39 protein-coding genes and 1 pseudogene (2 of these 40 running past the window's edge) are annotated in these 57,671 nt (G+C 44.7%); 22 read left to right on the forward strand and 18 right to left on the reverse strand.

What is annotated here, in order from left to right; genetic code table 11:
• The 8 genes from AB9N12_RS02975 to AB9N12_RS03010 all read left to right on the forward strand — a co-directional run.
• Positions 1-843, forward strand: the 3' portion of a protein-coding gene (locus tag AB9N12_RS02975; protein ID WP_369889552.1) for a TolC family protein. 477 nt of this gene lie to the left of the window's left edge; the window shows 843 of its 1,320 coding nt (coding positions 478-1,320); the start codon falls outside the window, past its left edge; the stop codon is at positions 841-843.
• A gap of 83 nt (positions 844-926) precedes the next feature.
• Positions 927-1,961, forward strand: a complete 1,035-nt coding sequence (locus AB9N12_RS02980) for an HlyD family secretion protein (RefSeq protein WP_369889554.1) — start codon at positions 927-929, stop codon at positions 1,959-1,961.
• A 37-nt stretch (positions 1,962-1,998) separates the two neighbouring features.
• Complete coding sequence (locus tag AB9N12_RS02985; RefSeq protein WP_369889555.1) at positions 1,999-3,612, forward strand: hypothetical protein; 1,614 nt, start codon at positions 1,999-2,001, stop codon at positions 3,610-3,612.
• A 178-nt stretch (positions 3,613-3,790) separates the two neighbouring features.
• The gene (locus AB9N12_RS02990; RefSeq protein WP_369889556.1) at positions 3,791-6,082 is read left to right on the forward strand and encodes an NADP-dependent malic enzyme; all 2,292 of its coding nucleotides are present in this window, start codon (positions 3,791-3,793) and stop codon (positions 6,080-6,082) included.
• Entirely contained in the window at positions 6,079-6,255 is a 177-nt protein-coding gene (locus AB9N12_RS02995) for a hypothetical protein (protein ID WP_369889558.1), read from the forward strand. Before AB9N12_RS02990 ends, AB9N12_RS02995 begins: the two co-directional genes overlap by 4 nt.
• Positions 6,256-6,502: 247 nt before the next feature.
• Positions 6,503-7,837, forward strand: a complete 1,335-nt coding sequence (locus AB9N12_RS03000; RefSeq protein WP_369889560.1) for an NADP-specific glutamate dehydrogenase — start codon at positions 6,503-6,505, stop codon at positions 7,835-7,837.
• Positions 7,838-7,985: 148 nt separating this feature from the next.
• Entirely contained in the window at positions 7,986-9,125 is a 1,140-nt protein-coding gene (locus AB9N12_RS03005) for a PCMD domain-containing protein (RefSeq protein WP_369889561.1), read from the forward strand.
• A 16-nt stretch (positions 9,126-9,141) separates the two neighbouring features.
• Positions 9,142-9,927 (forward strand): porin family protein, encoded by a 786-nt coding sequence (locus AB9N12_RS03010; protein WP_369889563.1) that lies wholly within the window; start codon positions 9,142-9,144, stop codon positions 9,925-9,927.
• An 84-nt stretch (positions 9,928-10,011) separates the two neighbouring features.
• Here AB9N12_RS03010 and AB9N12_RS03015 read toward each other — a convergent pair whose 3' ends face one another.
• Complete coding sequence (locus AB9N12_RS03015) at positions 10,012-10,194, reverse strand: hypothetical protein (protein ID WP_369889565.1); 183 nt, start codon at positions 10,192-10,194, stop codon at positions 10,012-10,014.
• A gap of 190 nt (positions 10,195-10,384) precedes the next feature.
• Between AB9N12_RS03015 and AB9N12_RS03020 the strand changes: the two genes are divergently transcribed.
• Positions 10,385-10,762 (forward strand): hypothetical protein, encoded by a 378-nt coding sequence (locus AB9N12_RS03020; protein ID WP_369889012.1) that lies wholly within the window; start codon positions 10,385-10,387, stop codon positions 10,760-10,762.
• Between the two features lie 35 nt (positions 10,763-10,797).
• A complete protein-coding gene (locus AB9N12_RS03025; RefSeq protein ID WP_369889013.1) occupies positions 10,798-11,640 on the forward strand; it encodes an IS3 family transposase in 843 nt (280 codons plus the stop codon).
• Positions 11,641-12,138: 498 nt separating this feature from the next.
• On the opposite strand, the gene AB9N12_RS03030 is transcribed toward AB9N12_RS03025, so the two are convergent.
• Together AB9N12_RS03030 and AB9N12_RS03035 are read right to left on the reverse strand one after the other, a co-directional pair.
• Entirely contained in the window at positions 12,139-13,134 is a 996-nt protein-coding gene (locus AB9N12_RS03030; protein WP_369889566.1) for a DUF4925 domain-containing protein, read from the reverse strand.
• A 547-nt stretch (positions 13,135-13,681) separates the two neighbouring features.
• Positions 13,682-16,651 (reverse strand): PEP/pyruvate-binding domain-containing protein, encoded by a 2,970-nt coding sequence (locus tag AB9N12_RS03035; RefSeq protein ID WP_369892789.1) that lies wholly within the window; start codon positions 16,649-16,651, stop codon positions 13,682-13,684.
• Between the two features lie 342 nt (positions 16,652-16,993).
• Here AB9N12_RS03035 and gdhA point away from each other — a divergent pair, with 342 nt between their 5' ends.
• The 4 genes and pseudogenes from gdhA to AB9N12_RS03055 all read left to right on the forward strand — a co-directional run bounded on the left by gdhA (position 16,994) and on the right by AB9N12_RS03055 (position 22,926).
• Positions 16,994-18,331, forward strand: a complete 1,338-nt coding sequence (gene gdhA, locus AB9N12_RS03040; RefSeq protein ID WP_369889568.1) for an NADP-specific glutamate dehydrogenase — start codon at positions 16,994-16,996, stop codon at positions 18,329-18,331.
• 275 nt (positions 18,332-18,606) lie between these two features.
• Positions 18,607-19,770 carry a M24 family metallopeptidase gene (locus AB9N12_RS03045; RefSeq protein WP_369889570.1) on the forward strand — a complete coding sequence of 388 codons (1,164 nt, stop codon included), beginning with the start codon at positions 18,607-18,609 and terminating at the stop codon, positions 19,768-19,770.
• A 37-nt stretch (positions 19,771-19,807) separates the two neighbouring features.
• A pseudogene (locus AB9N12_RS03050) lies at positions 19,808-21,389 on the forward strand (arylsulfatase).
• Positions 21,390-21,405: 16 nt separating this feature from the next.
• Positions 21,406-22,926, forward strand: a complete 1,521-nt coding sequence (locus AB9N12_RS03055) for an arylsulfatase (RefSeq protein ID WP_369889571.1) — start codon at positions 21,406-21,408, stop codon at positions 22,924-22,926.
• A 13-nt stretch (positions 22,927-22,939) separates the two neighbouring features.
• Here AB9N12_RS03055 and AB9N12_RS03060 read toward each other — a convergent pair whose 3' ends face one another.
• The gene (locus tag AB9N12_RS03060) at positions 22,940-24,373 is read right to left on the reverse strand and encodes a CCA tRNA nucleotidyltransferase (protein ID WP_369889572.1); all 1,434 of its coding nucleotides are present in this window, start codon (positions 24,371-24,373) and stop codon (positions 22,940-22,942) included.
• Positions 24,374-24,468: 95 nt separating this feature from the next.
• On the opposite strand from AB9N12_RS03060, the gene AB9N12_RS03065 reads away from it, so the two are divergent.
• Positions 24,469-25,314, forward strand: a complete 846-nt coding sequence (locus AB9N12_RS03065) for a hypothetical protein (RefSeq protein WP_369889573.1) — start codon at positions 24,469-24,471, stop codon at positions 25,312-25,314.
• A 43-nt stretch (positions 25,315-25,357) separates the two neighbouring features.
• Here AB9N12_RS03065 and AB9N12_RS03070 read toward each other — a convergent pair whose 3' ends face one another.
• Together AB9N12_RS03070 and ruvA are read right to left on the reverse strand one after the other, a co-directional pair.
• Entirely contained in the window at positions 25,358-26,350 is a 993-nt protein-coding gene (locus AB9N12_RS03070; protein ID WP_369889574.1) for a DUF3843 family protein, read from the reverse strand.
• 1 nt (position 26,351) lies between these two features.
• Positions 26,352-26,954, reverse strand: coding sequence for a Holliday junction branch migration protein RuvA (ruvA, locus tag AB9N12_RS03075; protein WP_369889576.1), 603 nt, complete (start codon positions 26,952-26,954; stop codon positions 26,352-26,354).
• Between the two features lie 219 nt (positions 26,955-27,173).
• Here ruvA and AB9N12_RS03080 point away from each other — a divergent pair, with 219 nt between their 5' ends.
• The 7 genes from AB9N12_RS03080 to AB9N12_RS03110 all read left to right on the forward strand — a co-directional run bounded on the left by AB9N12_RS03080 (position 27,174) and on the right by AB9N12_RS03110 (position 37,573).
• Positions 27,174-28,073 carry a diaminopimelate dehydrogenase gene (locus tag AB9N12_RS03080; protein ID WP_369889577.1) on the forward strand — a complete coding sequence of 300 codons (900 nt, stop codon included), beginning with the start codon at positions 27,174-27,176 and terminating at the stop codon, positions 28,071-28,073.
• A gap of 224 nt (positions 28,074-28,297) precedes the next feature.
• On the forward strand, positions 28,298-28,420 hold the full coding sequence (locus AB9N12_RS03085) for a transposase (RefSeq protein ID WP_369889579.1): 123 nt from the start codon (positions 28,298-28,300) through the stop codon (positions 28,418-28,420).
• 311 nt (positions 28,421-28,731) lie between these two features.
• Positions 28,732-31,692, forward strand: coding sequence for a SusC/RagA family TonB-linked outer membrane protein (locus AB9N12_RS03090; protein ID WP_369892790.1), 2,961 nt, complete (start codon positions 28,732-28,734; stop codon positions 31,690-31,692).
• 20 nt (positions 31,693-31,712) lie between these two features.
• A complete protein-coding gene (locus AB9N12_RS03095; RefSeq protein ID WP_369889582.1) occupies positions 31,713-33,341 on the forward strand; it encodes a RagB/SusD family nutrient uptake outer membrane protein in 1,629 nt (542 codons plus the stop codon).
• 102 nt (positions 33,342-33,443) lie between these two features.
• The gene (locus AB9N12_RS03100) at positions 33,444-34,922 is read left to right on the forward strand and encodes a DUF6057 family protein (protein WP_369889583.1); all 1,479 of its coding nucleotides are present in this window, start codon (positions 33,444-33,446) and stop codon (positions 34,920-34,922) included.
• Positions 34,923-34,987: 65 nt separating this feature from the next.
• Complete coding sequence (locus AB9N12_RS03105; protein ID WP_369892791.1) at positions 34,988-36,451, forward strand: cytochrome C biosynthesis protein; 1,464 nt, start codon at positions 34,988-34,990, stop codon at positions 36,449-36,451.
• Between the two features lie 414 nt (positions 36,452-36,865).
• Positions 36,866-37,573 carry a hypothetical protein gene (locus AB9N12_RS03110; protein WP_369889585.1) on the forward strand — a complete coding sequence of 236 codons (708 nt, stop codon included), beginning with the start codon at positions 36,866-36,868 and terminating at the stop codon, positions 37,571-37,573.
• A 112-nt stretch (positions 37,574-37,685) separates the two neighbouring features.
• On the opposite strand, the gene AB9N12_RS03115 is transcribed toward AB9N12_RS03110, so the two are convergent.
• The 12 genes from AB9N12_RS03115 to AB9N12_RS03170 all read right to left on the reverse strand — a co-directional run.
• Positions 37,686-37,844, reverse strand: a complete 159-nt coding sequence (locus AB9N12_RS03115) for a hypothetical protein (protein ID WP_369889587.1) — start codon at positions 37,842-37,844, stop codon at positions 37,686-37,688.
• A 188-nt stretch (positions 37,845-38,032) separates the two neighbouring features.
• Positions 38,033-39,391, reverse strand: a complete 1,359-nt coding sequence (locus AB9N12_RS03120) for a transposase (RefSeq protein ID WP_369889589.1) — start codon at positions 39,389-39,391, stop codon at positions 38,033-38,035.
• A 292-nt stretch (positions 39,392-39,683) separates the two neighbouring features.
• The gene (locus AB9N12_RS03125) at positions 39,684-40,022 is read right to left on the reverse strand and encodes a hypothetical protein (RefSeq protein ID WP_369889591.1); all 339 of its coding nucleotides are present in this window, start codon (positions 40,020-40,022) and stop codon (positions 39,684-39,686) included.
• A 29-nt stretch (positions 40,023-40,051) separates the two neighbouring features.
• Positions 40,052-41,461 (reverse strand): glycoside hydrolase family 28 protein, encoded by a 1,410-nt coding sequence (locus AB9N12_RS03130; protein WP_369889592.1) that lies wholly within the window; start codon positions 41,459-41,461, stop codon positions 40,052-40,054.
• 35 nt (positions 41,462-41,496) lie between these two features.
• Positions 41,497-44,760, reverse strand: coding sequence for a DUF4450 domain-containing protein (locus AB9N12_RS03135; RefSeq protein WP_369889593.1), 3,264 nt, complete (start codon positions 44,758-44,760; stop codon positions 41,497-41,499).
• Positions 44,761-44,776: 16 nt separating this feature from the next.
• Positions 44,777-46,888, reverse strand: a complete 2,112-nt coding sequence (locus tag AB9N12_RS03140; protein ID WP_369889594.1) for a hypothetical protein — start codon at positions 46,886-46,888, stop codon at positions 44,777-44,779.
• 119 nt (positions 46,889-47,007) lie between these two features.
• Positions 47,008-48,690, reverse strand: a complete 1,683-nt coding sequence (locus AB9N12_RS03145) for a RagB/SusD family nutrient uptake outer membrane protein (protein ID WP_369889596.1) — start codon at positions 48,688-48,690, stop codon at positions 47,008-47,010.
• Positions 48,690-51,833, reverse strand: coding sequence for a SusC/RagA family TonB-linked outer membrane protein (locus AB9N12_RS03150; RefSeq protein WP_369889597.1), 3,144 nt, complete (start codon positions 51,831-51,833; stop codon positions 48,690-48,692). Before AB9N12_RS03150 ends, AB9N12_RS03145 begins: the two co-directional genes overlap by 1 nt.
• A gap of 21 nt (positions 51,834-51,854) precedes the next feature.
• Positions 51,855-53,534, reverse strand: coding sequence for a hypothetical protein (locus tag AB9N12_RS03155; protein ID WP_369889599.1), 1,680 nt, complete (start codon positions 53,532-53,534; stop codon positions 51,855-51,857).
• 3 nt (positions 53,535-53,537) lie between these two features.
• Complete coding sequence (locus AB9N12_RS03160) at positions 53,538-55,265, reverse strand: DUF5108 domain-containing protein (protein ID WP_369889601.1); 1,728 nt, start codon at positions 55,263-55,265, stop codon at positions 53,538-53,540.
• A gap of 17 nt (positions 55,266-55,282) precedes the next feature.
• Positions 55,283-56,824: a RagB/SusD family nutrient uptake outer membrane protein gene (locus tag AB9N12_RS03165; RefSeq protein ID WP_369889603.1), complete on the reverse strand. Its 1,542-nt coding sequence runs from the start codon at positions 56,822-56,824 to the stop codon at positions 55,283-55,285.
• A 13-nt stretch (positions 56,825-56,837) separates the two neighbouring features.
• Positions 56,838-57,671, reverse strand: partial view of a SusC/RagA family TonB-linked outer membrane protein gene (locus AB9N12_RS03170; protein WP_369889605.1) — the end only. The gene runs 2,424 nt beyond the window's last position; 834 of the gene's 3,258 nt are visible here — the last part of the coding sequence; the start codon falls outside the window, past its right edge; the stop codon is at positions 56,838-56,840.

The following is a 57,671-nucleotide window of genomic DNA, read 5'->3' on the forward strand; positions in this document are numbered from 1 at the left end:
AATCAGTTGCAAGTGCTACAAAAGAATCTGGATTTGACGGAGCAAGTGATCCGCAACATGGAATCACGCCGCACACAGGGAACAGTCTTAAAAAATGACATCACTCGCTATGAACTACAAAAAGAGACACTAAAACTGCAACTGGCTAAAGTGCAAGATGCCTGCAAAATAATGAATCACCAACTGGTGACGACCTTACATCTGCCTGCCGCAACGGAAATCGTTCCTGATTCCACCCTGTTGGATAAGGAAGTGAAAGCATTAGCCGAAAACGACTGGCAAATGATGGCCAGTCAAAACAATGTCGGCTTGCAGCAGGCCCGGCTGGCTATGCAAATGAACGAGCAGAAAGTGAAACTGGAACGTTCGGAACGGCTTCCGAAAATTGCACTTGTGGCCGGTGAACATTTAGACGGTCCTATCACCATCGAAGTCCCGGTACTCGACAAAAACTTCAATTACTGGTATGTGGGAGTCGGCATCAAATACAATCTTTCTTCTTTATTTAAAAACAACCGGAAAGTGAGACAGGCAAAACTGAATGCCCACAGAGCACAAGAAGAATATTCACTGGCACAGGAACAAATAGAGAACGGTGTCCAGGCCAACTACGTCAACTTCCTCACCTCCTTCACAGAGCTGCGCACACAGGAGAAAAGCGTGGAACTTGCCAACCAAAACTATAACGTAACCAGCAACCGCTATAAAAACGATCTTGCACTGCTTACCGATATGCTCGATGCCAGCAACATGAAACTAAGTGCCGATCTCGGTCTGGTCAATGCGCGTATCAACTTGATATACAATTATTATAAAATGAAATATATCACACACACTCTCTAACAGAGAAATGATAACTTATCAAAAAAAAGAATCCAATTTATAACAGAATCAAATTCTCATCCCATTTTAAAATAGAACAGATTATGATAGCTAGAAAAACCCAAAAGATAATATACAATCTGATAATTATCTGTTTACTTATCAGTGGTGTCACTTATGTTTGTTCCCGGTTTATCCATTGGGGAAATATCGAGTATACGGATAATGCGCAGGTGAAACAACATATCACGCCGATCAATACCCGTGTACCGGGATTTATCAAGAAAATCTACTTTGACGAGTATCAACAAGTACGCAAAGGCGACACGCTCCTTATCATCGAAGATGCGGAATTCCGTCTCCGTGTGGCACAGGCAGAAGCGGATTTGGCGAACGCCACCGCAGGACGCCAGGCCACTACCATCGGTATCGCCACTACGCAAAACAATTTAAGCGTGAGCGACGCAAGTATTGAAGAAGTACGTGTACAGATGGAAAATGCCAAACGCGAACTGAACCGTTTTGAGAAACTGTTGCAGGAAGACGCAGTGACGAAACAGCAATATGACAACGTACATACAGCCTACGAAGCCGCCAAAGCCCGCTATGAACAGGTGTCACGGGCTAAAATGTCCACTTCTTTAGTAAAAAGCGAACAGACCCATCGACTGGGACAGAATGAAGCAGGTGTCCGCCTGGCAGAAGCTGCGCTAGAACTAGCCCGTCTGAACCTCTCCTATACAGTGATCATTGCTCCATGTAACGGCACGACAGGGAAAAAAGAAATTCTGGAAGGCCAACTGGTACAGCCGGGACAGACCATGGTCGATATCGTGGACAGCAGTGATTTGTGGGTAATCGCCAATTACCGCGAAACGCAGCTTCCGAACATCAAGGAAGGTGCAGAAGTGGAAATAACCGCAGACGCCGTGCCGAACGTTACATTCAAAGGAGTAGTGGAATCCATCTCCGATGCGACAGGAGCCGCCTTCTCACTGATTCCGCAAGACAACGCCACCGGAAACTTCGTGAAAGTGGAGCAACGCATTCCCGTACGTATCAGCCTGAAAGGAAACAAACCCGAAGATTTAAAACGTATGCGCGCCGGTTTTAACGTAGAATGCGAAGTGAAATATTAACACTCCAATCCTCAATCGCTTTAATCTTTAATTTTTTATGAGTGCTCCTGTTCTGAACGGCCCTTTTGTCATGCCGATGTTCCGCAGTTTCGTGCCGCGTAAGATTCAACCGTGGATTTATCTGTTCATAGCCGTCACCTTCCAACTTTCGGGAGGTGTCTATTTGGGTGCATTGAATCAGATGATTGGCAGCATGTCTCTGATGAGGGAGGATATTTTGATGTGTATGTACTCCAATCTGGCCGGTATGGCAATCTACTTTCCATTGCTGTTCCGCATGAAGTTTCGTTTTACCAATAAAACCCTGCTTACATCGGCCGCACTGGGAGTATTACTCTGCAACCTGATAGCACCGCATATCACCTTCCTCCCTCTGCTATGGTTGGTCTGCTTCATCGAAGGTATATGTAAAATACAGGGAACTTTCGAGTGTATGTCAAACATTCAGCTATGGATGACCCCTAAACGGGATTTCACCGTTTTCTTCCCCTGGCTTCATCTGGTGATTTTAGGAAGCATCCAGCTATCAGACCTGATTACGACCCGTTTAATGTATCATTACCACTGGACCTACATGCACCTGTTCGTTGCCGGTCTGATGCTGATTGTGCTATTGATACAATTCACTTGCGTGAAGCATTTCCGGTTCATGCGCAAATTTCCCCTGTTTGGTATCGACTGGCTGGGCGGGATATTATGGGCTGCCTTATTAGCGGAAATCACCTTCCTCTTCAACTACGGAGACTGGTACGACTGGTGGAACAGCCCCGTCATCCGCCAACTGACCCTCGTAATCTTCCTCACTTTAGGAATCTGCATTGGGCGTATGATGACCATCCGACACCCGTTTCTCGAACCAAAGATGTGGACATACCGTCATTTTTGGCCTTTAGTGGGATTAGTCACTTTGGTGGAAGCGTTCCTCGCCACGGAGCACGTGTTGGAGGAAGTCTTTTACGAGGAAGTAATGAAATATGAAGAACCGGTCAGTTCACAACTCGACTGGCTTGCCATTGTCGGTATCGTATGCGGTTGCCTGTTTTCTTACTGGTGGATGCACGTCAAGCAATATAATTATGTACGCCTGATCATTGTCGGCTTTATCGGGCTGATCGGTTACCTGATCGGTTTCTATCTGACTTTATCCACCGATATTCATATCTCACAACTTTACCTGCCTACCGTATGCCGGGGCTTTGCTTATGCCGTATTGAGTGCCACTTTCTTGGTATGTCTGGAAGAAGCCATGACATTCCAGCACTTTTTCCAAGGACTAAGTGTATTCAATATGCTGCACATGATAGTGGGTGGCGTAGTAGGAGCCGCAGTCTATGCACAGGGATTGGCGTATTATGTTCCCGACAATCTGGCACGCTACGGTTCGGCCATCGATCATGTAGCTTTCAGCAGCAGTCCGTTCAATCTGAATCATTACATGGAAGAGTTTATCAGTCGGATGATGGAAATAAGCATCAAGCAGATTTACGGCTGGGTGGCATACGCCTGCATATTCCTCTTCCTATTGTTATTGCTCTACGATTTTCCGATCCGACGCTCACTAAAAAGCATGCCAAGCTGGAAAGAGGTGGCAAGGGAGGTGAAAAACACGTTCCGGCGGACCACACATACACCATCCGAAAAAGGAAAATAGGACGATGACCGGCAGGCACAGGTGGTATCGGCATAGTAATCTCCGGTTATACCGGTCTCTTTATCTAGCCATTTTGCTATAAATTTAATAGAAATTATTAGCCAATAGCTACAAATTCAAACTTTTATTTCTACATTTGCAACCAAATGATAATTTATTAACAAATTACCTAAACGCCATGGCTAAAATAACGAAAGAAGCCGCTTTGCTCTATCACTCACAGGGCAAACCCGGCAAGATTGAGGTAGTGCCTACCAAACCTTACAGTACACAAACCGACTTATCACTCGCATATTCTCCCGGTGTAGCAGAACCTTGCCTCGAAATAGAAAAGCATCCGCAAGACGCGTATAAATACACGGCTAAAGGCAATCTGGTAGCTGTTATTTCCAACGGTACAGCTGTACTCGGACTGGGTGATATAGGTGCATTGAGCGGCAAACCTGTAATGGAAGGGAAAGGCCTGCTTTTCAAGATTTACGCAGGTATCGATGTTTTCGACATCGAAGTGGATGAAAAAGATCCGGAGAAATTCATTGCGGCAGTAAAGGCTATTGCTCCTACTTTCGGAGGTATCAACCTGGAAGACATCAAGGCTCCCGAATGTTTTGAAATCGAGCGTCGTCTGAAAGAAGAATTGGATATTCCTGTCATGCACGACGACCAGCACGGTACTGCTATTATCTCCAGCGCCGGTTTGGTAAATGCCTTGCAGGTGGCCGGAAAGAAAATCGAAGATGTAAAAATCGTAGTGAACGGTGCCGGTGCATCAGCCGTATCTTGTACTAAATTGTATGTATCACTGGGTGCACGTCTCGAAAACATTGTCATGCTGGATAGCAAAGGAGTTATCAGCAAGACACGCACAGACCTGAACGAACAGAAAAGATATTTTGCAACCGACCGCACGGATATCCACACGCTGGAAGAGGCAATCAAAGGAGCGGATGTATTCCTCGGCCTGTCAAGAGGAAACGTGTTAAGCCAGGAGATGGTACGCAGCATGGCTCCGATGCCGATTGTGTTCGCATTGGCCAATCCTACACCGGAGATCTCTTACGAAGATGCCATGGCAGCACGTCCTGACGTGCTGATGGCTACCGGACGTTCCGACTATCCGAACCAGATTAATAATGTAATCGGTTTCCCGTATATCTTCCGCGGTGCTTTGGACACGCAAGCAAAAGCAATCAACGAAGAAATGAAAATTGCAGCCGTACGCGCTATCGCCAACTTGGCCAAACAGCCGGTACCCGATGTAGTCAACGAAGCATACCACGTAAACAATCTTTCTTTCGGTCCGGAATACTTTATCCCCAAACCGGTAGATCCGCGTCTTATCACCGAGGTTTCCTGTGCAGTAGCCAAAGCCGCTATGGAAAGCGGAGTGGCTCGCACAGAAATCAAAGACTGGGATGCCTACTGTGTTCACCTGCGCGAATTGATGGGCTACGAATCCAAACTGACCCGCCAACTGTATGATACGGCCCGCCGTTCACCGCAACGTGTCGTGTTCGCCGAAGGCATCCATCCGAATATGCTGAAAGCTGCCGTTGAAGCAAAAGCCGAAGGCATCTGCCATCCTATCTTATTAGGAAACGATGAAGCCATCGGCAAACTGGCGGCAGAGCTCGATCTCAGCCTCGAAGGAGTTGAAATCGTCAATCTCCGACACCCGGACGAATCGGGACGTCGCGAACGTTACGCACGCATCCTTGCAGAAAAACGTGCACGCGAAGGCTTTACCTATGAAGAAGCCAACGATAAGATGTTCGAACGCAATTACTTCGGTATGATGATGGTGGAAACCGGAGATGCGGATGCTTTCATCACCGGACTTTATACAAGATATAGCAATACGATCAAAGTGGCCAAGGAAGTAATCGGTATCCAGCCGGACTTCAAACACTTCGGAACCATGCATATCCTGAACTCCAAGAAAGGTACTTACTTCCTGGCAGACACACTGATCAACCGCCACCCGGATACGGAAACATTGATCGACATCGCCAAGCTGGCTGATAAAACAGTTCGCTTCTTCAATCACACACCGGTTATTTCCATGTTGTCATACTCCAACTTCGGTGCTGATACTGCAGGTAGCCCTGTAAAAGTGCACGAAGCTGTTGCCTATATGCAGGAAGAATATCCGGAACTGGCTATCGACGGCGAGATGCAGGTTAACTTTGCCATGAACCGCGAATTGCGTGATGCCAAATATCCGTTTAACCGTCTGAAAGGCAAAGATGTAAATACATTAATATTCCCGAATTTGAGTTCGGCAAACGCCGGTTACAAGCTATTGCAGGCAATGGATCCGGATACGGAATTCATCGGTCCTATCCAGATGGGGTTGAACAAACCCATTCATTTCACCGATTTCGAAAGCTCCGTCCGCGACATTGTGAATATCACAGCCGTAGCCGTGATCGATGCTGTCGTTGATAAAAAGAAAAGAGCAGGCAAATGAAACGTCCGTTATCCCAATCACAAATAGTTTGCATCAGCCTGCTTTGGTTGGCGCTTTGCTATCTGGTTCTGACAAAAGCCGAACGGATTGACGGAATGACGCTCATCATGCTTGCCCTTTCGGCAGCATTAGTGTTTATCCCTGTCTATAAGTCGATTAAAAGGAACAAATAAATATCTTTTTTTCTGTTTCCAATGCGATAAAATATCAAAATTGATGTTTTATCGCATTTTTATTTATAAAATGTTTGATAGTTTAATTTTTATCTTTACTTTTGCAACCGAAAACAGAGATTTGATGTACACACATATAGATGTGCAAGCCTGCTATAGAGCACCAAAGCACATAGTCAAACGGTATATGAACAAATTGTCAAATTAGCACATTATTTATATCAACCAATTAAAGAAAAAAAAGATTATGAATGCAGCAAAGGTATTAGACGAGCTAAAAAGAAGATTTCCCAATGAACCGGAGTATCATCAGGCAGTAGAAGAAGTACTTTCTACGATTGAAGAAGAATACAACAAACACCCGGAGTTTGATAAAGTAAACCTGATCGAACGTTTGTGTATTCCTGATAGAGTATATCAGTTCCGCGTGACTTGGATGGACGATAAAGGAAATATTCAGACCAACATGGGTTACCGTGTTCAACATAACAACGCCATCGGTCCTTACAAAGGCGGTATCCGTTTCCACTCATCTGTAAACCTTTCTATCTTGAAGTTCCTTGCCTTTGAACAGACATTCAAAAACTCACTGACCACTCTGCCGATGGGTGGTGGAAAAGGTGGTTCCGACTTCTCTCCTCGTGGAAAGTCAAATGCAGAAGTAATGCGTTTCGTACAGGCATTCATGCTGGAACTGTGGCGTCACGTCGGTCCTGAGACAGACGTTCCTGCCGGTGACATCGGTGTTGGTGGCCGCGAAGTAGGTTTCATGTTCGGTATGTACAAGAAACTGTCCCATGAATTCACCGGGACATTCACAGGGAAAGGTCGTGAATTCGGCGGTTCACTGATTCGTCCGGAAGCTACCGGTTACGGCAACATCTACTTCCTGATGGAAATGCTGAAGAGAAAAGGCACTGATTTGAAAGGCAAAGTTTGCCTGGTTTCCGGCTCCGGCAACGTGGCTCAATACACCATCGAAAAAGTAATCGAGCTGGGTGGTAAAGTGGTTACCTGCTCCGACTCTGACGGTTACATCTACGATCCGGACGGTATCGACCGCGAAAAGCTGGATTACATCATGGAACTGAAGAATCTGTATCGTGGCCGTATCCGTGAATATGCAGAAAAATATGGTTGCAAATATGTAGAAGGAGCTAAACCTTGGGGTGAAAAATGTGATATCGCCCTTCCTTCCGCCACCCAAAACGAATTGAATGGCGACCACGCTCGTCAGTTGGTAGCAAACGGCTGTATCGCTGTATCCGAAGGTGCTAACATGCCCTCCACTCCGGAAGCTATCAAAGTGTTCCAGGATGCCAAGATCCTTTACGCTCCGGGTAAAGCAGCCAACGCCGGTGGTGTATCGGTATCCGGCCTTGAAATGACTCAAAACTCCATCAAATTAGGCTGGAGCGCTGAAGAGGTAGACGAAAAGCTGAAAAGCATCATGAAGAATATCCACGAAGCTTGCGTTCAATACGGTACGGAAGACGACGGATACGTAAACTATGTGAAAGGTGCCAACGTAGCCGGATTCATGAAGGTTGCCAAAGCAATGATGGCACAAGGTATCGTATAATCAGCCAGAGAGATATAAGCTATAGTTTATTTACAAGCTCCCGTCTTCCGAAAAGAAGTACGGGAGTTTTTTTATGTAAAAATCACCTGAAGTTCATTCAAAATCCGTATCTTTGTTCCTCACAATTAACTAATTCATACTATATAAGATGAAATTTACCCATGTATTAGCCACAGCACTGTTATCTTTGTTAAGTACTGCATGCATACAAAACGAAGAGCCGAATACGGAGGCAGACATTTTAAAATGTATTCTACCCAAAGAGATATTCGAATATGACCATACAAACTATTACGAACCTTACGATGAATCCATCAATGCCTACCCGCTGTATATCAGTGTAAACAGCAAAGCAACCCTTACACAACTGGCTCCGGAATTTGTATTGACAGAAGGTGCCACCATCGAACCGGCAAGTGGAAGTGTCCATGACTTCACTCGTCCCGTACGTTACACCGTTACTTCAGCCGACGGTCAATGGCATCGTACTTATTCTGTCAGCATTTCAGATGATCTGCAACTGCTCCCCACCCGATTTCATTTCGAGAACCTGAGCTCCAAAAGCACCAAGTACCACATCTTCTACGAAGAGAATAAAGCAGAAAGTGAATTTATGGAATGGGCCAGTGCCAACCAAGGATATGTACTGGTGTCCGGAGGCAGCCCTGCGGAAGAATACCCCACTTCACAAGCCGGTGGAGGATATGAAAGCGATAAATGTGTCAAACTGGTCACTAAATCGACCGGAGGATTAGGCGATCTTGTCAACGCTCCTTTGGCGGCAGGAAACCTTTTCATCGGAACGTTCAATTTCAATTCTGCTGTCAGCGATCCTTTGAAATCAACCACCATCGGAAAAATATTCCACAAGAAGCCGCTTCGTCTGAAAGGGTATTACAAATACAAGGCAGGAAGTACGTATATGGATGGGAAAAACGAGATACCGGGACAAAAAGATAATTTTACCGTGTATGGCATCTTCTACCGAACGGATGAGACACTTCATGCCATGGATGGATATCTGGCCATCAATGAGTTCAAAGATCCACACATGGTAGCATTGGCACTTCTTCCGGAAAAAGAGAGAAAAGAAACGGATCAATGGACCGAATTCGACATACCGTTCGATTACGATAAGTATGGAAAAGGGGTAGACATGGAAGCTTTATCACGCGGAGAGTACAAGATAAGCATCGTACTTTCTGCCAGCAAAGATGGAGACCGTTTCAAAGGGGCAATAGGAAGTACACTTTATGTAGATGAACTGGAATTAGTTTGTGAAGAATAACCTAAAAATAGAACTTATGATACAAAGAAACCTATACATAGCTTTTATACTTACAATGATTGGCATGTGTTCCGTCTCTGCGCAGACCAACCGAACCACCACCCTGATTAATGCAGCACTGCACGGCTGGGAGTACGAAGTAAAAGCCGGATTCAGTATCGGTGGAACCTCTCCTATTCCTTTGCCACCGGAAATACGTTCCATCAACTCCTATAACCCGTCATTAGCCATCAATTTGGAAGGGAATATGACAAAATGGATAGGACCTGAGAAGAAATGGGGGATCGTCACCGGAATCCGCTTGGAAAGCCGCAAGATGAAGACGGATGCTACCGTAAAGAATTACAATATGGAAATCATCGCCAGCGATGGCGGACGATTGAAAGGAAACTGGACCGGAAGAGTCAGCACGAATGTAAACAATTCATATCTTACCTTACCGGTATTGGCAGCTTACAAAATAGACGACCGTTGGCATATAAAAGCCGGTGTATATGTATCCTACACATTGGAAAGAGATTTTTCGGGAGATGTATACGACGGATATCTGCGTGAAGGAGATCCTACCGGAGATAAAGTTTCAATTGAAGGTGGAAAAAGTGCGAAGTATGATTTTTCGGAAGAACTTCGTCATTTTCAATGGGGAGTTCAGGCAGGAGCGGACTGGTTGGCTTTCAAGCATCTGAAAGTGTATGCCGACCTCACGTGGGGATTGAATGACATCTTCAAGAAAGATTTTAAGACGATAAGCTTCGCCATGTATCCCATTTATCTGAATATAGGGTTTGCGTATGCATTCTAACCGTTTTTACTTGGCTAAAGCATAGCTTTTGACTGACTAAAGCTATGCTTTTCATACCCTAAAGCTATGCTTTAGAAAGCTATATCAGAGAGAGATTCGTTCCGAAAGTTTGCAGCAGAGTAAATCCAACATCCGCGGGTTGGATGGTGCTATGGCTACTGCAAAGCGGTTTGATGCACCAACGAGTGTTATTACCACTCTCTCCCCTATTGATTTCGTCAATTCCTCTTTCAACCTATCACCATCGTTCTGAAACTCTTTGTTCATCGTATTTACAGAGCGGTGATAGGTTGGTGTTAACCTATCACCCGCATCTATCACCTATCACCGCCTATTTTTTGAAAACCCGATTTGTTTCAAGATGTTTCAATTGCTTGAAACACTTTGTTTTGCACCTTGAACTGTCTTATACGGATTTAGGTTGACACCTTTTTAGAGACATAAAAAAAGAAAAATTATGTCTAAATTATCTCGTAAGATTTATTCTGAGACTTTCAAATTGGAAGTTCTCCGTGATTACTTCAGTAGCGGTTTGTCAATGTTTGCTACTGCCAAGAAATGGGGTTTACCCAACCATACTTATATTCTGCGTTGGCAAAAGTGTTATGCAATTGATTCGGATTCCTTATCTTTGTCCCCCGAACTTCTGTCAGATCTTCAAATGAAAAAGAATCCAAAATCAAAATCTAAAGAAGAACTTCTTGAAGCGGAAAATTTGCGTCTGAGAAAGGCTTTGGAACTTGAAAAACTTCGTTCCCATGCCTTTGAAAGACTGATTGAACTCACAGAAAGAGAAGAAGGGATTTCCATCTTAAAAAAAGATGGTGCCAAATAGTCACCGGCCTTCGTGAAGAGTTTCCTCACATCAGTGTGAAAACCCTTTGCGGACTGTTTGGCATGTCTTCCCAGGCCTATTACAAAAAGAAAAAAAATCTTTTGTCGCGTCATCAGATCAGAACAGCCATCTTGGATGCCGTCTTCTTCTACCGCTCAAAGGCTCCGGGCATCGGTGGTTTGAAATTATACCATGAGCTCCGCTCCCTTTATGGAAGCGAGATAACCGGAGGGCGGGATGCCTTCCTTCATCTGCTGCGTTCGGAACGCCTTATGCTGCCCCCGAAGAAACCCAGGCATACGACGGACTCCCACCATCTTTACAAGAAGTATCCGAATCTGATCAAGGGGGTAACGGCACAATACCCGAACCATATCTGGGTATGTGACATCACTTACATCTGGATTGAAGGTGGCGTATGCTACCTCCATCTTGTAACGGACATGTACTCACATGCCGTTTTAGGATGGGTGCTCTCTCCCAGTTTGCATGCCGAATATACGCTACAGGCACTGGAACAGGCCATCAATGAGGCCGGAGGTGGCAATCTTTGCGGCACAATCCACCATTCCGACCGGGGGGTACAGTATGCCTGCGATGCCTATATCGACACACTGGTCACTCATCATATACGTGTGAGCATGACTGAAGATTACAACCCGACGGACAATGCGGTAGCAGAAAGGATGAATGGCATCCTGAAAACGGAATGGATATACGGCATGTCGCTGTTCAGGGATAAAGAGATGGCACGGGAGCAGATTACGCGAATGATTGACTTCTATAATAATGGACGACCGCATATGAGCATAGGTATGAAAAAACCCATGGACGTATATCATGGAGAGGTGCCGGGAAAATCATTGTGGAAAAAATAAGGTTCCATATGATAAATAAATACTATATTTGCGATACCGAGAACCCGGGACATGACGGTTTAAGCCATTGTCTCACAAAAGCCAATAGGGTGTCGAACCCTATTGACTTTTACCGAGAGCCCGAGCACACTCAGATTTGTCCATTGTTTTTACGTATGACAACTATCTTAGGAGCAAAGGGAAGAAACTAACAACTGTTTTAGTTATGAATAACAGAATGTGACAACTTATTTAGTAACTAGCCTCTAAAAGTGACAACCATTTCTAGTATAAGTCAAACACTTTGTTTCAATATGGTGGAACACTTTGTTTCAATACGGTGAACACTTTGTTTCAATACGGTGAACACTTTGTTTCAATACGGTGAACACTTTGTTTCAAGCCGCGAAACACTTTGTTTTTGCGCCTTGAATACACTCTGCAATACAGCAAAAACAAAAAAGGTTGGAAGCTCCATTCAGCTTCCAACCCTTTTCAGTTCTCAATAAATTCTGTTATTTACTGTTGTTTCACCAAATCCAAACCAAGATCAAAGGAATTGGTCATACTCCAGTAGGCTGAAATCATCTGTATGAGCGCACGTGCTGAGGCAGCCTCTGCCGGAATCAAATTAGCACCGGACAACGCCTCCCATACATGCATCAAATCGTTTTTCATAATCGGTTCTTCCAAATCCTCATCTATCTCTCCGGTGTCACGAAGTACCATAAAAGCATCCAAAGCCGATTTATCCAAATACAGATATGTTCTTCCACCTTCTTCCTTCTTATTCATTGGAATACCGTTCAGTGCCCATCCCTGCAATTGACGAATGGAAGCATCAGTTACATTCGTCAAATCAATTTGGAACAAACTTTTCAATAATCCTTTTAAAACAGCAGGCTCTCCTGTCAGTATCTGATTGATGGTTGCTTCCAAACCGCTTACATCCTGACCTCCAAGAGCAGTACCTAAAATATTGGTAATATTCAGTTTCACCACCACTTTACCATTACTTTCAGTCCATGTAGCAAGTCCGGTGGGTGAAGTCATAAAACCTGAGGTAGCAGCCAATGAAGTAATCGTGGATTTCTCGGGAAACGCTCTCCCCATCAATCCTCCCATAGCCCATTCCATAAATTTATCCGTCCCCTGCAAAGTCGGTTTATCTATATAGGAAGCAACGATATTTCCATCCTCTTTCAGCTCAATCGTATTCAATACCTGCGGAAGCATAGCTGCTCCCATCATACGAAACATTCCATTTGCTGCTACTGGAAACAGTTCTTCCCCTGCATTCCAGTTTGCATACAAAGGACCTGCCATTGGAAAATTCTGGATGGGATCCTCTCCTTCCGCCATCGTAAATTCCGCTGTCTCATAATCACTTAAACGATACACACCTACCAAGGGATTTACAGGCGGATTAGGACCCTCTTCCTCATCACTACAAGACGTAAACAATGATGCAGTGCATAATACTGCAAATAGATAATAAAATAAATTCTTTTTCATTTCTAGTTTCTCTTTTTAATTAATAAAAGCAAATGCGCGATATACCATCGCACAGATACCAAAATTTCACCGTTGCAAAGTAACTACTATTTCTACACCCTCGCAAGGTCTATTTTTCTTGTTTCTGTTCTATTTTTAAAGAAATACACCCAAAACACCTTATAATACACCATTTTTCAAATCAAAATTATAATTTAAGAAAAGGGAAAAGCGTTATTTCCCTAAATCCATTTATCTTTGTAATTAAGAAGTATGATATATGGAAGAATTTCCATACAGAGAAACTTGCGTTTCCATACGGGGAAACTGGCGTTTCAACGTAAGGAAACGGCATATCATATATAGATTAAAACATTTACAAGGTAAGATTTGCTGTTTATACCCTGTTGCAGATAAGGGACATCTGCCACCATCTGCAACAGGTATCTGCAACGCTGTAACTGATTGTTTACTAATAAAATACATCGATATTGTTGCAGGTTGCAGATACTTATATACTTTTCAACTCGATGGGGAAGTAACCGATCACCCTGTACTGACTCATCGACTAAGTTCCCGGCATCAAGACGACTCCCAACTTCTTCTTACCGTCCATCTTGACTATCACAGGCTTTTCAAAGCGAACATGACGGAGATAATTCGTTTCCTGCACTGCCGGTTGTGCATTGAGGAAATCCTGATTATAAACCCCATCATTCATAAAGGCGTTGATCGTAAAATATCCCACCCCGAAAGAGGTCAGGTTCTGGAAAAAGTGTGTCCCCTGACTGGGATCTACTCGGTAATTAGTCAGACCGGCTTCCACAATCACACGGGCAGCCGATATATGAGGCCACTTCACCGGAATACCCAGCCATGTATCGCTGCTACCCCAACGTCCCGGACCTACAAGTACATAATTCTTTCCTTCGTTCAGGAACTGTTGGTTGATCTTTTCTATCTCCCAGGCAATTGCCTGATTATTGGAGGCACTATAATGATCGGTCTTTACATAAACCACATCATAAATTTCATTCATGACACCGTGTCCCAACGAATTATACGAACGGAGAATCACCTCTTCATCCGGTATCTCGTTCAGATCTTCGTCGAGCATCTCTTTGCTGTCCACAATGGGACGTATCTGCAACAGATAGAACGTTCCGGTTTTATCATGTTCACGACTCATCGTAGCCGCAAATTCTATTTCAACCGGACGACGCATCTCCTGTTCACCATATTTCAATACCAACTGCAGAATACGGGCCAACGGGAAAACATCATGTTGCAGGATATTCGCAAAAGTAATCACTTTACGCCCTCCGGGATATAAACCGTCCCGGATAATCTGATCATACGGATCATACGTAGAGGCGATATAACGCAGGGCACCATCGCTTTCCGCCTCCTTGACATGAAGTTTCAGCAAATTGAAACCATCGTCGATGGAAAAATCTTGTCCGACATTTTTCATGTCCAAAGCATAGAAACGGGTTTGTGTCTCTTTCAGGGCGATTTCCATTTCACTGGTTTGCAACACCTGATTGGGGTGATAAGGAGAGAAACGAAGAGTCATGCCGCCGTCCACAATATATTTCCCTAATCCCAAAGCCAGGTTAACCGTTCCCTCTTCCGCCTTTTCATCCCCCAGCGGATAATAATTGAGCGAACGTGCCACACCGGACATGGACGGGTAATAACGATCACCGTATTGGTTACCAACCACTTCCTGCAAGATAACAGCCATCTTCTCCTGATCGATCACATTCGAAGTGGCCTGCATATATGCTTTGCTGTCACGGAAATAGACCGAAGCATACACTCCTTTGATGGCATCGGAAAGCATACGCAACATTTCATACCGATCGTCCAGATAAGGAATCATGTAGGTGCTATAAATTCCGGCAAACGGCTGATAATGGGAATCTTCAAGCAAAGATGAAGAGCGAATGGCAATCGGTGATTTCACGACATCAAAGAAAGTAAAAAAGTCCTCCACCAAGCGGTCGGGCAACTTTGCCTTCAGGAAGTATTTCAGAATCGTAGCATCATCCGCATCCGACAGCGCAATCTGATACAGATTATTGGTATCCATAAATTCATCAAACACATCCGTACAAAGCACCACCGTTTTAGGAATGGCAACACGCGCATTCTCAAACTCTTCAAACTCCGGATGACGCTTCACCATATTGTCGATAAACGCCAGTCCACGCCCCTTTCCTCCCAAAGAGCCATCTCCGATACGGGCAAAGTTGGAATAACGGTCGAAACGGTCCCGCTTAAACACGGCCACGACTCCCTGGTTCTTCATCTTGCGATACTTCACAATCGCCTCAAAGATGATTTTCCGGTGAGCATCCACATCTTGAAGACTATTCCAGGTGATCGGTTTCAAGAACTCGGCTACGGGGAACATGGCACGGGAATAGAACCAACGCGACACATGATTCCGACTGATATGATAGAGGAAAGATTCCGCAGGTACGGCAAAAAGTATGTTTTGCAACTCTTTCAAATTCCGGACACGGGCAATCTCTTCTCCGGTAGCCGGGTTACGGAAAATAAAATCACCAAAACCAAAATCATCGGAAACGATACGGCGCAAATCAACATCCATCTTTTTCGAATTCTTATCGATAAAGCTGGCACCGTACTTGGTTGCATAAGATGCATTCTCCGACTCGGAGGACTGGATGATCAACGGAACGAACGGATCGCTTTTACGTATCTCGGCACACAACTTGATACCTGCCAAACCGTCTTTCTCTCCCCGATCCACTTTCGGGAAACGGACGTCGGTAATTACTCCTAATATATTATTCTGATACTTATGATAAATTTCCATCGCCTCCTGGTAGGTGCGCGCCAGTACAATCTTAGGACGCCCGCGCATACGAAGTGTACGTTGGTGGGCATTCAAGGCTTCCGTAGAGAACTCCTGACTCTGCTTCAACACAAACTTATACAGATTCGGCAAAATGGAAGAATAGAACCGGATGCCATCCTCCACCAGAAGAATCAGTTGCACGCCGACTTCCCGCACATCGTGCTCCAGATTCATCTTGTCCTCTATCAGTTTGATGATAGACACCAACAGGTCGGTATTACCCAACCAGCAGAATACATAGTCAAACGCACTCAAATCTTCATTGATAATCCGTTTGGTAATACCGTGGCTAAAAGGAGTCAGAATGACAATAGGAATATGCTCATATTTCTCTTTGATGTGCCGACCGATGTCAAAACTGTCATTATCTCCCGTGCTCGGCATACAAATCACCAGGTCGAACGACATATTTTCCAACTGCGCCAATGCTTCCTCTTCCGTAGTGACCTGTGAGAAACGAGGCGGATAACGCAAAGATAAAGACGTATACTCATTGAAAATCTTCTCATCAATACGCCCGTCATCTTCCAACATAAAAGCATCGTAAGGGTTAGCGATTAACAACACGTTAAAAATCCGCCTTGTCATCAGGTTGGCAAATTGAGTGTCTTTGAAGTAAAGCTGGTTCAATTTATATTTACTAAGCATAAAGTCGTTCTCCTTTCCTAGTTTCAAATCGTCTATCTGTAGAATCACATTTTGCAAAGTTAATTCTTTAAATTTCATTTTCCATCATCTTCTTTATAAAGTTTACTCGTTTATCTCTGATTAACTACCCATACTATCCGATGGAAGCGATCGGTGCCCGGATTTATATTTAAAGTATTAAGTATTAGCACAGAATACTTGATACCGATTGCTTCCCACTATCATTTTATCATTATTTAATCAAAATATTCGCATTAAAATAAGTAACATTGAAAAAATTCCCTATATTTGCAGTGAGTTATTTGACATTTTATCAGAATTAACCTTTTAAAATATAGTATCATGAACATCCAGAAAATCATGTCCTCTTTAGAGGCAAAGCATCCCGGTGAATCTGAATATCTTCAAGCAGTGAAGGAAGTGCTTCTTTCTATCGAAGATATCTACAACCAACATCCTGAATTTGAAAAAGCTAAAATCATAGAAAGATTGGTGGAGCCCGACCGCATCTTCACTTTCCGTGTGACATGGGTGGACGATAAAGGCGAGGTACAGACCAACCTCGGCTATCGTGTACAATTCAACAATGCGATAGGCCCTTATAAAGGCGGTATCCGTTTCCATGCATCCGTTAATCTTTCCATTCTGAAGTTCCTCGGTTTCGAACAAACATTCAAGAATGCACTGACTACCCTGCCTATGGGTGGCGGTAAAGGTGGTTCCGATTTCTCTCCGCGCGGTAAGAGTGATGCTGAAATCATGCGTTTCTGTCAGGCATTTATACTGGAGTTGTGGCGCCATCTCGGTCCCGACATGGATGTGCCTGCCGGTGATATCGGTGTAGGAGGACGTGAAGTGGGCTATATGTTCGGCATGTACAAAAAACTGACTCGTGAATTTACCGGTACATTCACTGGTAAAGGATTGGAATTCGGCGGTTCATTGATCCGTCCGGAGGCTACCGGTTTCGGAGGACTGTATTTTGTCAATCAGATGCTTCAGACCAAAGGGATTGATATAAAAGGTAAGACAGTGGCAATCTCCGGTTTCGGTAACGTTGCCTGGGGAGCAGCTACGAAAGCTACCGAACTAGGTGCCAAAGTAATCACGATTTCCGGTCCGGACGGATATATCTACGACCCGGATGGTATCAGCGGTGAAAAGATTGACTATATGCTCGAACTGCGCGCTTCCGGTAACGATATTGTGGCTCCTTATGCCGAGAAATATCCGAACGCTACCTTTGTAGAAGGCAAGCGCCCGTGGGAAGTGAAAGCAGACATCGCACTCCCGTGTGCCACCCAGAATGAATTAAATGGAGAAGATGCTCAAAATCTCATCAACAATAACGTACTTTGCGTCGGAGAGATTTCCAACATGGGATGTACTCCCGAAGCAATCGACCTTTTCATTGAACATAAGACAATGTATGCTCCGGGTAAGGCTGTCAACGCAGGTGGTGTTGCGACTTCCGGTCTGGAGATGTCTCAAAACGCCATGCACCTAAGCTGGAGTGCAGCCGAAGTGGACGAAAAACTCCATGCAATCATGCACGGCATCCATGCACAATGCGTGAAGTACGGCACGGAACCCGACGGATACATTAATTATGTGAAGGGTGCCAACATTGCCGGATTCATGAAAGTGGCTCACGCAATGATGGGACAAGGCATTGTTTAAAAGACTTTGTTTAGTTGTATTTGTATTTGTGGTTTGCGCTGCTCGCCTCCTGTGACAGGACGCGGGTAGCGCTATTTTTTTGAGTTTAACGTTATTTTCACCGGAATTAATTATCTTTGTGGCACCTTAGATTTGCAGCAGCAAACCGAAAGTGAAATAGCAATGATAGGATAGATTCAATGATAGTTTGTGAATTTGTTATATGCGATCAATAACTCACAACTAATAATTTACTATCATGGGCTTTATAATTAATAATCAAGTAATAAATAAAAATGCTACAACCCGAATTAAAATTCCGCCGCGATAAGATTCGCAGCCTGATGGCGTTACAAGGCATCGATGCCGCGCTAATCACTTGTAATGCAAATTTAATTTATACGTATGGCTGTGTAGTCAGTGGCTACCTTTACCTCCCTCTTCATTCGCCTGCACTGTTGTTTTTCAAACGCCCTAATAATATCACGGGAGAACACTCGTTCTCTATCCGCAAACCGGAACAAATCGTTGATCTGCTGAAAGAACAAGGATTGCCGATGCCAACCAAACTGATGCTGGAAGGTGACGAACTTCCTTATACAGAATACTGCCGCTTGGCAAACCTCTTCCCTGAAGCGGAAGTGGTAAATGGAACCCCGATGATTCGTCAGGCACGCAGTGTAAAGACTCCTATCGAAATCGAAATGTTCCGCCGCTCGGGCATCGCCCACGCAAAGGCTTATAAGCAGATTCCAAGTGTTTATCGTCCCGGCATGACGGACATCGAGTTTTCCATCGAAATAGAACGCTTGATGCGCCTGCAAGGTTGCCTCGGAATTTTCCGGGTGTTCGGACGCAGCATGGAAATCTTCATGGGCAGTGTGCTGACCGGGGACAATGCCGGATACCCCTCTCCTTATGATTTCGCCTTAGGTGGTCAAGGACTTGACCCGGCCCTTCCGGGAGGGGCCAACAAGACCCCGTTAAAAGAGGGACAAAGTGTCATGGTAGACTTAGGTGGCAACTTCAACGGATACATGAGTGACATGAGCCGTGTATTCTCCATCGGCAAACTGCCCGAAGAGGCTTATACCGCCCATCAGGTTTGTCTGGATATCCAGGAGAAGATTGCTTCCACTGCCAGACCTGGCATTGCTTGTGAAGTGCTTTACGACACAGCAGTCGAAGTGGTCAAAGCAGCCGGATTTGCCGACAAGTTCATGGGTACAGGACAGCAAGCCAAGTTTATCGGGCACGGCATCGGACTCGAAATCAATGAGGCCCCGGTACTCGCCCCCCGCATGAAGCAGGAACTGGAACCGGGAATGGTATTCGCCCTCGAACCGAAAATCGTCCTGCCGGGCGTAGGACCTGTCGGAATAGAAAACTCTTGGGTGGTCACCAATGAAGGAATAGAGAAACTGACTGATTGCAATGAAGAAATCATTGAATTAAGTTAAACAGATGATGAAAAAGATGTGTCCGACAAAGAAAACAATGGAACGGCCTTTTCTTTTTACCCTTTTATCTTCTGTTGCCTGTGCAGCCACAGCCGCAAACAAAGTTCCCAAACAAACCATCCCCGAAAAGTCAAAAACACCGAACGTCGTATTCATTTACGCCGACGACCTCGGCTACGGAGACTTGCAATGTTACGGAGCTAAAAACGTAGAAACTCCGAATGTCAACCGACTGGCTAAATCCGGTATTCTTTTCACCAACGCTCATGCAACAGCCGCCACCAGCACGCCTTCACGCTACTCCATGCTGACAGGAGAATATGCATGGCGCAAAAAAGGAACGGATGTAGCTGCCGGAAACGCCGGAATGATTATCCGCCCTGAACAATACACCATGGCAGATATGTTCAAAAGTACAGGATACACTACCGCAGCCATCGGCAAATGGCACTTGGGACTTGGCGACAAAGCCGGCACACAGGACTGGAACGCTCCACTACCTTGTGCACTGGGTGATTTAGGGTTCGACTACCATTACATCATGGCAGCCACAGCCGACCGTGTACCTTGTGTATATATCGAAAACGGAAAGGTAGCCAACTATGACCCGAACGCCCCTATCGAAATCAGTTACCGGAAGAATTTTGAAGGCGAACCTACCGGAAAAAGCAATCCTGAACTGCTGTATAATCTCAAGCCCAGCCACGGACATGATATGTCTATCGTCAACGGAATTTCTCGTATCGGCTTTATGAAAGGTGGCGGCAAGGCACTTTGGAAAGATGAAAATATAGCAGATTCACTGACTACACACGCCATCCGGTTCATCGAAGAAAACAAAGACAAACCTTTCTTCCTCTACTTCGCTACCAATGACGTACACGTTCCCCGCTTCCCTCACGACCGTTTCAGAGGAAAGAACCCGATGGGACTGAGAGGTGATGCTATCGTACAGTTCGACTACTGTGTCGGCGAAATTATGAACACACTTGAAAAACTGGGCTTGAGAGAAAACACACTCATCATCCTTTCAAGCGACAATGGTCCGGTAGTCGATGACGGATATGATGATAAAGCGGAAGAATTGCTGAATGGACACACTCCTGCCGGACCACTGAGAGGTAATAAATACAGCGCTTTCGAAGGTGGAACTCGTATTCCTGCTATCCTTAGTTGGCCGAAAGAAGTGAAAAAAGGCAAGACTTCCGATTTGTTGGTATCCCAAATAGACTGGCTGGCTTCTTTGGCTGCTTTGACCGGAGCTACCATGCCTAAGAACACTGCACCGGATAGCTACAACTTCCTCGGAAGCTGGTTGGGCAAAGAAAAGAAAGACCGTCCTTGGGTGATCGAACAGGCTGCTAACCACACTTTATCCGTCCGCACCAAAGACTGGAAATATATCGAACCCAATAACGGAAATGATTCAGTGGGGACCGAAGATAGAAACCGGAAACGCCAAAGAGCCACAACTCTATAAGATGCAGGAAGTAAAAGAGGTGACTAATCATGCAAAGGAAATGCCTGAGAAAGTGACCGAACTGCAAACTATTCTCCAAAGCGTACGCGATGGAAAAGATATGATAAGCGAATCATTCAGCACATTCATTCAACCTTAAAAAGCGACACTGCCTAATGGATTATAAATCAATCTCCATAATCAGCGGCACACTGCTCATATCCGCTTTATCCGCCAATGCACAGAAAAAGAATACCCGACCGAATATCCTGTTCATTCTTTGTGATGATATGGGATATGGCGATTTGGGATGCTACGGTCAGCCATTCATACGCACCCCTCACATAGATGCGATGGCGAAAGAAGGGATGCGCTTCACACAAGCCTATGCAGGCAGCCCCGTCAGCGCTCCTTCCAGGGCCTCGTTTATGACAGGGCAACACAGCGGTCACTGCGAAGTGCGCGGTAACAAAGAATATTGGAGAAACGCTCCTATCGTCATGTACGGAGAAAACGAAGAACCGTCAATAGCAGGACAGCACCCTTACGACCCGGAACATATCATTTTGCCGGAAATCATGAAGGATAACGGCTATACTACAGGAATGTTCGGCAAATGGGCAGGCGGCTACGAAGGCTCCTCCTCTACTCCCGACAAACGAGGCATAGACGAGTACTATGGCTATATCTGCCAATACCAAGCCCATCTCTACTATCCCAACTTCCTGAACCGTTACAGCAAAGCGTTGGGTGACACCGGAGTAATACGTGTGGTAATGGACGAAAACATCAAATACCCGATGTATGGCCCCGATTACCGGAAACGGTCGCAATATTCCGCCGATATGATTCACAAGAAAGCCATGGAATGGCTGGATAAGCAAGACAGCCAACAACCGTTCTTCGGCATCCTTACCTATACATTACCTCATGCGGAATTGGTTCAGCCGGAAGATTCCATCTTGAACGAATATAAAGCGAAGTTCGACCCGGATAAGGTATTCAAAGGCAGCAAAGGTTCACGCTACAATGCCATCACGCATACACACGCTCAGTTTGCCGGAATGATTACCCGCCTGGACCATTACGTGGGTGACGTTCTGAAAAAGCTGAAAGAGAAAGGACTGGACGAGAACACATTGGTCATCTTCTCCAGTGACAACGGTCCTCACGAGGAAGGCGGAGCCGATCCTACTTTCTTCGGCAGAGACGGAAAGCTGCGCGGACTGAAACGCCAGTGTCACGAAGGCGGCATACGTATTCCGTTTATCGCCCGTTGGCCGGGACGTGTACCTGCCAGTGAGGTGAGCGACCACATTTGTGCTTTCTATGACTTGATGCCTACTTTCTGCGATATAGCCGGCATCAAGAACTACGAGAAGAAATACCGTAACCAGGAAAAAGAGGTCGATTATTTCGACGGTATCTCTTTCGCCCCCACTTTGCTGGGCAAGAAGAGACAGAAACAACACGACTTCCTGTATTGGGAATTCAATGAAACGAATCAAATAGCCGTGCGCATGGGTGACTGGAAACTAATCGTCAAAAAGGGAAAACCATCTCTCTACAATCTGAAAACAGATATTCACGAGGACAACGATATAGCACTCCGACATCCTGATATGGTGGCAAAGATGAAAGCTATCATTTTTGAGCAACATACTCCGAATCAACATTTCTCGGTGACGTTGCCCTAACCCCCTAATATGTCTACTCGATAGGTGTCAGCCCCATCTTCTTCGCCCGCTCCATCATGAAAGCATGAGCCGCTTCGTATTCATTCGGAATCACTCCATCCAAGATTGCATCTTTAATGGCACTTTTCAATACTCCGACTTCCCGGCATGGCCCCAAACCGAAAACCTCCATAATCTCCTCTCCGCTCACGGGTGGCTGGAAGTTACGGACACGGTCTTTCTCTTCCAGATCCTTCAGTTTCTGCCGAACCAACCGGAAGTTATTCAGGAAACGCTGTTTACGTTCCATATTCTTGGAAGTAATATCCGCTTCACAAAGCATCATCAAGTCGTCAATGTCATCACCCGCTTCAAAGAGCAGACGACGTACAGCCGAGTCTGTCACCACGTCATCCGAAATAACGATCGGACGCATATGCAGGCCGACCAGTTTTTGCACATACTTCATCTTCTCATTCATCGGCAACTTCATCTTACGGAAGATAGGCGGAATCATCTTTTCACCGATAAAGTTATGATTGCGGAACGTCCATCCTGCTTTAGGCTCCCAACGTTTCGTAGCAGGTTTGGCAATGTCGTGCAACAAAGCAGCCCAACGCAACCAAAGGTTGTCAGTCTTCTTACTGATATTATCCAGCACTTCCAACGTATGATAAAAATTATCCTTGTGAGAACGTCCGTTCCGTGTTTCCACCCCCTGCAAGGCAGCAAACTCCGGGAAAATCAACGGTAGCAAACCGCTACGCTCCAAATCAACAAACCCTTTTGAGGGAATGGGAGAGAGAATAATCTTATTCAGTTCGTCCGCAATACGTTCACGGGATATAATTTCAATCCGTTCCTTATTCCGGCAAAGCGATTCGAACGTATCATCGTCAATGTAAAAGCCCAGTTGCGTAGCAAAACGGATACAACGCATCATGCGCAAGGGATCATCGCTGAAAGTGATATCCGGATCGAGCGGAGTACGGATCGTCTTTTCCTTCATATCCTCCAAACCTCCGAACGGATCTACCAATTCGCCAAAACGTGCTTTATTGAGACATACCGCCAGCGCATTGATCGTGAAATCGCGGCGATTCTGATCGTCTTCCAGCGTACCGTCTTCAACGATCGGTTTACGCGAATCCCGATGATAAGACTCCTTACGCGCACCTACAAACTCAACTTCCGTGCCTCTATATTTTACTTGTGCTGTTCCGAAATTCTTGAAAACAGCAACATGAGCACCACGTCCCAGCTGTTTTCCAAGGGCTTCCGCCATTGCAATTCCACTTCCTACAACTACTACATCTATATCTTTAGAGGGACGCTGCAGAAAAATATCACGAACATAACCACCTACCACATAACACTCCATACCTAATGAATCGGCCGTTTCAGCTATCTGTCCGAAGATGGGTTCGCTAAAATACTGCTTTAATTCCTCTTGAGTCAACTCTATCATTCTTTTCAGTTATAAGTTTTGAGAGGGCAAAATTATAAAAATAAGGAATATATTTGTACTTTTGCCACTAATAAAACCGATAAATAGGATTTGTGATGAAAAAACCGATTATCTTCTTTTGCGGTACGCTGGCATTAGCTGCCTGCGGAAATGGCCTTGAAAAAAAAGCCAATGAGAAACTGATGGTTGCCAAGGCTGCCTACGAACGTGGAGACTATGCAGAAGCTAAGTTGCAAATTGACAGTATCAAGATTCTCTACCCCAAGGCGTTCGAAACACGTAAGGCAGGACAGGCCCTGATGCTCGATGTTGAAACAAAGGCACAGCAGAAAACGCTTGCTTATTTGGATAGTGCCTTTCAGGCAAAAACAGAAGAATTCAATGCCATCAAAGATCAATTCAAACTGGAAAAAGATGCCGAATATCAACAAGTCGGCAATTACCTTTGGCCCACACAGACCATTGAAAAGAATATGCACCGTTCGTACCTCCGCTTCCAAGTGAACGAGCAAGGTATGATGAGTATGACTTCCATCTACTGTGGTGCCGGCAATATTCACCATACCAGAGTGAAAGTGATAGCTCCTGACGGCAGTTTTGCAGAAACTCCCAATTCCAAAGACAGCTACGAGACAACGGACATGAACGAGAAAATAGAAAAAGCCGACTACAAACTAGGGGAAGACGGAAATGTGATCGAATTCCTGAATCTCAATAAAGACAAAAATATCCGTGTGGAATATATAGGCGACCGCACCTATAAAACAACCATGAGTCCGGCCGACCGCCAGGCGGCAGCAAATATTTACGGACTGGCACAAATCCTCTCTACCATGGAGCAGATAAAAAAAGAACAAGAGAAAGCCAACCTGAAAATCGGATTCATCAATAAGAAGAAGGAGAGATCCACCACGGAGGACGCGAAGGTTTTAGAGTTCTAATTCAGAGCTAATTAAAACCTCTGTGTCCTCTGTGGTGAAGATCCTATTCTCCTTCATAATATTCACCCAAAAACCAACGAGCCACAAAATCCCAGTTTTCTTGCAATAACTCTTTTCCGTTCTCAAACGGGAACTGTGCTTCCGGCAACAGATCGTGTTCCATTCCATATTTCAACAGATCGAACGGACACAAGCCTGCTTCACAAAACAGCTCGTAGGCTTCCTCTTCAGCCAGTCCGGCATTGTAGAGCGGATTGCGTTTGTCTGCAAAATATGCGGCTACATCAGGACCGATCAACAAACCTTTCGGATTGGCAAAAACCACGAAGTTATCGAACTCTTTTAAGTCAGGCAACAAAGAATCCTCTTCATCTTCCCACTTCAACGACTGCACAAAGAAAAGTTTCAGCGCTCCGTATGAGTCAAAGTATAAAAGCGGTTCTCCTTTGCTCGCTTCAAGGAAACGTTCAACATTCACAGGCATCCTTTCTCCCGGCAAAGCCACCGGCAGAGGCATCCGCTTCTTTTGCATCAGTTCCGTTTCCATCAGCCAGTCCGTTGCCAGGTGATCGCTGATAGGAGCCGATTCGAACGCACCATCCAAACGGTCGTAAAGCACAGCTGCAAACTCCAGCAAATCTGCATCCATCGGGTTCTCTACCTCCTCAAAACCATCACCAACCGGAGAATGGATGGCCCACAAAAGGAAAACAACATCTTCACGGTTAATTTCGTCCGGCAAATATTCCTCCGTCAGTGTGTAAAAAGGCAAATAGCGTCCGTAGCTTTTCCGGTGCCAATGAATAAACTGACGCCAGTTTCCTCCGTCTGCCACGCAATCTTCCAGATACAAGGCACACGCCAAAGCCACTCGATTCCGGACTTCCTCCAGCCCTCTCCCACCGTATATAAAAGATTCTGCCACCAACGGCAATAGCCGGTTAGCAAAATCCAGATACCATTCATCCGTGTCTACCACCTTGGTACGACCATGAGCGTCCAGCCATGCTTGCATATATATCTTCTGCTGCTTCATACTACAAACGTTTCAAAGCCAGTTTGATCACCTTTTCTACCGGAGCATCCGGCTCCTCCTTCAAGATAGCCGACACCACCTTCTGTGAAGGTGCAGCAGCAAAGCCCAACATCGTCAATGCGGACACCGCCTCTTCCTGCACTTCCGCATTGGCAGGTTGCAACAACAGGCTTGCGGAAGCCTCTCCGGCAGCAATCCCTCCCATTGTTTTTATCTTATCTTTCAGATCGACAATCACCCGTTGCGCAGTCTTCAGCCCGATGCCTTTCACTGTTTTCAGCATGTTCACATTTTCAGTGCTGATAACGTTCACCAGTTCGGCAGGCGAGAGAGCCGACAGAATCATACGGGCTGTGTTCCCCCCGATTCCGGAAACGGAAATCAATAATAGGAAAATCTCCCGTTCCAGTTTCTCGGCAAATCCGTAGAGTACATACGCATCTTCACGAATCGCCTCGTAAATATATAGCTTGCAGCTTTTCTTTCCCTGAATAGCCGAATAGGTATTCAATGATATATTGGCGGCATATCCCACCCCGTTACAGTCGATCACCGCGGTTGCCGGACTTAGTTCGGCAAGTTCGCCTCTAATATATTCTATCATAACAGGGACAAAGATAAAACAATTTCACCACAGAGGACACAAAGGAGACAGAGTTTTTTCGATGTAGCACATCACACCTCGATTCGGTTTCGTGCAGACCGGTATTGCCTGCTAGTGAAAAAAAATGAAAATATCATAGCAGGCAAGGCAATATTAGTAGTAATTTGTTTACTTTTGCAGGTAAAAGAAAGAAAATTGTTCATTATAAACAAGAAAAGAATGAAAAAAGTAAGAGCTGCCATCGTTGGTTATGGCAATATTGGACATTATGTACTTGAAGCGCTTCAGGCGGCACCTGATTTCGAGATAGCCGGAGTCGTTCGTCGTGCAGGAGCAGAGAACAAACCGGAAGAGTTGGCAAACTACGCAGTAGTGAAGGACATCAAAGAGCTGGGAGAGGTAGACGTAGCTATTCTTTGCACGCCGACCCGCAGCGTAGAGAAATATGCCAAAGAATATCTGGCGATGGGGATCAACACGGTAGACAGTTTCGATATCCACACCGGTATCGTAGACCTGCGCCGTACCTTGAATGCCATCGCCGAAGAACATCAAGCCGTATCGATCATCTCAGCCGGATGGGATCCGGGAAGCGACTCCATCGTGCGCACCCTGCTGGAAGCCATTGCTCCGAAAGGCATCACCTACACCAACTTCGGTCCGGGTATGAGCATGGGACATACGGTAGCCGTCAAAGCGGTCGACGGGGTGAAAGCCGCCCTTTCGATGACCATACCGACCGGCACGGGAATCCACCGCCGCATGGTATATATCGAACTGAAAGAGGGATATAAATTCGAAGAAGTGGCCGCCGCCATCCAAGCAGATCCTTACTTCGTGAACGATGAGACACACGTGAAACTCGTTCCGAGTGTAGACGCCCTGCTGGATATGGGTCATGGTGTAAATCTGACCCGCAAAGGTGTATCAGGCAAAACACAGAACCAGTTGTTCGAATTTAATATGCGTATCAACAACCCCGCACTGACCGCACAAGTACTGGTATGCGTGGCACGTGCTTCCATGAAACAGCAACCGGGATGTTACACCATGGTAGAAATTCCCGTGATCGACCTTCTCCCCGGCGACCGTGAAGAATGGATCGGACATTTGGTATGACATATTCATACATCCAACCCAATTAAAATAGAGAAAGGAGATGCACCTTTCTCTATTTTTTATCTTTGTGAGAGAACCACCTCTTTTTAACATTTCGCACTTTACTGCATTGTTCCTACTTTTGTCCCCCGATATTAAAGAACCGACTATTCTATGCACATCTCCCCGCCACTATTATTCTCCTTTCTTTATCTCACAAATAATAATATTGAAAATATAAAAGTATGGCAAAAAATGAACGCAAATCTATTTGGGAAGCAAAAGGATTGTTCCTTTTCTTCTTGCCTACATATTCTCTGAATCTGAACATCGCAGAAACTCTTTGGCGTATACTCAAAGGCAAATAGATCAGACCTGCGGATTATATGTCCACAGATACCTTGCTTTATGCTACGAACAGAGCTTTCGCAGCGATTGGAACGGAACTTTACATCAATTTTGCTCTGTGGCTTAATATTTTAATTTTTATGACCTACTTATTAAATATTGTTGTATATTTGCGCAGCATTACAAACAATATATTAACCTTATTTAGAAAAATCACATTCTAAATAAAAAACACTTAAAAAAATCTATGCTAAAACAGTTCAAAACAGTCAGTACTTTTCTATTGGTGCTGGCAGCAGGTACAGGAACGATTTATGCAACTTCTGATGCTATGAAGAACCATGCAGTCTTGGTTACTTTCCAACAGGGAGCAGTATGTAAAGGAGTAGTAAAAGACGTATCCGGAGAATCTATTATCGGTGCTTCTGTCATAGTAAAAGGCTCTACAAACGGTACCATTACCGGTGTGGATGGCGACTTTACATTGCAGAATGTGCCTCAAGGAAGTACAATTGTTATTTCGTTTGTCGGGTATCTCAGTCAGGAGATCAAATTTAACGGTCAACCTATTTCCATTGTATTGAAAGAAGATAATAACACGCTAGACGAGGTGATTGTGGTGGGCTACGGTGTGCAGAAAAAGGCAAATCTGACCGGCTCTGTCGCCTCTATCAACGCCGAGGCGTTGGAGTCTCGCTCAGTCTCCAGCGTGTCTGCCGCTATGGCGGGTCAGATGCCGGGTGTAACCACTATCCAGACTTCCGGTGCACCGGGAGCACAGAATGGCTCCATCACCATTCGCGGTAAGAACTCTATCAATGCAGCCAGTCCGCTAGTCATTGTCGATGGTATTCCGGGAAGTATGAACAACATCGATCCGCAGGATATCGAATCCTTATCGGTCTTGAAGGATGCAGCTTCCTCTGCCATCTATGGTGTACAGGCGGCCAACGGTGTGATTCTGATTACGACTAAAAAAGGAAAGAAAGGGCAGAAAGCACGTGTCAGCTATTCGGGTCTGGTCTCTTGGAGCAGCCCGACAGCCCGGTTGAAATTCTTAGGAGCTGCCGATTATGCCAGACTTTACAATGAAGCTACGCTGAATGAGGACCCGAATGCTGTGGTTCCCTATACGGAAGAAGATATCCGGAAGTTCAGTGACGGGTCGGACCCGATTGGGCATCCGGATACGGATTGGTACAGCGAGGTGATGAAGAAGAGAGCGCTGGAAACACAGCACAACCTGTCTATCTCGGGCGGTTCGGAAAACACCACTTATATGGCTTCATTAGGCTATCTCTACCAGGACGGTTTGTCGAAAGAAAAAAATTACGAACGCTACAACGGCCGTGTGAACATCGATTCTAAAGTAGCAAAGTGGATTAGTCTCGGCATCAACGCCGCTGCTTACAGAGGAATCAATAATGACGAGTTTGAAGGGTTTGATTCGCTATTGCAATATTCCAACCGCATTGCTCCAACCATCGGAATCTATGATGCTGACGGCAATTACAACTATGCCGGTCTGCAAAACCCGGTTGCCCAGCAAGGAAAGACAGGTATCAAACGGCAGATGGATCAGCAGTTGACCGGAAATGCCTATATCAACATCACTCCGTTGGAGGGATTGAGCATTAAAGGAGTCTATTCTTTAAGACACGATTACCGCGATACCCGTACCTTCAAGAAACACTGGAGTTATGGAAACTTCGATTCCGGAAAGCGGGAGGGCGAACATAAATACTACAACTGGAACTGGTACACCCCCCAACTGCTGATTAACTACAATAAGAACTTCGGTGTGCACGGACTCGGATTGCTGGGAGGTTTCGAGCAAGTGGACTACGCTTACAGATATACGGAAGCCAAACGTGTAGGCGGTGGAAATGATGAATTGAGCGAATCGCTGAATACATTGGATGCCTCCTCTCAAACCAATAAAGACGGTGGCCATGATACGGGAAGGCTCTCTTATTTCGGTCGTATCCAGTATGACTATGCCAGCAAATACCTGTTTGAGGCCAATCTGCGTGCCGATGCCTCATCCCGGTTTCCCAAAAACAACCGTTGGGGCGTGTTCCAGGCCTTCTCTGCCGGTTGGAGAATTTCGGAAGAAGCGTTTGTGAAAGATAATGTGAGCTGGTTGAGCAATCTGAAGCTGCGCTTGGGATGGGGAAAAACCGGTAATGAGGAACTGAAATCCGATGATATTTATCCGGCAGTGGCTACGTACACTTATGGCAAATATCTGTTCGGGGAGTCTCTTTACTCTACCGCTTATGAATCACGCTATATCAACCCGGATCTGAAATGGGCCACGGTGGTAAACAATGAGCTGGGTATCGAAGCCGGATTCCTTAATAATAAAGTAGGATTCGAGCTGTCGGTCTATAAAAAGAAGACCAATGATATGTTGCTGTATCTCCCCATTTTGGGAGTCATCGGTATGAATCCTCCTGCGCAGAATGCCGGTAATGTGGAAAATAAAGGTTTCGACTTGAGCATATTCCACAATAACCGTATCAATAAGGATTGGAGCTATGTTATCAATTTCAATGTGGCTTATGTGAAGAACCGCATCACCAACATGAAAGGAACGGAAGGCGAAGATCCGGATAATAAGAAGTACTGGCGTCTGGAAGGGTATCCCATCGGATCGTTCTATGGATACGAAGCTAACGGATATTTTAATACGGAAGAGGAACTGGCCAGTTACCCCAAACGCTTAGGTAACGAAAAACTGGGAGACATCAAATATGTGGATCGGAATAACGATGGAAAAATCAATGCTGCCGACCGTACGGTGATCGGTAAGAACTTCCCCAGTTGGACGGGCGGATTGAATTTGGCTTTGTACTATAAGGATTTCGACCTGAGCATGCTGTGGCAGGGGGCTTTCGATGTGGATGCTTACTATACCGGTGAGGCTGCCTATGCCTTCTTCAACAGTGGCAAGGTGCTGGAGAGACATCTGGATCGTTGGACACCGGAGAATCACAACGCAAGCTACCCCCGCTTGACAAAGAGTTTGCAAACCAACTTTGTCACATCTTCATTCTGGTTGCAGAATGCTTCTTATGTACGTCTGAAAAACATCTCTTTGGGTTATAACCTACCGAAAAGGTGGTTGAGCAAAGTCGGTCTGGAGCGGGCGAAACTCTTCCTCTCCGGAGAGAATCTGCTGACATTCTCCGGTCTGGATGGCTTAGACCCCGAATCTCCCTCCGATACGCGTGGCGCATTCTACTCCAATGTGAAAAAGATCACATTCGGACTTAAAGTTTCATTTTAATCCTTACATAAAAGTGCAATATGAAAAAGAATAATTTATATATCCTGACACTGGCTGTCTTACTGGGATTCAGTTCCTGTATAGACTTGGATCGTTATCCCTTGGAGGAACTCTCGAACGAGAGTTTCTGGAAAACCGCCAATGATGCGGAAATGATCGTATCCGATCTGTATAACGGACTCCCTTATTGGGATATCGACGAGGATATAAACTCTGATAATGCCGTACATGGTATCAAGTGGTCGGCCGGTAATGTGTCAAAAGGAGTCTACGACCCGCAGGATATGGACTGGAAGGATAATTATCTGCGAATCCGGCAGGCCAATCTGATCTTGAGCAAAATTGATGAAGTGCCTGGTTATGAAGAGTCCGAAAAACAAAAAGTATTAGGACAGACCTACTTCTTCCGTGGATTCCAATATTTCAACCTGATACGTACATTCGGTGATGTGCCTTACGTAGAAAAACCGTTGTTACTCTCCGACCAGAAAGACATTACACGGACACCGAGGGCTGAGGTGTATGATAAAGTCATGGCAGATTTTGATAAAGCCATCGAGTATCTGCCCGTTCAGTGGGACGCAGCCGAGTACGGACGGGTCACCAAAGGAGCAGCGATGGCTATGAAAGCACGTGCCGCTCTCTATTATGGCAACTGGGACGTAGCGGCCAAGAATGCCAAGAGCGTGATGGATTTGGGTATCTATGATTTGTATGATAAAGACAACACCGGTAAATACGAAGAACTGTTCTGGAAGAAAGCAGACGGATGTGATGAATATGTCCTCGTCAGACCGTTTAAAGAGAATGATAATGACTGGTATCTGATCGGATGGGAAACTTTCCCGACCAAAGGGTGGGGAGGACTCAATCCTACACAAAGTCTGGTAGATGCTTTCGAAGATATTGAAGGTGCTCCCATCGCAAAATCTCCCCTTTACAACGAAAAGAAACCGTTTGAGAACAGAGACCCGCGTCTGGAAGCAAGTGTGCTGCACGACGGTGAAGTGCTTTATGGAAAAACCGTTAAGGTGGCTCCGTTGAAATCGTGCTACCCGACTGGAATAGGCCAACACGGTGATGCTACGGCTACCGGTTATTATCTGCAAAAGTGGTTGGACCCGAGTGTCGACCCTTCGTCCGACGGATGGCACATGGGCAAGGATGCAATACTCATCCGCTATGCGGAGGTATTGCTGACTTACGCCGAAGCCATGAACGAACTACACCCGTTGAGTACGAAGGCTTTCGATGCCGTGAATCAGGTACGTAAAAGGGTCGGTATGCCCGAGTTGCAGCAGAACGATCCCTCTAAACCGACCTATTGCGCCACACAGGATGACCTGCGCCAACGCATCCGTAACGAATGGCGCGTGGAATTTGCATTTGAGGGTGGAAAACGCCAGTGGGACATTCGTCGGTGGGGCATAGCCAAAGAGGTGTTGAATGCACCTTTCTTGGGTCTGAAGTATAAACTGGTGGATTCGCCCGATGCCCAAAAAGAGGATGGCGGAAAAATCTGTATCCTGTACGAAGGAGAGAACATCAAATTGGCAAGAAGCAAGTACGAAGACCACAATTATGTCTATCCGATACCGCAAAAGGAAATAGACCTGAATAAAAATCTGAAACAAAATCCCGGATATTAATGGATCGGGTATCCGATTAAGAACATAGTAGCAATGGAGGCATACCTTTTTATATGCCTCCATTTGCCATTTTGAACCAATAGCAGGAAACGGTTGGAATCAATGAATAGAAAACATGCTTTTATCCTTTGGATCATCCTCTGTGCAATCTATTATTCGGCATATAGGGGTGCTTTGTCGCATATCATCTTCTATCAGGAACAGCATCACCTTTTTCTTTTCTCCAAGGAGTACTTTTATAAACAGTGGCATGCCGAAGGAATACTGAGATATTTGACCGATTTTGTCATCCAGTTCTTCTATCATCCGGCAGTGGGAAGTGCTTTGTTATCATTCCTGATGGCATCGATCTATCTGCTTACCTATCATCTCGTTTTCTGGATGACGGGGAAGAACGACAGGTTGCATCTTTCGCTGTTCCCTTCCCTCGGACTGTTTTTCTATACCATGTCGGCGGATCATTCGCTGACCTTCGCGGTGGGCAGTTTTTTGACTTTATTATTCCTGGTGGTTGCCTTCATACCATTGCGTCCTCGCCTCTTGCCCCTTTCCTGTTTGGCACGGATGCGCACGTTCTCTCCCAAGACCGGATGGGTCATCTCCCTTCTCTTGTTGGCATTCTATGGTGCAGGAAGTTATTTCTATTTCCTCCGTTCCTATAATCATAGTGAACGTATCATGCTGAAAGCGGAGCAACACGTGAAGCAGAAAGAGTGGGAGAAGGTGCTTCAGTACACGGAGCGTTATTTAAACGCCGGACGAAATAATCAGCTCATCAGCTATTTTCACCACATGGCTCTGCAACGCACCGGTAAACTGACCGAGCATCTGTTCGATCACCCGCAGCATCTGGGTGTAAAGGGTCTCTATTTCTCGTGGACCGGCAACAGCCGCGAAAGTGAATACGGCCATTTTCTGTATGAAGAGTTGGGATATTTGAACGAAGCCCAGCGGTGGGAGTTCGAGGCCATGGTGGTGTGGGGAGAAACGGCTCCGCATTTACTGAATCTAGCGAAATACAACATAGCCAACGGTCGCCGTCGGGTGGCACAGATTTATATCAATAAGCTGAAGCAAAGCCTGTTTTATCGAGATACGGCCTTGAGGCTTGAAGAGGCAGCTCTTACGGGCGAGGTTCCCGGATTGAGGAATACGACTGGACATTTGTCCGGCCATCCGGTTCGTTTTGCCAATGTGATGAATATCGGGCCTGAACTGGAATTCCTATGCCGGCAGGATCCGACCAACCGCATGGCATTCGACTACCTGATGGCTCAACTCTTGCTGAGCAACCACATCGTGCGCTTCGCGAAGAACTTGAAGTGGATCGAACGTTTCAAGGAATCCCGTTTGCCCCGGATCTATGAAGAAGCACTCTATATTTATAAGTTGGGGGTGAGTGAAGAGGAGTTTCAACAAGTCGGCTTTACTGTCAGTGAAGAGACCGAACAGCGCTTTCAGCATTATTACCGGCTGATGCAAGACAACCGGATAGATGAGCTACAGGCGCGCTATGGCAATACGTATTGGTTTTACCTCAACCAGGTGAGTCCTTATGGCAATAAAGTCATTACGGACTGATCCCGGCATGCCGGAAGAGGATTGATAATGGAACGGATGAATGAATGAATAAAATAATAGAAAGGATGAAAATATATCGGTTGATTTACTCCATGTTGATTTTGTTAAGTAGTTGTGCACGGTATCATACGCCCGACAGCAAAGTCGAGACGAGTCCCCGCTTGTTTCCAGACTATACGGATACCACTTTCCCGCAGAATATCGCTCCACCCAATTTCCGTATCGAAGAATCCGGTGAGGCCTATCAGATCGAAATCGGGCTATCGGGAGAACCACAAGCAGCCATCGTTATGCAATCGAAAGAACCGAAAGCCATCATTCCGGAGCGGAAATGGAAAAGTCTGCTGGAAAAAGCTGTAGGGGATAAAATCTATATACGCATCACGATCCTGCGCGAGGGAAAATGGGTGCAATATGCCGAAGTGGAAGACAGCATCTCTCCGCAACGCATTGATCCTTACTTGGTTTACCGTTTGTTGTATCCGGGCTATGAACTGTGGAATGAGATAGGTATCTACCAGCGCGATCTGACATCCTATAAGCAAACCACAGTGTTGGACAATCGGGATTTTGGCAAACAATGCGTCAATTGCCATACATTTGCTAACAACTCACCGGATCGCATGATGGTACACATCCGAGGAAAACAAGGAGGTACGTTGATTTACGCCGATGATAAGCCGGAGAAAGTCAAGCCCAACCCATCGCATTTCAAACATGGAGCCACCTATCCGGCTTGGCATCCATCGGGGCGATACATAGCCTTCTCGGCCAATGAAATTCAGCAGTTTTTCCATGCAACGGGGAAAAAACCGATAGAAGTAAGCGACTTGGCTTCCGATCTGATGATTTATGACGTGCAGCAGCATCGCTCTTTTACCGACTCTTTGGTGTATGGCGACCGCTATATGGAGACGTTTCCCACATGGTCGCCCGATGGAAAAACGCTCTATTTCTGTAGAGCCCGGGCATGGCAACAGGGAGTGCCGCTGGACAGTGTCCGTTACGACTTATACCGGATACAGTTCGACCCTAAAACAGAGCAATTGCACACACTGGAATGTGTTTATGAGGCTTCTGCAGAGAAGAAATCCGTATCTTTTCCCCGCATATCTCCGAATGGGAAGTTCCTGATGTTCACCTTATCGGATTATGGCAACTTCTCCATTTGGCATCCGGAGAGCGATTTACACCTGCTCGAACTAAGTAACGGATCCATCCGGAAGCTGGCAGCGGTCAATAGCGACGATGTGGAGAGCTTCCATACGTGGTCGTCCAACGGATACTGGTTCGTTTTCAGCAGTAAGCGGATGGACGGATTGTGGGCACGTCCTTTCTTTGCCGCCTTCAACCCGGAGACCGGACAGACGACAAAACCTTTTCTGTTGCCACAAAAAGATCCCGATTTTTACGATACATTCACATACACATTTAATCTTCCGGAACTGATAACGAAGCCGATCACCAATCAACGTGATTTATTGAAAACGATCGAGCAGACCGCAGTTCAGGCTACAGAGAGGGAATGATGGAGCATGGATCCGTTTCCTGCAGACATGCATCTTTCTTCTTTTTTTCATAATACGTGGTGGATTAAAGCATCATTAAACATATTTTCCTTTCAAGGTCAATATGGATGTTTTTCCCGTAAAAATCGGCATAAGCCACAGTCTTAGTCATATATCCACACTATTCGTGTACACCCCATCCGTAGTTCATGTGAATAGTCTGTCATAAAAATATTTTCTAAATAATGAAAAAATAACGGCCACTTTTTCATTGTTCAATACAAGTATTTTATTACTTTTGCAATATGACAGAAATGTCTCTATTAAATTGATATGCATTGCCATGCCCACGCAACAAGAAGTTGCCTTTTTACAAATGAATTTGGTGAGTGGTAACTAAATATGATAATATAATAATTACTAAAACAAACAATTATGGGACTTTTTAAGAATGCCGCCGTAGAGTGGGAAAAGACAATGACTGAGAACGACCTCGATGAAATGGAGGCGCAGGGAGTGGATGTAAGCGCATACCGTGCAAAACTCGCTGCACGCAGGGCGCAGGAAGCGGAACAAGCCAAAAGAGACAAGGAGATGTGGCAGAATCCGACCAACCTCGACAAACTAATCCCGTACATCGCCACACCTCGCAGCACGGAAACTCCGTTCTTCAGGAAAGTGGCAGGGAAAGCACCTTGGTTCGGAAAAAGCAAGTGGCTTCGCAAGTATACGGAAGGACAGATCATATATGTCGGTGTAATCGATGCTCCAGATGAAGCATGGAAAGGTGGAAGACATGAGGACGACATGCATGAGATTATCGGTGTGTTTGCTTTGGACGAGAAGCATATCCACAACATCGAATGGCTGCAAAAAGTTGCCGAAGCTCTTAAGAATATGAACGAGGGTAAACATCCTGTTGTTTCCGGATGTGAGGAAATCATGGATATGATTTTCGATGAAAGTGATTGGCGTGAACTCAAGCTACCTGACAGTCTAGCGGAAGGAGCCGACGCTCGCGTGCGTAGGCTTATTGTGGCAGACAAAGAACTACCGAAAGGCTATTTACCTACCAACGGCATCGTTCCCCATTTCTATTGGGAGGGAACCATCAGGTGCATTCATGCCGACTTGTATGTTTAACAGTTTTATCGGAATCTGATAATAACCGTTTTGTGCATAAGGGTGATACTGCTCGTAATTCTGTTATGGGCAGTATTCACTTCAAACAACCTCATTGTCAAACGTTATCGTGTCAAGCTTTCCCGTTACTTTCATACCGTTGTTTTGGATATTGAGGATAGACTAAACGCAAACTATTTAGAATATCCATCCGTTGATTTTCTTTCATAGCACCACCAAAGAAATGATTATCACCTTTAGTTACTTCGGTGCAATGCCATCGTATTCCCATTGTAATGAGGAATATTCAGTAAATGTTCCCCCCAAATACCATGGCATATGAAGATGATAGAGTATAATCACTTCATATGCCATTATTATTGTCATTTTTCTGTATATTCTCATATACTCTTATCTGACAAGACATGAAGTTCCGGAAGAAGTCTTCTGACCTCTTCTGATTCTTTCAGTAAACTCATATCATGCAGCTTTCCCCGTTCTGTTCCTGATCTTGTCAATCATCAGTATGGCATTTGCTGTATGTATTCCGAAGAAAATCCACAGGATTTCCGTCTTCTTGTTCCTTGCCTTTATCCTTGCGAGCGAGTAATGTTGCTTTTGAGTGCCGAAGCTTCCTTCAAGCCGTGTGGCCCTTTCTTTTGAGAGTTCGCTTCTAAGCACCTTCCTCAAAGGCTCATCTTTGCCCGCCCTTCCCTTGCGCACAAAGGATGTGGATATCCCATATTTAGTACAGAACTTTCTGTTGGCATTATTGGCATATATGGAATCGGCAGCCACACATCTTACCCTTACATTCATCAGCTTCTGCTGCATACGGATACAGTCCTTCAAGCGTATCCCCTCATTGAAAGCCTTGAACGAGAGGTGTTCGATGAACGATATGCCGTCTATCTGTATATTATTGACCTTTGCACCGAACTCGACGGACTTGGTTTCCTTGCCTCTGACGATGGGACGTACATAATGACGGTCGATGCTGATGATGCGGTCACTGACTTTTCGCCCTTCAAACATTTCCTTTTCCTGTACAAGCACCTTTCTGATGATGGAAAGACGCTTATGGTAATCCTGCGTATATCGGAGTAAAGCACCGTACTCGCTATGGAGCCCATCCCTTTGACTGAGGAGCTTTTCAAGAAGCTTGATCATACGGCGCTTAAGCATTCTTGTCCTTGAAGCTCTCCTCTTTCTTTTCTTGCAGTAGGACAGATAGGATTCCGCCACATTCCTGTATTTGTTGCGCGGACGCCTTATGCCCAGATCCCTGCAATGCCGGCATATATGACTGTAGAGCCATTCGATGCTTTCCCAAAGGAGTTTCATGTCCGTAGGAAAACGCATGTGGCTCTCATAGCATGTGGCATCGGTCATGCAGACGTGAAGGTTATCAAGATAAGGTTTCCAGTGTGAAGCCAGGATCTCCTGGAAGGAATCAATGTCAAGGCGGGATGCTATCTCATTACGGATGGCACTGACTATCTTGAAGTTGGTTATGGGAAGGGACGGGGGGATCATGATTCCACAGAACATCTGGTAGTGTATGTTCCCGTTCAGATGTTCCACCAGTTTCCTGTCGGAGAATCCGGTGTATGCCTTCAGGACCATAAGGGCGATCTTTGCGGAAGGACTGAATATGTTCCTGCGGCCCAAACGTTGTTCAGACAGGCCTGCGGCTTTTGCCATACGATCAAATGGAAAGACCGAATGAAGCCTGCCAAGCTCACTCTCATGAAAACTCTTGCGGCATTTTTCCAGAATATCAAATTCTGTAAAGCCCAAAGTTGGGTGGATTTCTGAAATTTTTTGTATCTTAGCCATATCTTAGTTGGGGAATTTCCCCCGTTTGGGCCGTCAAACCTTGTTTTCGGGGGAATACCTAAAGATACTAAAAAGCCAACTAATTCGCAATAATTTGTGTATGAATTAGTTGGCTCATTTTATAATATTTAATGAATGTCCCTAAAGAACGACATTTATAAATTGAAATACAAAAATCAAGAGGCTGTCTAACAGGTCTCAGTAATTAGAAGTCACCCTTGCCAAAGCATATTCTGGCAGGGGTGAAATCGTTAAAATAGGACTTGTTAGACAGCCTCTTTTTACAAGAAAATCATTCCAAACGCAACGATTTGATAAAATCGGTAACAGATTCACAAGTAACATTCATTTTCTTTTTCAACCGACTACGGCGTATTCGAAAAGAACTTCCTAAAATATGGAACAACTTTGAAATCTGCGCATTACTAAAATCAATACGTAACAACAGAATGATATGTATGTCATCTTCAGAAAACATAGGATAATAATGCCTCAATTTATAGATAAAACCATCCTGATGAAGATTTACCCAGTATTCCAATTGATTCCAATTACAATCGCTTATTGCAGATAAAGAGGCAACATAGCTTTGTACGTCATAGACAGTCTTCCACTCTTCTTTTTTATTCATGGTCTGATTTTATCTATTCAAATGATAGCCTATTTCACCAATTCACCATTGATATAAAGGTTCTTGAAAGTTACATCTTTCGCCCCCTTAATATCATTTGTTCCTTTGGCTACATTATTGAAATGGGAATCCTCCACACTGATGTTATAGACGTGTTTATCATCCTCCAGTCCGATAATAAGTACTCCCAATTTACTCTTCTCACAAGTTACGTTCTTCAGATGCACGTTACGGACAATCGGGTCAAAACCTCTCTTGCATTTTTCCCGATTCTCATATTGCAGATTGATGCGGAGCACTGCTTCCCGACATTGACCTACCGTCACATTGCGCACATACACATTTTCGATCACTCCTCCACGGCAAGTGCTGGTCTTAATACGGATGACACGGTCGAGGTCGGGACTATCCATCCAGCAGTTCTCCACAAACAGGTTACGGTATCCACCGGAAATCTCGCTGCCGATCACTACCCCACCGTGTCCGTTCTTCATCATGCAACCCCGTACGATAATGTTTTCACTGGGAATATTCCATTTACGACCATCTTCATTACGTCCAGATTTAATAGCAATGCAATCATCCCCCGTATCAAATGTACAATTCTCTATCAACACATTCTTACAAGATTCAGGATCACATCCGTCTCCGTTAGGTCCACGATTGAAAACAGTCACTCCGCTAACAATCAAGCTCTCGCAGAAAAGAGGATGAATCACCCAAAACGGAGAATTCAACAATGTAACCCCTTCAATCAAGATGGTGTGGCAGGAATGTAAATTCAATAGCTGCGGACGCATGCCATCTTCCGGCTTCATCAGACGTTTGTAAACAGGAGTCGATGTCTCACCATACATCAACAGACGTTCACGACCTCCGTTACGTTGGGCTACCATACCTTCTTTCCAACCATACTTCGCAGCTCCACACATCGGCCACCAAGTTTCCATGCTCCCTTGTCCGTCGATGATGCCTTTTCCGGTGATGGCAATATTGCTTTCACCATAAGCATAAATCAAGGGATGGGCATTATAGCAATCGATTCCTTCCCAACGGGTTAAAACAGCAGGGAAATAAAGGCTTTGATCCGTAGAGAATTTCAATACGGCTCCCTCTTCGAGATGGAAATTCACATTGCTCTTTAAAGTGATAGGTCCGGTATAAAAAGTTCCCTTGGGTACAATTACCGTACCACCTCCTGTCAGGCTGCACTGTAGGATAGCCCGATTAATGGCTTCATGGCAAGGATTAGCCTCATCATCTGCTTTTACTCCGAAATCCGTTATAAGAAATGTCCGTTTCGGAAAATAGGTCCGTTTAATCTGTTTTTCGATGCGGGCACTCTCTTTAAACACTTTATCAAAATCAACAGCGTTCGCATAAGTTACCTCTGTCACCCAAAGCAACATCAGTAGTAAATGAATAGTTCTTCTCATCATAATTCTTAACTTTTTATTAATATGTTATTTTCATTTTATTGCAATGTAACTCCCATCAGGCCGATAACAACATCGTTTGAGAGTGTTTCCAACGTCAGATGGCTCAATTCTTTAGAAGGATTCAGAGGAATGTCCAAAAGTATGCCCGCTCCTCCCTCGATGGAACGTCCGTAAACACCCTTGATGCCTAACTCCTTTCCCAAGTCATTGCTCACCAGACCCGTCTTCAAATGGATGCGATAAGGACGGGGAGAAACCACGTTGAATGCCAGCCCATCCACATAGAAATCCTGCTCAATAGGACACCAGTTGTCCGGATTCACTAATTCCAATACATCCGAAGTTCCATCTGTATAGTATACACGAACTATACCATTAGCAATGCGGCACTGCATGTGGTTGGTACTACCCGCCATCATCAAATAGGCATGAGAAGCCCGACCGGAAAGCGGAATACTCAAACTGTCCGGGTAATTATCCCACAACGAAGTAAAAGCAATGTTGCTTCCTTGAGCCAATGTTCGGAATGGCACACCCAGTTTGGTGGTCAGTATCTCATCACGTACCAATGCGCGCAAACCCGTATCATCAATATCGGCTGTCAATTTGGGATGACACCACTCACCGATACCCTGAACAGGAAGTTGCAAGGTGGTATAAGGCGAACGGGGTGTCAGATACTCGTTCCGGAAAATGTCGGTCACATTCGCATTGAACAAAGAATCCATATTCATCACCCGACACTCTGACGTATTCACCTGTGAGAAAGGAAGAATGGCCGGTGCTTTTTCCGATTTTGCGATTTGTACGTTCACCGGTTGCCACCATTCCATCTCTCCTTGTTTCATGCGGACAAAGAAGGTATGATGCCCTACAAGATCATTGACTTTACTTCTGATGGACGTACCACTGACATCGGGTTGCATCAGCACTCCCTGCGGATCATATATTTCACCGAATACCGCCCCTGAAACCGATGGGATACGGATCTCCGCCAAAGGCTCCGTCTGTATTTCAGGCAGAACCGGATTCAGTCTGTTTCCTCCCCACACAATTTCGACCGTTGCATTCTTTGCAGAAGAAGCGGGAATAACAATCACCGGATAACCGGAAGCTGCTTCCGCAAAACTCCAGCCAACCTCTTTCCCATTTACTTTCACAGAATGAATTCTTTCTCTTCCGGCATTCACTTGTAATGTCAATGCCAAAGGCGCCCCCCAACGTTGCTCTATCCGGTAAATATCCGTATCATCCTTCCTGCTAAAGTGATAGGTTATGTCAGGCAAAGAGATAGAAGCTTTTGACCATCCTGCGGGAAATCCCGGACGAATCACCATCTTCCCGTTCAATACATCCGGCAAAATGCCATATAATCCTTGTACCAGCAATCGGGAAGCTACCCCTATCGGATCTCCAAAGTCACGATAACACTCTCCACGGGCAGCATCGTAAAAGCTGACCTGTCCCCAATTGCCGGGACTGTTGCCTAAGTACATACCATCCAGGAACGAACTTTTCATCAACCGACATGCTTCCTCCGGACGTCCCGCCTGGAAATAGGCCAAAGCCGTATGCATCACCTCTGCAAAAGCCACATTATTGATACTCCAGGAATAAGGTAACCAATTGGTAGTGGCAATCGTTGCATATCCCTTCTCCAACCCATCGGCATATACGGGAATATGCGGTATTTCCGTATCGACATATCGTGTAGCCTGATAAGCCTGAAAAGGATCGGCAACATCGCTATCGATCGCATGGTATATGGTCCATAATCCCGGACTTTCATGAAGCCGGCGATGCCCCATGAAATCCTGATATTCCGCCCAACAACCTTTACGCTGCATCCAAAGGCGCTTATTCATTGCTTTCAATATTTGCCCGGCTTCACGCTGATAAGGTGAAGGGTCTTCGCCTATCAAAGAAGCAAGAAAAGCAGCCGTTTTATTGGCACGGTAGTTATAAGCCGACGAATGGGTGACTGCGCCACTGTTGTAGTAAAGCGCATCACTTGCCCAAATACAGGCGTATGCATCATATAAACCATCATTGTCCGGATCATAATTTAATTTTTCCCAAGCCAGATGGCGGGTAATCACAGGCCACATTTTGCGGACATACGCAGTATCTCCCGTCCAGTTGAAGTGCCATAACAATTCATCCATGTAACAAAGGTTCATGTCATAGTGGTGCATCTGGTTGTTACGTCTGGGATTCCGGCAAATATACCCGTTGCTATATTGAGGAGTTCCCCAACGTTTCTCCGAACGCGCCAGATTCATGGTGGAATCCTGTGCCGGATGAGGTATTGTATTCGGGACATCCGTCACCTGACTGGCGGCATAAGCATCAAAATGAATCCGTGCCCGGTCATGCCATCCCAAGGCATCACCGGTATATCCGGCCCTCCAGCCACTCAACGGCATACGCCAGCCGATAGCACCGTGCAACCAAACCTGTCCGTCCCAAATTCCATCGGCAGCCGCCACCAATGCACCTCCCAAAGTATTCAAATAAGGGTCCGGTGTTTCTATCCGCAAACGAGCAGTCAATGCCAGAGAAGCCTCCTCCGCCTGTCGATAGAGTTTACGGGCATTATAACCTTCGGGGACCTCCCCGCGTACTAAGTATACCTCTTTCTGCAAAGGAAGTTCACCCGTGACAAGGTCAGTCGCTTCGGCAGGAAGTTCGAAACAATCAGCCGGATCGACCCCCATATCTCCATTGCGACTCAAACGTTTTCCGGTAGCCCCCCCGTGCTGCCAATGAAGTATGGCTCCTTTCGGCATATTCGAAGGAGAAAAACGCCAGACCGCCCCATCCATATCGGCCAATGCCAGAACAGAAATACGCAGTTCTCCTTTTCCCCAAGAAGGGTCTGTCAGATAATAGGTACGTTTTCCTGCCGAATAACGGGATTCACAATGCCCGGTGCGGTCAAGTGCCAATGCTGTTCCGTCACGAAGAATCACTTTAAAACTTATATTTCCTCCGCGCCCGTTATTATAAAAAGCAAAAACCGGTCGGTCACTTGTCTCTACCCGAAAGGGAGAGTGACTACCGTACAAAGCACGGGTGTACCGATTCTTACCATTGACACAAACAAATTCATCCCCATCGGGACGATATTGCAATGCCCTTTGGGTACCTCGCAGATGTTCGTTCAAGGAGATGGATTCCTTGAAGTCACCGATCCGTTTGGCCTCTCTTTGAGCATATAACGGCATCGCTGACAACAGCAAGAGGCAACAGACAGACAGCTTTCCTTTCAAAATAAGATTCAGATGAAAATAATTCATATCTTTATATGTTTGATTATGGTAATGGCTTCAATCCTTCCCAACGGACATTCCAAGTTCCATCTTTCGGAAATCCCGGATTAGTCTCCGTACACCCGTCCCAACCGGCACACATCATCGCAATAGCAGTCAGCAAGCCACCATTACCCGGTAAATAAATACGCAAACGACCGTCCTGATAATTATGACCATTCGGCAAGTATGTGTTGGTACGTTTATCCATCAGTAAAGCTCCGACCGCCTTTTCCGGTTCACCCAAACGGGCAGCATTCATAGCCGTCATCGGATAATCCCATCCCCAGGTTTTACCCCAATTCCAGTTATCCCAAATCCAGTGCAATGTATTTTTCATATAGTCTTCCCGGATCAGTTTATTCATCGGAAGAATACCGACTGCCCCTAATACCGCCATGTGGTCGGAAGTATAACGAATGTCTTTATAGGTATCTACAGCCGTTTCGGCAGCCAGATAAAGTCCTTCTTTATTAGCCGCCAAAGGTGAAAGTTTGTCGATCATTTCATCCCATTCCAGACTGCGTTGCTGTCCCATACGTTCACGCCATTGCTGGGCGATCTGCATGGCAAAATGCCAATAAGAAAGTTCGAAAGGAGGATTAACCGTCTCTGCTGCACGCAACGTCTCTTGCGCAGGAATAGCCCCTTTCAATACGTAACGTCCCTCCAGTTCATCATAAGTCGCAAAAGAGTACATAAATTCTGCCGTTTCCTGTACCAGACGACTATATTTCTCCAATACCTCTTGAGTCGGATCAGCACGATAAAGCAATTCTGCCAGATAAATCAAATGAGGTTGTTGCCAGATCAGGAAACTTCCTACTTTGGAAGGGGCTTCTGTTCCTGAGGGATCGGTCATTTTCATCCAGCGAACGCCATCAAATCCTTGTCTTTGGGCTATTTGACGTGCGATCGGTTCAGCCTTTTCATACCAACCTAATGTACGGTCGAGTAAGTGGCTGCGATTCCAAAGGGCAAATTGAGCTTCGTGCCACCAGATCATTTCAAGATGGAATTTGCCAAACCACGAATTATAAGTGAGCCCCGTCTCTTGCGGAGGAGTAGTACCTGCACTCTGAATAGCCAGCAAATATTGGCTAAGTACCACACGCCGTTCCAATTCTTTGGCACGCGGGTCTGTACATGCCGAAAAGTCAACAGCTGCGCCATCCTTCCAAAACGAATTCCAATAGTTTTTGGCTTCCTCCTGAGTCTGTGCCACGGTAGCAGTTTGCGTAGAAGGAGCTTCACTGGTAAAAGCACAGGTAAAAGCCAGGTTATCCTCCATCGGAGTCAGGACAAAATAGTGCGTTGCTTTCTCATTCAACGTTGCTTTCCCTTCCCAGTGCAAAGTTACATAATACGCTGTACTATCTAACGCATGTTTCAACACTGCGGAAGATTCATTTTGAGTAACCACAGTCGTTGTATGTTTATCGACGACTTCCCAATTGCAAGCATCATCACAATGGGCACCCGTAGGATACGGAAAGCGAAAACAAATTCCGGTATGTGCCTTGGAGGTTATACGAGCGGCAATCATATCACTGGAAGGATGACAGACAGTCTCCACCTGATAATCCTCACCGTTTAATTTGAACCGGCTTTCGATTTTCCCATTCCACAGACAAAGTTTCTGATGAACGTCAGTGACCTGTTCAATATCCGTACCCTTTTCCACGTCAAAACCGACAATTCCTAAATGAAGACGGTGCGGATTGACACGAAACCAGTTAGCGGCATCCTGCTGTCTGCCCTCTTCTTTGAATTGAGTCGCGTAAAGCTCTTTCTTTCCCCTACCAAAATCATATTCTTTCAGAGTCTCTTCCGGAGTAAGCCGGCCCGGATTGGCGAAGCTATGCCAGCCCCACTGGCTCTGCGTTCCCAGTGGAACCCCTTTTTTATAATTGTCCGGAAACGTCTGTAAGCCGGTGATGTCTACCGTATAAGCAAACTCTCCATTGCCCACAGAAAGTGAAGCCAATGAATCGAATGCCGTCACAACCGGACTATTCCTTTCTACTAATGCCTCGCGGTCGATTATCGGCTGTTTCCCGTCTCCGCAAGCTGTCCAAATAAAAAGTGCTGCAATAGATACTGCGAATGTTTTCATTATTCTTTGTTTTATTGTTTACAAAAGTATTTATATTTGAAACAAATGACGCGGATTCTCATTCAAAAACCCGCGTCACTCCCCCTAACAATCCCAACCAAAGGATGATTTGAGGATCTTTATTTTAAATCCCATTTGATGAAATAGTCTCCACTCATTATCTTGGAACGAATGGCTTCAGCATTGCCGGTAGTTTCGTATTTTTCCGAAATATACTTCGCCATGAAACTATTATCGTTGTAACGTTTTGCCATACGAATCATAGCCGGATACACTTTTCCTTCACAGGCCATTTCAAGCATCATCTCTTTCAGGATCTCTTCGTCATTGTTTCGCTTATCGGAAGTAAAGATACGTGATCCGATGTTACTATAGCTTACTTCTACTCCACGAATCCCTCTGTCACCATATTTACGATTAGCAATTTCTGTTGTCCCGTCTGCCTTATTATATACAGTACTGCTATTCGTCCAATGAGGAGTTATACCATACCAATTGCCGGAATAAGTACCGTCCTCATCGATATCAAACTCACTAGAGTAGGCATTGACCCCAACATTAATCAATGCATCTACTACAGATCTTCTGCCTAATTGATTGAAAGCTTCAGCCAACATAAAATAAAGATCTGCACCGCGGTAAATATAGACGAATACATCATCACGATAAGCGGTACGTACAGGTTTGGAAATTGGACGGAATTTACTGATCACCCATTTACCATTGTATTCAGATACTGTGTAGTTCATTCTGAAATCTTTATCCTTATTGCCCAGCGGACCGAATTCATTATTTCTGAAACGTTCTACAGCAACCTCTGCCGGTGCCAACCAATATTTATTCGGATAATCAGAATCGAAATGCTTCAACAGACTGTTCGTCTGCCTGTTTTGATAGTCATACATAATTGCTGACGCCGATTCATAATCATACGGAGTCTCATTATTAAAGAAATTGGTATAATGACTGAACAACATATCATTGCGTAAGAAAGCGATAGATTGATTTTTAGAATTTTGATAGATACTGTTCATTTTATTAAGTATCACATCGATACATTGTTGGTATCTACCTAACCACAAACAAATCTCCGCATATAAAGCATAGTAAGGAGGAGTCATCATATCCCAACGCCGATATTCACTGTCTTTCAGTTCCGTATCCGGATCTACCCACTCTTTCCATGCTGTTTCATACGTTCCATCAATGTTGTCATAACCAATATCTAGCAGATTCTTGCAGGCTACCATCGTTTCGTCAAGATTCAATATGTCAAACTGCGACAAATCTCTCAATGAAGTCATTGGCTTATCCACCCATGCTACTTCTCCGTAGATTTTAGCTATCGTCATAAACATCCATGCCTTGACGCGCAGCGTGCTGCTGACCAATGCCTTATAGTGGCTTTCATTAATAGCGTTCTTCTCTTCGTATGTTTTCAATTTCCGAAGATAATCGTTACAGGCGTTTATTACCTCGTAAAATCCAGAAGGATCTGCATATGAATTACCACTTAAGTCATCATCGTAATTGTACAAGTTATAGAGTTCAGTGGGTGCCGTTGCAGTCGGCACCACCATTTCTCCCCGGAGTTCATTCAGATAGATCACTTTGTCTCCAATGGCTTGCATTTTGGTCATGATACCAATGTAACCGGAGTACATCTCACTTTCTTCTGATATATAATCCTCATTATCCAGTGTAACATCCGTATCCGGATTGAAGAAGTCATCGCATCCCCCCAATAAGGTAACCGCCAGAATGAAAGCGGCATTCAATAATATCTTTTTCATCTTCATCATTAGAATTTCAAGTTAATACCCAGTTTGACAGATTTCGGTTGCATCACTTTCGCATAATCAAATCCTTGTGTAGCATTGCTGCCGGATGAATAAGCGAATTCCGGATCCATACCCAAATATTTGGTAGCGGTCAGCAGGTTTTCCCCTGTCACGTAAATGGTTCCTGAACGGAAGAAATTCCAAACCGGTTTGTCGAAATTATAGCTTAACGTAATACTCTTCATACGCAGGAAAGAAGCATCTTCAATCCAACGGGAAGAGAAGTTGTTATTACCGATAGCATCTCCATAGCTAGCACGTGGAATATCGGTAACCTGTCCTTCTACATTCCAACGGTTGGCCACAGCTACACTTTGGTTAGAGAAAGAAGAAGCTGATTCTAGCGTCCTTCTTACTGCATTGTATGCTTCATTCCCTTTTGAATAAGAAAATTCAGCCGTCAGTGCGAAATGTTTGTAGCGAATATGGGTATAGAATCCTCCAAAGTAATCAGGAGTGGCACTACCTAATGATACATAATCTTTAGAATCGATGCGTCCGTCGTTATTCTGGTCTACATAACGTACGTCACCGGCACTGTATGCCTGATTGCTGCTGTTGATCAACGCAGCCTCACTCGCTTCCGCTTGAGTAGAGTAAACACCGTTTGCTTGCAATCCGTAGAATTCGTATGGATTTCCACCTACGCGGCTTACGACCATCGAGCCATCATTATATTGGATTGTTTCCTGATTGTTTCCGCCCAATGATTTAATCTTACTTTCCATGAAAGAAATATTACCTCCTACAATCCACTCAAAGTCGCGCAACCGGATCAGGGAAGCTTGCAATGAAAGTTCCACTCCGTTGTTATCGATTTTTCCGACGTTTGCATAGTAAGCGGATGTTCCGTAAACAGCAGATTTTCCAATGTTCATAATTACATCTTTGCTTCTGCCACGATAATAATCTACCCCCAGACTGATGCGGTTTCTCAAGAAAGAGGCATCCAAACTTAAATTCATCTGCGAGGTTATCTCCGGTTTCAAATGTGTGTTTGGAATTTGAGTACGCATAATACCTGATACAGCCATATACGGTAAACTGCTATAATAAGATTTCCCATAATTGGAAGAGAAGCGGCTGTTTCCCGTCAAGCTGTATTCTGCACGCAAATCCAGACGGGTGAGCCAATCCTTGTCTATAAAGAAAGGCATATTCTTCGCCATCCATGTAATTCCACCGGACGGATATACTCGGAAATAGTTGGTATATCTTCCGTTGGCGGAAGAACCGTCAATAGACATATTCAATGCGGCATTCAAGACATTATTATAAGTATAGTCTACGTGACCATAAATATTTGCCCAGTTCCATTTATTCTGATAACCGTTGAAATAACGACCGATCGCATCAGCCGACCCCAATACTTGATAGAAGTCATTGGTTGTGTTGCGCGCGTACGCCCCATCGTATTCCTGCAAGGTAGTCAACACTTGCACTCCCGCCATCGCATTCAACGCATGGCGGCTATTGAATTGTCTGTTGTAGCGCGCGTTTAAATTATAGAAATAATTGACCGTTTCGTTCACACCTTCCCGGATGGTATTTTCTTCTGTACCGAATGCGTCTGTAGTAGGAACGATGGTAAAATCCGTTCTACCCGGAACAAAAACATGCTCCTTGTTATAATTGTAGTAAAGTCCGAAAACACCGTTGAGAGAAAAGCCCGGGAATATTTTATAATTGAAACCTGCTTTAATATTTACGTCATATTGGCGACTATTCGCATCCAGATTATTGACAATAGCTAACGGGTTGCTGACAGCAAAGTCCATGTTTTTGCTAATGCCATAATAGTAGTCGGAATAAATCGGAGTAAATTCTCCATTATCAGCTTTTTGATAGGGAGCAAGCAGTGGAGACTGTGCATAAGCGGCGAGCAAGGGGTTGGTACGCATATTCATCCCTTGTTCTTGATAATTACCGTTGATATATGCCAATCCGACAGTAGCATAGACCTCAAAATTTTTGCTGACCAAGAAGTTTCCGTTCAACTGTGTATGATAGCGGTTCTGTTGCGTACTTTTCAGTATACCGTTCTCTTTAGAGTAGCCCAAAGACAAGTCGTATTTGGCGATAGCATCACCACCTTCTACCCGGAACAGATTTTCCGTCACAAATCCGTTCCGGTAAATCTCATCTTGCCAATTCGTATTGTTATTGTAGTAGTTGGCGTATCTGCTGTTGGTGGGGTCACTCATGAAAGGGAATTCGGTAAAGAAGTCATCCATGTTTCCGAAATAACTCATTCCCATGTCCGACAGGTAAGAGCGATAATCTATCCCATTCAGCAAGGGCATGCGTTTGTTGTTCCAGTTGACACCAAACTGACCGTAATAACTGATTTCCGTGTTCATGTTCTCCGATGTGGCACCATCCGTTTCAATCAGAATGACACCGTTAGCACCCATAGAACCATATAAAGCCGCTTCCGCACCTTTCAATACGGTGATATTTTGAATATCATTGAGGTTGTAAGCCTGAAAGATATTACGGCTCAATCCATTAATCAATGGTGAATCATTGACGTCCGGTATATAAGGAATACCGTTAATAACTACCAATGGAGCATTATTACCCACGAAAGAACGTGTTCCACGAAGATTAATGAAGCTTCCCTCTCCCGGCATACCGCTGCCACGGGTCACTTGCAAGCCGGCAATCTGTCCCGCCAACGCACGATCTATCTTCATACCGGCAGGTACGAAATCTTTTTTAGTAATATTCTCCGCAGAAGTAGTTACTCCGTTCGTTTCAATACGGAAAGGCAATACGGTTGTTTCATTATATTTGTATTCCGATTCAGGAATCATAATGATTGTCATCTCCTTACGGTTATCCACTGCTTGAAGCACCGTATAATATCCGACAGCCCAAACAGAGATAGTGGCTTTCCGCGGATTCTTGCATGCTATTTGAAATACTCCGTTCTTATCCGTAGTGACATCTTCGCTTCCGGTGACAGACACCACCGCACCCTCAACCGGAATATTAAGGGTGGATAATACTTTCCCGCTTATTTTACCTTGTTCCTGCGCATACAGATTGACAGCGAACAGGCAAACTAACAGGGTGAAAAATAAAACTTGTATCTTTTTCATGTTGTCTTTATTTTCATAAGATTAATAACAGTCCTCGGTTGGTCGCAGACACCAATGATATAATGCAGCTTCTTTCAAGTTGGAACCTGATCCACTAAGACGTATGGTAATTTCGCTGGCTTTGTCTCCCGGAATAGTGACTGTACCTACAGCACCTCCATCACGATCATATTTTGATTTATTTTTAAATCCTTGCGCAACAGCTTCATCTATTCCTTCCGGATATCCACCTCCGGAACGATCATAGTGGTAAGCAGATGCATTATTAAGCTTAGATTGTGAAAGAGTGGCTACAGGAATTTCTACCCCGCCCTTGATAATCGAAACAGCAATCGCTCCTAAATCTTTCTTTTGTCTGAACCCCATGTTGAGTTTATATGTTCCGGGCGGAATCTTATAAGGAACAGCCACGTATTTGTTCCCCACTGTTTCACCTCTAAACGGAGTATAATCAAGTGTATATGTTTTATTATCAAGATCTGTCAAATTAAAATAGAGAACTCTGTAATATACAGTGGGGAATCCTAACGCTGCCCATCCTTTGCAATTCGCTTCATCCTTCTCGCTGATTTTGTTAAATGAAAGATTGGTAGTCTTGAAATACGTATCTTTATCATCGGCACTCAAATATTCATAATTTCTGAAAAGTTCTTTAAGGCGATAAATCAATACGTTAGTCGGTATCTTCATTTCAGTGACATAGTAAGCGACTCCGTTACTCATGGATATCGGATGGTCAAGATCTACTTTCTGTACACTCGTGCGCCATTGTTTATTGAATACAGAAGTCAAATCCTCATTGCTTTCAAAATCGGCTTTGGAATAGATCTTATTAAAGAATGCCGATTGAAATATCCAGTTTTTCAGAATACTATCTGCACGTACCATATTCCACTCCTTCAGTTTATCCTGTGCTACCTTCAACGTGTTATTGATTACGTCATTGGACGGAATTAACATGGTAGCACTGAGATCTTCGGACATGATATCAAATTTTACCTTTTCAAAATAAGGAGCTCTTACAGTAAATATCGAATCATATACCGTATTTCCAGTATTGTCTACCCCCACCACTTTACTCGCTTCTTTGTCAAATACCGAGACATTTCGTGACAAGATCATTTCACGGAAGATAGAATAATTATCACCCAGATTTTCGATAATCTCATACATGCTTTTCGGAGCATTGATAGCCTGATCCAACAAATACAAATACCCATTGGTCAGTTTAACCACCCGAGTTACGGTTGCATTGTTGAATTGAATACGGGAAGTAGTGCTTCTGGAAGCCTCGTTTTCTCCATCGGTTTTACTGATTTTCAGATATTTGCCGCTCCACATCAAAAGACGGTCTCCGTCTTTCAGGTTGGAAGGTGAGATAGAGGCATCAGATATATAGGTCTGGGCGGTGTATATAGGATCATCCCCCGCTGCAACGCCTGACTCCACTGCCAAAATGGTGTACATCTGCTCTTTCGCCAACAATTGTTCCACCATACCTGTTTCGTTGAACAGCTGGCACATATTGCTCAAAGAGGATTCTTGAGCCAGATAATCCGTAAGGGATTCATTGACTATAGAAATCTCCGTATTATTAACCGTACCGGCGTTTGGAGCATAATGCTCATCCCATGTATTGGTACAGCCGCTCCCTATCAATCCGATAAGGGCGATGCCGAGTATATATTTTCTTGCTTTCATGGTTTATTCGTCAAATATAGGTTCAAATTCTAAATAATCTAAATATATACGATAGTTGGAATTACTACTAGCTGCGGGGTCAATCAATACCAGTCTGAATGTGTGCGCAGCGTTTTCTGTAAATTCTATCTCATCATAAATCACATCTTCATAACATCCCAATTTGTTACTTTTGAGAGTAGTGGTTGAACTGGTATACGGTGCACGTGTAACTGAATGTTCTCCGTCAAAGCTGAAAATCATTTGTCCTCCGTTACTTCCACCTTTTTTTGTTCTGATAAAATCCATAGACGAGGCATAACCAAAGTGTAATGTTACTTTATATTTTCCCTTGATAATAGACGGTGTTTCCATTGAGATCCAACCCGTATTACCAATGTTCAACATCAGGAAATCATAATTGCGGGCAGTTTTCCAGTCATTATTTGTCCGGGTAGTAAAATAGGTAACATTATAATATTTGTCAAAAGCTCCTGCCGGGTTCTTCAGTTCAAATTCATAACAATTTTTGAGTTCTGCAAGGTCACTTTTCTTCTCTGCCGTTCCATATGATTCCTGAAATTTAATGCCCTCCTCTCCATGACCGTCTGCAATCCAATCTTTGATAGCAGAGAAATTACATACATCAAACAATACTGTTTCCGGTTTTACATCTGCAATCGGCAAATAAGTGGAAACTTGATGAATATAACCATTCTTAGCTTGCAAATTACATGCGTCTTCCAGAAAGACAGCTTTATTGGCTTCGTCCTGATAGTTCAAGTAGAATTTTCGCTCCTCCTCTTTACTTATTCTCACCACATTTCCTTTACACGCTGTATTCCATATCTTAGAAGTTGCATTTTCACTGTCGAAACTCTGCAAGTTATCCAAATCATAACTTCCGGTCAGGATGTGATAGGCTACATATTTATACAATGCATTCTCCGGATTAGTATAGTCGCTGCTTGCTCCCAACAGTTGGGCTAAATCAGCCAGATTATTGACACCTGCATCATGAAAGACATCATCCGTTACAGCCAACAGTGTATAATTACGTTTCTGCTTGATAGTTTGTCCCTGTTCATTTTTCAGTTCATCATAGATAATGTTCAACTCGGCTCCCCACCCCGTTGCATCCAAAGCGGACTTCAAGAGGGTATAAGGACGCCCACTTTCGGATATCCGGGCATATACGCTTTCGGTAAGCGGAGTTAACGTATTTTCCAATACATATACGTAACCGTTGGATACCGGATTTGCAAATTCAAGCACATGAGCTTCACTATTCAGATAAACAGACCGCATACCGCCACCGCCATTTTCTGCACTTCCGAATGACACCATCAAAATATCGTCAGAAACGGTTCTTTTAGCCAATGCACCTTCTTTCTCGATAAAAGTTGCTTGATTAATGGTATCTTGTATGACATGATAAGATACCAAATTACGTGCATATTCCGCTCCCAACTCTTCGATGGAAGAAACCCCTCTTCGGGTATAAAACTCCTGTACAGCCGTATTGTTGGGGACGAAAAGAGTGAAGTGTTGGGTAGCCTGATTCACTGCATTGTATAAGTCCGCATATTTCATGATGTGAATCCATTCGGAAAAGTCTTCCGACCTGCTGGATAAATAAGTTGCAGCAGGCTGTGTGTCGAAGACCGCAAAAGTGTCTCCTTCATACGGATCATTACAAGCTGCGCATAAAACGATGAGCAGCATCCAGTATATTTTTTTTAATTTTTTCATCGTATATCGTTATTTAATTATTCATAATAAGGATTTTGTGTCAATAACGAGTTGTTGAATATATCTTCAGCAGGAATGGGCAGATACCAAGCATTATCGTTATCCAAAACAGAACTCAGCCACTTATTTTCCGCAGTCAGATTGTTCTCCATAATGATTGCTTTAAAGCGATCTTTATACTTGAAGTTTTGCTGCTTACCGTAGCGCAATAGGTCATACCAGCGTTTGCCTTCTGCAGCAAACTCCATGTCGCGTTCGTCCAATAGCATCTCCAATAACATCTCTTCAGTAGCTTCGCTGATATTGTCCGCACTAACTTCACTTCGTGGGTTTAGCTCTGAACGTTCGCGTATCTGATTAATGATAGCCAATGCTTCTGTCCAGTTGGCAGAACCACCGATACGAATCAGCGCCTCCGCTTTCATCAACATGACATCTGCCATACGATAGATGATATAATTGGCATCCTGAATGGTACGAACGGCTTCCGGGTCGGCAACCCCCATTCCAGCATATTTCCAGATAATACCGTTCTCCGGATAGTCGGCATAAACAGTACCGGCAAATGAGCCATAATAAGTGCGGCTTATTTCATCTCCTTTATGCTGCATGTATTCTTCTGTTAAGCGAAGAGTCATCGGCTCAGAATACAGATATGAATCTGTTGTAACCTCAGTGCCATAAGGGAAGATTTTGGATGGGCTTCCACTTCCCTGTGCATAATTGGTTTCATCATATTGTATTTCAAAGATAGATTCGTTACTGTTACCGGGATAGAACATATTGAACCATTGTCCGGGTGTCGACATAAATGCCGGTCGTATTGCGGCTGTAGCGTTGATTAGATAATCAGCATACGTGACACATTCTTCGTAATCTTCTGCCCAAAGACAAGTTTCCGCCATCAGTGCGTACAATGCCCATTTGGTAGCGCGTCCCTTGTTTTCCCACGCTTCATCGAACGTCTCTTTGGCAGCATCAGTTGCCAACGCTGCACGTACATCGCTTTTTATCAATTCCAAAATCTCCGTTTCAGATGACTTGGCCACGTCATTGGGCATAGCATCGTCTACGTAGGGTTCGGTAATCAAGGGAACCTCCCGAAAGTTACGTACCAAGTATAAATAAGACAATCCACGCAGGAAGTAAGCCTCCGTGAGATGTGAGTTCATTTGTGACTCATAATAACTGGCATCTTTTTCCATCACGGACGGTGCATACTTCAACACAGCATTCGCCATACCGATCACTTGATAGAAAGTACCCCACTGAACAGTGGATGTACTGGGCAACACCTGAAAATTCTGAATCAGACCAGCTCCTGTTCCTCTAAAGGGAACGATGACGGACCCCCCTCTCAATTCTCCCCAATTGATGATATAGGGGACACAAGCACGCAAACGACTGTATCCCTGTGCGAGAATAGCTTCTACATCTTCAGAAGACTCCCAGTACATATCGGTAGATTGCTTATCTTTGGGAAGAATATCAAGCCAATCGCTGCATCCGCTCATCAACAAACTTCCGGATAGTAACAATATAGTAAATATCTTTTTCATGTTCGTAGATCTTTTAAAAACTCAAATTAAAGCCGGCAACAAGCTGAATAGAAGCCGGTGTAGTAGCATTATCTTTGGCATAAGTATTTTCGGTCTTCACTTCCGGATCCTGACCGGTGTATTTAGTCCAAGTAAAGAGGTTATATCCGGTGACATATACATCGATATTACTAAATCCCCAACGCTGAATTATTTTCTTCGGCAAACGATAGTTGAATGACAACGATTTCAAACGCAGGTAAGAAGCATCTTCCACAAAACGGTCAGAACCCAGTGTGTTGTATCCCTCTCCGTAGAGTGCACGCGGAATATCTGTCTGATCGCCTTCGTTGCGCCAACGTCTAAGGACAGCCGTACTTTGATTGTTAATTCCACGCATGGATTCATTGCTTAAACGGGTAGAGTTGACTACATCCTGTCCATAACGTCCGTAAAAAATAGCAGACAGCTTAAATTGCTTATAGCTGACATTGATACCGGCACCTCCGGTGAATCTCGGATTGGAGTTTCCTAAATAGACAATATCATATTGGTTGATGACACCATCATGATTAATATCCTCGTAGAGAGCATCTCCGGGAGCTACGGTAGCTGTTCCGTTCCGCATCACAATCGCATTACCGGCAATATCTTTCATCACGTTACCGTCGACATCACGTGCATACGCAGCCTCTTTATTCTGGCAAACGCCTTTGTAACGATAACCGTAGAAAGACCCCATCGGACGTCCTTCCTCTCTACGATAAGCATAATTGCCATTGTCGAAGGTATAGTTCTCTTCGGTATAGTTATCCGGCATTTCCGTAATCTTGTTCTCGTTGTGGGCAATGTTGAAGTAGAATCCGAC

The organism is Bacteroides sp. AN502(2024) (assembly GCF_041227145.1).
Taxonomy (GTDB): domain Bacteria; phylum Bacteroidota; class Bacteroidia; order Bacteroidales; family Bacteroidaceae; genus Bacteroides.

Bases quoted from the DNA above. Each gene is read 5' to 3' on its own strand.
- gdhA (WP_369889568.1), top strand. From the start codon at position 16,994: ATGAACATCCAGAAAATCATGTCCTCTTTAGAGGCAAAGCATCCCGGT.
- AB9N12_RS03130 (WP_369889592.1), bottom strand. From the start codon at position 41,461: ATGATGAGAAGAACTATTCATTTACTACTGATGTTGCTTTGGGTGACA.
- AB9N12_RS03160 (WP_369889601.1), bottom strand. From the start codon at position 55,265: ATGAAAAAATTAAAAAAAATATACTGGATGCTGCTCATCGTTTTATGC.
- AB9N12_RS03135 (WP_369889593.1), bottom strand. From the start codon at position 44,760: ATGAATTATTTTCATCTGAATCTTATTTTGAAAGGAAAGCTGTCTGTC.
- AB9N12_RS03120 (WP_369889589.1), bottom strand. From the start codon at position 39,391: ATGGCTAAGATACAAAAAATTTCAGAAATCCACCCAACTTTGGGCTTT.
- AB9N12_RS03055 (WP_369889571.1), top strand. From the start codon at position 21,406: ATGGATTATAAATCAATCTCCATAATCAGCGGCACACTGCTCATATCC.
- AB9N12_RS03140 (WP_369889594.1), bottom strand. From the start codon at position 46,888: ATGAAAACATTCGCAGTATCTATTGCAGCACTTTTTATTTGGACAGCT.
- AB9N12_RS03095 (WP_369889582.1), top strand. From the start codon at position 31,713: ATGAAAAAGAATAATTTATATATCCTGACACTGGCTGTCTTACTGGGA.
- AB9N12_RS03090 (WP_369892790.1), top strand. From the start codon at position 28,732: ATGAAGAACCATGCAGTCTTGGTTACTTTCCAACAGGGAGCAGTATGT.
- AB9N12_RS03070 (WP_369889574.1), bottom strand. From the start codon at position 26,350: ATGAAGCAGCAGAAGATATATATGCAAGCATGGCTGGACGCTCATGGT.
- AB9N12_RS03020 (WP_369889012.1), top strand. From the start codon at position 10,385: ATGTCTAAATTATCTCGTAAGATTTATTCTGAGACTTTCAAATTGGAA.
- AB9N12_RS03105 (WP_369892791.1), top strand. From the start codon at position 34,988: ATGAAAATATATCGGTTGATTTACTCCATGTTGATTTTGTTAAGTAGT.
- AB9N12_RS03000 (WP_369889560.1), top strand. From the start codon at position 6,503: ATGAATGCAGCAAAGGTATTAGACGAGCTAAAAAGAAGATTTCCCAAT.
- AB9N12_RS03100 (WP_369889583.1), top strand. From the start codon at position 33,444: ATGAATAGAAAACATGCTTTTATCCTTTGGATCATCCTCTGTGCAATC.
- AB9N12_RS02990 (WP_369889556.1), top strand. From the start codon at position 3,791: ATGGCTAAAATAACGAAAGAAGCCGCTTTGCTCTATCACTCACAGGGC.
- AB9N12_RS03045 (WP_369889570.1), top strand. From the start codon at position 18,607: ATGCTACAACCCGAATTAAAATTCCGCCGCGATAAGATTCGCAGCCTG.
- AB9N12_RS02995 (WP_369889558.1), top strand. From the start codon at position 6,079: ATGAAACGTCCGTTATCCCAATCACAAATAGTTTGCATCAGCCTGCTT.
- AB9N12_RS03035 (WP_369892789.1), bottom strand. From the start codon at position 16,651: ATGCTTAGTAAATATAAATTGAACCAGCTTTACTTCAAAGACACTCAA.
- AB9N12_RS03150 (WP_369889597.1), bottom strand. From the start codon at position 51,833: ATGAAAAAGATACAAGTTTTATTTTTCACCCTGTTAGTTTGCCTGTTC.
- AB9N12_RS03085 (WP_369889579.1), top strand. From the start codon at position 28,298: ATGGCAAAAAATGAACGCAAATCTATTTGGGAAGCAAAAGGATTGTTC.
- ruvA (WP_369889576.1), bottom strand. From the start codon at position 26,954: ATGATAGAATATATTAGAGGCGAACTTGCCGAACTAAGTCCGGCAACC.
- AB9N12_RS03165 (WP_369889603.1), bottom strand. From the start codon at position 56,824: ATGAAAAAGATATTTACTATATTGTTACTATCCGGAAGTTTGTTGATG.
- AB9N12_RS03060 (WP_369889572.1), bottom strand. From the start codon at position 24,373: ATGATAGAGTTGACTCAAGAGGAATTAAAGCAGTATTTTAGCGAACCC.
- AB9N12_RS03080 (WP_369889577.1), top strand. From the start codon at position 27,174: ATGAAAAAAGTAAGAGCTGCCATCGTTGGTTATGGCAATATTGGACAT.
- AB9N12_RS02980 (WP_369889554.1), top strand. From the start codon at position 927: ATGATAGCTAGAAAAACCCAAAAGATAATATACAATCTGATAATTATC.
- AB9N12_RS03155 (WP_369889599.1), bottom strand. From the start codon at position 53,534: ATGAAAGCAAGAAAATATATACTCGGCATCGCCCTTATCGGATTGATA.
- AB9N12_RS02985 (WP_369889555.1), top strand. From the start codon at position 1,999: ATGAGTGCTCCTGTTCTGAACGGCCCTTTTGTCATGCCGATGTTCCGC.
- AB9N12_RS03145 (WP_369889596.1), bottom strand. From the start codon at position 48,690: ATGATGAAGATGAAAAAGATATTATTGAATGCCGCTTTCATTCTGGCG.
- AB9N12_RS03015 (WP_369889565.1), bottom strand. From the start codon at position 10,194: ATGAACAAAGAGTTTCAGAACGATGGTGATAGGTTGAAAGAGGAATTG.
- AB9N12_RS03065 (WP_369889573.1), top strand. From the start codon at position 24,469: ATGAAAAAACCGATTATCTTCTTTTGCGGTACGCTGGCATTAGCTGCC.
- AB9N12_RS03110 (WP_369889585.1), top strand. From the start codon at position 36,866: ATGGGACTTTTTAAGAATGCCGCCGTAGAGTGGGAAAAGACAATGACT.
- AB9N12_RS03125 (WP_369889591.1), bottom strand. From the start codon at position 40,022: ATGAATAAAAAAGAAGAGTGGAAGACTGTCTATGACGTACAAAGCTAT.
- AB9N12_RS03030 (WP_369889566.1), bottom strand. From the start codon at position 13,134: ATGAAAAAGAATTTATTTTATTATCTATTTGCAGTATTATGCACTGCA.
- AB9N12_RS03005 (WP_369889561.1), top strand. From the start codon at position 7,986: ATGAAATTTACCCATGTATTAGCCACAGCACTGTTATCTTTGTTAAGT.
- AB9N12_RS03115 (WP_369889587.1), bottom strand. From the start codon at position 37,844: ATGGGAATACGATGGCATTGCACCGAAGTAACTAAAGGTGATAATCAT.
- AB9N12_RS03010 (WP_369889563.1), top strand. From the start codon at position 9,142: ATGATACAAAGAAACCTATACATAGCTTTTATACTTACAATGATTGGC.